Raw genomic sequence first — 57,671 nt, 5'->3', positions numbered from 1 at the left:
AGGACGCTCTCCTCATCGTCGCCGTAGCCCAGCCAGTCCTGGTCCTCGGCCTCCGCGCGTTCTGTCGCCGTGAAGCCCAGTGCCTGCTCGACAGCAGGCAGCGTCTCGCGCACCTCGGCGGACGTGAGCAAGAAGTTGCCGCACCAGCCAGGGAGAAGGACGGCCCGCTCGGGGCCAATGGCGTGAAAGAAGGATCTGAGCGCGAACTCCTTGCTCTGGACCGAAACGAAGATGTCCTCCGCGCCGGTGACCAGATCCCACACATCCGTGAGGAGTGAGAAGTCGTCGTCGGGCGACAGGCCGTCGTACATCTTCTGCACGTGCTCCCCGGAAGCGGTCAGCTCAAGGAAGGACTCCAGCGCGTCCGCCTCCCTTCGGCAGGACTGACCGAAGGGCTTCCACCAGGTCCGGAAGTCCGGCAGAGGCTCCCGGCGCCAGCGGCCCCAGCGTTCTCGTGCGAACGGCTCGTCCCGCTCCGCAGCGATCAGCGGGAGCAGCCGCGGAGCCAAAGCACTGATGAAGTCGTCGTCGTGGGCGCTGATGGACCAGGCCGAGGTGATACCCATGTCAGGACTGTACGAGGCGCCATTGACAACGTGGGTTCCAGCGGCGCCGACTTGACCTGCTCGTACACCGCCGTCGTTCCTAGCGCGAGCGCCGACGCGGAGGGAAACGCCGCCCGCGCCCGCGCCGCGACCGTGTCGTTGTACACCACCCGCGCGCACCCCAACGCCCGGCCCAGCGGGATGCACTGGCCCGGTCTCGGGTCGAGACGGAAGGCATACCGAAGCTGCATGATCCGGACGCTAACACCAGCCGCTGACAGTCCAAGACGGACCAGCCCGCATCGCTTCATCTACCGGCACCCCGTACTCAGGGCTCAGGTGGAAGCACTACGCCGAGCCCGCAAGGCCGCACCATCCGCACAGTCCAACGCCTCTGACATCGAGGCGGCCTCCAGCACCCTGATCCGCCGACTGAGCCAACAACTCACCGACGCCCGCCGCACACACCACCAAGAGGTAGCCAAACTCCGCAAAGCACTGGAAGTCGCCCACGGCGAACTCCTCACACTCCGACGGAAGCTGGATGACGCTGCTCGAGGCGACCGGCGTGTCGGCGATAGCGCGTGCCAAAGCCCCTGCTGCGTCCGACGTCAGCCCTGAATGCTGTCTGGATGTCAACAGCAACATGCTGAGACCGCAAAGGGTTCTTCGCGAAGAAGCCTTTGCGAAGAACCCTTTGCGGTCTAGAGTGCACGACATGACTGACATCAGCTCGGCACCGGATAGCCCGCATGTCGAAGCGGACGCGGTTGTCCTGGATGCCAAGGGGCTGCGCGCCCTGGCGCACCCGGTCCGTGTGCAGTTGGTCGGGCTGCTGCGGAAGTACGGCCCGTCCACGGCCACCCGCCTCGCGGAACGGCTGGGCGTCAACTCCGGGACGGCCAGCTATCACCTGCGCCAGCTCGGCGCTGCCGGCTTCGTCGAGGAGGACACAGAGCGCGGCAACGCACGGGAGCGCTGGTGGCGTTCGGTGCATCGGATGACGGAGTTCAACGACCGGGACTTGGCTGATCGGGAGCCCGAGGCCGCGCTGGCCTACCTGCAGTCTGTCGCTGCCACCTACAACCTGCGCACTCAGCGGATGGTGAACGAACTGCAGACCATGCCCTGTGCGTGGCGGGACACCTTCGACATGAGCGATTGGGCCCTGCGGCTCACGCCCGAAGAGGCCGTCGCCCTGCGTCAGGAGTTGAGGGCCGTCATTGCCCGGTACCGGAGCGATACGCCGGAGGCGGCGGCGAGTGCCCCCGAGGGGGCCGAGCGGGTCGCCGTGGTTACGCACCTCCTGCCCGAGCTGGATGCGCCCTCCCCGTCAGCCATCCCTTCCGATCCTCAGGAAGCTACAGGAACGGGGACGTCGTGACGGAGAATGTCCCGGACGCTGATGGCACACCCGGTAAGCGGTCCTTACGTCCGCTGGGCGGGGTGCTGGCGGCCATGGCCGTGTCGCTGACCGGCACGCGGATCTCGGCCGTGGCACTGCCCTGGTTCGTTCTCGTCACAACGGGCAGCGCCACCCAGACCGGCCTGGTTGCCTTCTGCGAGATGGCTCCCTACGTGGTGGTGAAGGCGTTCACCGGGCCGCTGGTGGACCGGATCGGGCCGCGCATCGTGTCCTGGACCACGGATCTGGCCAGCGCAACCGCAGCCGCTGCGGTTCCCCTGCTCCACGCCCTGCACCTCCTGTCCTTCCCCCTCCTGCTGGCCCTGGTCGCGATGATCGGCGCCGTGCGCGGCCCCGGCGACCTGGCCAAGGAGGTCATGGTCCCGGAAGCCGCTGAGTGTGGCAGGGTGCCACTGGAACGGGCAACCGGGCTATCCGGCGTGACCGAGCGACTCGCCAGCACCGTTGGCCCGGCGGCCGGCGGCTCCCTGGTGGCGCTGCTGGGTCCCCTGACGGGGCTCGTCGTCAACGCAGGCTGCTTTGCTCTCGGCTCGTTGATCATCGCACTGGCGCTGCCTCGCGGCACGGGGCACGCAGTAGAAGAAGCCCCATCGCAAGCTGGGGAGACGGGATCGGGCTACTGGCGACGGTTCGGCGAGGGCTTCGCCTTCCTGCGCAGCGAGCCATTGCTGCTCACCGTCATCGTCATGGTGGGGATCACCAATCTGCTGGACGCAGCGTTCGCCACGGTGCTCATGCCTGTTTGGGCCAAAGAGTCCGGCAACGGACCAACCGCAATCGGCCTGACGGGCAGCGTGATGGGAGCCGCCGCGGTCGGCGGCAGCCTGATCGCTGCCGTGGCCGCGCACCGGCTACCGCGCAGGGCGGTGTTCTTCACGGGGTTCCTGCTGGCTGGGGCACCGAGATTCCTGATCCTCGCCGCCGATGCACCGTTGGGGGCGGTACTTGCCGTCTTCGCCATCAGCGGATTCGGTTCGGGCTTCCTCAACCCAGTGCTGGGGGCCATCCTCTTCGAACGGGTGCCGCGCCGGATGCTGGGCCGGGTCAACGCGCTCGGCGACTCGCTGGCCTGGGCCGGAATCCCTCTCGGCGGCCTGCTCGCTGGGGCGGCGGTGGCCTCTGTCGGACTTGTGCCCGTACTGCTCGCCTCCGGGGCCGCATACTTCCTCACCACGAACCTGACCGGACTGCGGCCGGAATGGCGCGAGATGGACCGTCCGGGCGGGCGAGGCTTCCTGAAGCGGCACCCTGAAAAAGACGCTTCACAAAGCAGCGCGGATGTCACAACATGACGTTCATGGACCGCCTCAGCGGCATGCCGATGAGGTTCTGACGAGGCCACATGCTTCCACATGCCGTCGCAACGCCGGATAACAGGTGATCAAACTCGGCGTCCCCGAGGCGGCCGGTGTAACCGTAGGAAGCCGCGTTCAGCTGCTTCTCCTTGTTCGTGACCGAGACGGGCGGCCGGATCCCCTTCGTGTAGCCTCCTGAACGGCAGATCGTCGACTTCAGGTTGGCCTGCGTGACGGCCGGCGAAGTCGCGCCCGGCGTGCACTTCGGGTCCGGAAGAGCCTCGCCCTCTCATAGTGGTAGCGGCAGCTACCCGCCGGCGGTTGCTGCTGCACCGTGTACGTCGTCTGAGGCCCCGTGCCCACCGCGATCTGCAACCCTGCCGACCCCGCCGGCACGGCAGTCCCCGACGCCCCGCTCGCCGGGGCCCCCATACCCGAGGTACTCGAGCCGGAAGTCGAAGCATGCGAACAGCCCGCAGCCAGCAAGCAGAAGAGCAACACCGGCGCCACGGCGCGGCGAATGGAACCCATGATGAACCCCTCACGGACCAGCAACAGCTGAGCAGATACTCCCCCGTCCACGTGCCGCCGCCGCAAGGGCACCGCCAACACCCGGGCCGCGCTCAAGTCGATCCGCGCCGCCCGACCCGACGGCGCCCCGATCTACATCATCCTGGACAACCTCTCCGCCCACACCGGCGCCGACATCCGCCGCTGGGCGAAGAAGAACAAGGTCGAGCTGTGCTTCACCCCGACTTAGGCATCCTGGGCCAACCCGATCGAGGCCCACTTCGGCCCGCTGCGGCAGTTCACCCTGGCCAACTCCCACCACCGCAGCCACCCCACGCAAACCCAGGCACCGCACCGCTACCTGCGCTGGCGCAACGCCAACGCCCGCCACCCCGACGTACTTGCCGCCCAACGCAAGGAACGCGCCCGCATCCGCAGCGAGGAGGGCATCCGCTGGGGCGGACGCCCCCTCAACACCGCAGCCTGACCAACCGCGAACCGCAGCGCCCGGAGTGCCGAAAGGGACAAGTTCACGAGAAGGACAGCGACAGAAGGACGACTCAGGAGGCGGACGGCTCGATCTCCCCCGCAAAGACGATGACCTGGTCGATGAGGCTCCGCCGCAGATGGACGACGTCCGTTCCCGCCAGGCGGGGACCTCCATCCGGCGTGGTGAAGACCCACTGGTACCGGGCCCACTCGTCAGGCATGTCCACCGCTGAGCAGCGCACCATCGTGCCGGTCCCCGCCGGGTGGCGCCGGATGTCCAGCACGAACCGCTCGACCGCCGCGATTCCTTCGCTGCGACCCAACGGCCCCCAGAAGACCACGTCTGAGGTCAGGGCCTGGGAGAGCAGAGCAGTCACATAGCTGTCGTCCGAGGCGTTAAACGCGGAGATGAACGTGTCGATCGCGGAGCGTGCAATCTCTTCCTGCATGCCCCAGTAATACCAGCCGTTGCGCGTGCGCTCGTCCCGCGAGTCGCCTTCCGATCACGGTGGACCATCCCGGTCACAGCACTAGACAGGCGTGGTCCGCCACCACGGGGGGAGTGGCGGACCACGCCTGCGTCCACGGTGCCACACCCGTCCCCGACGCGCTCGGTGGTCGGGCGAAGTCACCGCTGGAGAAAGCGACTTCAGCTGATTCAGTGGCCGATCTGAAGCCTTTGCCGCCGAGCCAATGCCCCGTCGGCGGACTACTGGTAGACCGTGGTGATCGGCGTGGAGACGCTGGCGTCGCTGTTGGGGGCGGAGTAGGAGATGGTCCACAGCGCTGCTGTCTTGTTCGGGTATCCGTACAGATCGCCGCCGTTGTCGCAGCCGTAGTTCAGGCGCTGTCCTGCGAGGGTGGAGGTACCGCCGCCCATGAAGGAGCAGCGGGCGCCGTTGGCCAGGACGACGGTGATCGGCTCGATGTCGGGTCCCCCGGGCATGTGATCGTTGTTGCCGGGAAAGCCTTGGGGGACCGACAGTTCGACCATGCGGTAGGGGGCTCCGTCCACGCACAGCGCGCTGGTGTCCTGCGGATCGGAGTCCGGGGAGAAGCACGGGTCGAGGATCCTGTCACCGGCAGTGCAGCGCCAGGCGTCCGTGCGCATGGTGGACTCGGCGGTCCCGAAACAGGAGCCGCTGGCCCGGTCGGTGATGGTAATGCCCCTCGCCGGGGTGCCGTTCTGGGACCAGGGCATGAGCGTGACCACCTGGGTCTGCGTCGCCTGCGCGGCCGAGGCCGTGGCGGTCGGGGTCTGCGACGGTGAGGAGGCGGAGAGGCGGGCGGTGGGTGAGTGGGAGGTCGCCGGTTCAGCGGCAGGAGTGGAGCCGGCCGCGGTGGCCCGCCGGGGGTGGTTGCCGCGTGCTTGGGCATGGCCAGGAGCCAGCGCGAACCAGGTGCCGGTGAGAGAGGCGGCGAACACTGCGGCCGCAACGACGGTGAGCCAGGCGCGCCTGCTGGAGCGGCGTGTCGCAGGAGTGGGCCAGGCGGGGTCTTCGGCGGTCGGAGGGTGCCACTGCTCGGCGATCAGGTTCGGGACCTCGGTGGGCCGGTCGTGGAACGCACCGAGGACCTGTGTCGCCTGCTCTCCGAGCAGTTCGGCGGTCTTCTCCGCGATGGCGGAGGAGGAGGGTCGGTGGGCTGGGTCTTTGGCGAGGCAGGGCTTCACCAGGCCAGCCAACTCGCCAGGGACGCCGCCGAGGTCCGGCTCGCCGTTGAGCACGCGGAAGGCGACGGCCTCGGCGTTGCCGGTGCCGAAGGGGTGACGGCCGGTGGCCGCGAAAGCGAGCAGCGCGCCCCAAGTGAAGACGTCCCCGGGCGGCCCGGCGGTGCCGTCCCGGTAGTACTCGGGGCTGAGCCAGCCCGGGGTCCCGGTAAGCATGCCGGTGTGGGTGACCGCGGTGCCGTCGGTGACGTGGGCGATTCCGAAGTCCAGCACCCGCGGCCCTTCCGGGGCCAGGATCACATTCGCAGGTTTCAGGTCGCGGTGGACGACCCCGGCGGCATGTACAGCCGCCAGCGCCCCGGCGGTACCTGCGGCGAACAGGTGAAGTTGGATCCCGGTCAGTGCCCCATGCGCTGCCGCATGCTGGGAGAGAGTCGGGCCGGGCACGTAAGCGGTGGCCAGCCACGGGGTCTCCGCCTCGGGATCGGCCTCCAGCAGCGGCACAAGGCACGGGCCCGAAACCCGCCCCAGCACCTGCACCTCGCGACGAAACCGGGCCCGGAACTGCTCATCCGCCGCCTGCCCGGCATGCAGGACCTTCACCGCCACCCGCTCGCCCCGCTCCCCCAGCGCGGCGTACACCGTGCCCATCCCGCCAGCGCCCAGAACCCCGACCACCCGGAAGCGGCCGATCCGGACCGGATCCGAGGCACGACGAGCAGCGATCAGCGTCACGAACGACAACCCCCCGGCCGACAGCGAATGTGCGCGAGATGTGAACCCTAGCGAGGATTGCTGACGTCGCACGCCAGTTGGTGTCATCTGAGATATTCCCGTGTTGTGGCTCGCCAACAGCCCCAACAGAACGACTAGTGCGCCTTCGTAAGGCATCTCTGCGGTGCCAGTCCTTCCCCCGGCTGCGCAGGCCACGACCAGCACCGGCCATGCTGGAAGTTTCCAAGATCACGTGTTATGTCGAGAACCACACCGCCGCGCCCGCCCGATGTCGAGGCGTTCTTCCCGGCGCTGGCGAACTACCGGAACACCACAACCCGGCTCCACCCGCGCCCGGGCCGCCCGGACGTGACGGCCAGTTCCGTGGGTGGTCCACTGCTGTGGCCGGCGACCGAACCCTGGCCGGTGTGCACTGAGCCTCACAGCCATGCCCGTGACCGACGCCCGACGGACTTCCACCAGCAGCGGCAGATCCTGGCTGCTGCATGGCTCCGTGAACCGAACCCCGGCCCCCCAGGACGAGGAGCGGCAGCTTCTGGAGGAACCACGCAAGGAACACCGCGTTCAAGAGGCTGCCTCGACCGAGCCACTGGCACCGGCAGATTCTTGCGGTCCGGGCAACCCCGGGCTTCGTTGGGCCGAGGTCGAGAACGGGTCAGGATTGTCAGACCGATCATCTACTGTCAAACCCTGATCAGCTGACAACTGACCCCCTGGTCCGGAGACTTGTTCGAGGTGCGCTAGTGGATGTTCCGTACGAGGCGCGACTGCGCGACATGCTGGCCGATCGCCTGCCTCTCATCGAGCCGAGCCTTCGGCTGATCGGCACGGAGTACCCCCTGCCCAATGCTCATGGAACGCGCGGGCGTATTGACATCCTGGCCCGAGACGGCCACGGGTCATGGGTGGTAATCGAATTGAAGCGATCCGACTCAACCTCGGCTCGGGCCCTTCACGAGGTCACGAAGTACGCCGAGCTGTTACAGCAGGAGATGGGGCTTCGCAAGGACCGCATCCGCGCGGTGATCGTCTCCACCACTTGGCGCGAACTGCGCGTCCCGGTCAGCAACATGGCGCGAGACTGGTCACACGATCTCCGTGGGTACCAACTCACGTTGGACGCCAACGGCGTTCCTGTGCGTGCGGACCGGGTGGAATTTCTCGAAGCGGCGGTACCGCCACGGGTGACTCCGCATCACTTCATCTACTTCTACAACTCCCCGGAGGAGCGAGCGCGAGGCTGGCGCGAGATTCTCGCCAGAGCCGCCGAGGCCGGAGCGTGTGATCTCCTCGCAGCGGACTTCCGGCGCATCTCGCAGAGGGACCTTGTGGTCGCACCGTACGGCCTATATTTCGCAATCGGGCGTCTGGACCCCGACGACGCGCCAGCGTGGCTCCATGACCATGAGACGGAGTCGTACGAGGAGACCGGGGGGTATCCCCTGGAGTACTCGGTCCTTGGTCACATCACCAGGCACGTCTTCGCGGCTGGCTTTAATGCGGCCCGCCCGGGCGTACTCCGGCAGCTTGCAGAGGACCCGCACTGGGAGATCGAGGGCTATCGGACAGCAGGCGAATTTGCGAAGCGCACTTCGCTGGACGAGCGAGATCTTCTCCGTGACCTGAACGGTGACGAAGAGGGGATCGGTGAAGTCCTCTACACAGGCTCCGCGCGCACTACGGATCGTGGAAGATGGCCGGCCTTCCGGGAGGAGAGCAGGAGGTGCTTTGCGGGAAACCCCGATTGGGAGAGGCTCGTGGGACGGTGGCTGGACGAGGTCTCGGCTGATGACGTGGAGCGCGATGTCATGCTCCACGTGTACAACCCCTGCGACCTGATCCGATCTCTGGTGCACGGGTGGCCTGACAAGCTCTCAGCCCTCGTTCCGATGACCTTTGGAGTGGCACTTACCCAGGGCGGCGTCCAGCGCACGATCCGTGGCTCGCTCTACTGGGACGGCGTTCCTCACACCGACGTGACCAACCGGGTGAGGTTGGTGTATCGCGACGCTATGCACTGGCAGGCTCACCGCCTCATGGATGAGACCTGGGTCACCGATCTTGATCTTCTTGACCTGCTCGGACTTCGCTACGTGCTCATTGAGCAGATCGGAGGAAACCCATTCGACCTCTCCGAGGCGCACGAACTCCGGCTCCACTTCGTACAGGACGCGGACCTCTGCACGCTGCCGATCCCCTGCGAGGCGTCACAGCTGCGCGACGCCGGTTGGAACGGTGCCTACTCGCTCGATACCTTCCTTGAGAAGTACAACGATCAGATCGACGCAATGATTGCGAGATTTCGGTCCGGAATGCATGTCGTGCCCTGAGGTTCCTCGGCGATCAGTCAGCGAGGCACCTCCCGTGATCACCAGATTCCGTAGGCTATAGGGCCAGGTCCCCTGGACCGGTGGGCCATCTGGTCCGTGTACGCATCGGTCCGCGTGGCTGGCCACGCGGACCGGCCTGGTCGCCCGGGTCAGCGACGCTGTTCGTTGATCAGCTGGAGGTATCACTCGTACTGGCTGTTGGCCGTTTCGCGGTTGCGGATGAGGCTGCCTTCTTCCATGCGGTAGGTGCGGTCGGGGTCGCCAGCGAAGGAAAGCCAGTTGAAGGAGGTGGTCACCCAGACGTCGTCGTAGAGAAGGACCTTGGCGTGGGTGCTCTTGAGGCGAGTGAAGGTGAACTTGTCCGGGTAGCGATGGGCAAGGTTGGTCAGTTTCTGGACGGCAGCGGGATCGGTCTTGCGGTCGTTGTCTTCGTAGCCGTAGGCGATGTCCACCTTCACGCCCCGGGTCAGGCAGGATTCGCGGCGGCGCAGGAAATCGGTGGTGATGATGGCCTTCTTGATCCACGGTGAGATGAGCAGCAGGCGCCGGCGGGCGTGGGTGAGCGCGTCATCGAGGATTTCAGGGTGCTCGAAGACGCCGATGGCGCGGATCTCGTCGGCTTGCGGCGGGGGCGAGGCAGGGGCAGCCGGGGTGAGGGTCTGGGAGCCGAGCTGGAAAGCGGCCTGCTCGGCGCGGTACTGAGCGACCTCGGCCAGGGGAACTCGGGGGCCTGTTCCAGCTCGGGCTCCAAGACGGGCCGCTCGGCCGGCGCTTCGACGGTGATCCCCGAGGGCCTTGGCGCCGCCGAGCCCGATCAGGGCGAGGTCGTGGGGGTGGCTGAGCTCGCCGTCGACGACGACGCCGAGCTGGATGTCGGTGCGGTCGGGGTCGGCGTAGACAAGCAGTTTGACCGGCAGGACACGCTGGGACTTCGCCTGCAGAATGCTTTTGACCAACAGCACCTCGCGGTCGGTGGCGCCGTTGTCGCGGAGCAGTGCGGTGATGTCGGCGGCGGTAATGTCGCTGTCCTCGACCGGCCCGCTCCGTGCGGCTGGGAGCATGATCATGCCGTCGGATTCGGCCTGGCCGCGGGTGATGGTCGTGCTGATGCCCGTTTTGCTATTTCGGTTGGGTGCAGATCCCTTCAGGGAACTGCACCTTTACGGATAACTGGAACATCGCAGGTCGCGCTCCCCCGGCGCTGCGGCCAGGCGTGGCACGTTACTCCTCGTCGATGGTCTGCAGCTCGACGGGCCGGTCGGCCACGTCAATCGTCTGCGGCGTGGCCAGCAGCTTGTTCAGCCCAAGGGTCAACTGCACGACGAACACGCTCAGTAGGACGGCCAGGGCTATTCGGACCAGGCTGTAGCCGGCGTCGACGTTCGCCGCGGTCTCGTAGTCGCCGGGCGTTTGGAGGTTGGAGTTGGTAACGAACGAAACGTAGACCGCGGCGAAAACCGACAGGAACCACGCCCCGTAGGTCCAGACGACTCCGCGGCCGCCTGGCAGGGCCCTGATCCATCCCAGCCCGATATCGGCGCGTGACATGGCGTTCGCGTGGCCGGCGCGCGCCCACCGCTGGTAGGCGTACAGAACTGCCATGAAGACTACGAAGCGCAACATGCTCGTGGTGTTGATCGTTTGGAGTGCACTGTGCAAAGCCTGCCGGTCATAGCCGTTGTTAGCGGCGGCCAAGGCCCATTGGTGGGCCCGCGTGCGCTCGGCGTAGAACCGCATGGCCTCGCTGACGATGGATACCGCGGCTGCGGCCAGTACCAAGAGCAGTGGGCCCGTCAGCGAGACCCGACCGGGACTCACCTTGGACTGGACCAGCAACGCCGCCTTGTCGTTGCGCCCGCGACGCTGAGGCGGCTTCGACAAGTCGCTCTCCTGCTGACAGACCGGACACAGTCCTTTGATTCCGTCAAAGGCAACTCCACGCTGCCGACACTTCCGGCACGTCAGTAGCATCCCGCGCCCCCTCCTTGCTTGATCGCGGTTGAATTGAGCGCCGCATCCTATTGGGCCCGCCAGAGAGGCGTCGATACCTCTAACGCAGTGAAGATCGAGAATGGGTGCAGATCCCCTGAGGGGATCTGCACCCATTTCGGTTGGTGCGGGCGGCCTGGCCGTGGGCTCGATGAACGGCTACGGCCGCGGCCGGGTGAACAATCCCTGCTCGGTCTCGATCAGAATCCTGCGCTCGGCCAGCCGCTTGAGCTTCAGGCGGACATTGTTCACGTGGTCGGGCGCGATCTGCACGTCCATCGCCTCGCCCACCGCCCGCTCCCGCAACGGGCAGTCGGCCGCGGTGAACACCGCCATGATCTCCTGGTAGGCCGGATGGTCTGGCAGGTTCGGGGCTTGGACCAGCCAGAGAGTGTTGACAGGTCGTCGTAATCGTTGGAGGCCTCTCGGGACGGCCAGGTGCCGCAACCACCACTCCGGTGACCTCTCGTCGGACCGTCCACTACTGTCGAACGCGACGGAGCGGTGCCGCTGAATACGTGACAGCGTTGCAGGTGGTGCAGAACGGATTGGCATCGCGTCCCCGTCGCGCCGAAGACCGGCGCGGGAATCGTCGCCACACGTGACCCAGGCAGAGGCGGCACACCAACCCACGGGCCCCCTCCGATGTACGTCGTCACTGATCGGCGGACCGGCGCTTGACTGCATGCCCGCTTGCGAGCGTCCATGGTCGCGGCCGACGCGCCAAGCGGGATCACGGAGACCACCGTGATGCCCACGCATCGGCCTGTCCGTCCGGAACACTCGCGATGCGCACGCGCCGACGACACCAGCGGCCCCCCAGGGGCCGCGCCCCGGCCGGGGACCTCACTGCTCAAGCCACGAGAAAGCGAGGCCCTCTTCATGCCCGACACCACCATCAGCGACCAATTGACCGGGCTGTCCTCCGCAGTCATCCACGTTTACACCCAACTCGTCGCCTTCACCGACCCCGCCCCCGTCGACGACATCGCCCAAGTCGCCGATACCGCGCGCTCCAGCACCTTCAAGGCCCTCGTCGCCCTCGAGAAGCGAAATCTCGCCCACCGCGACCGGGGCATCAAGAACGGCCCCGATCGCCGCCCCGACCTGTGGCACGCCATCCACACCGGCCCGGCCCCGACGTTCGAACAACCCGGCGCTCGTGAGGACCCAGTGACGCAGGCAATCGACGCAGCCCGCGAGGGTGCACCGGCCCCGGACAGCAGCCACCCAATGAAGGAACCGTACGAGCCCCCAGCTCAGGGAACCGACGAGAAGTCCGACGCGTCGGCATCGCAGCGGACTGCCTCATCCGCTCCGCCACCTGCCCAGTCCCCCGCAGCCCTCCAACCGAATGCCGCCACACCCGCGACCACCTCGCCCGGCGGAAGCAGGCGCCTTGCCCGTGGAGCTCTCCGACAGCTCGTCATCGACCACCTCAACGCCCACCCCGGCGAATCCTTCACCGCCACGAGGATCAGCCGCGTGATCGACCGCTCGTCCGGCGCCGTCGCCAACGCACTCGTCACCCTGTCTACGCAGGGCCTCATCGAACAGGTCACCGATCGCCCGCGCACCTATCGCGCGGCGCCTCAGGAGCCGACTGCATAGTCCGGCAGCAAGGCGAGGCCTGCCGTGCCGGTTCCAGTCTGAGTGAGGAATCGGCACGGCAGCTTCCGTCAACAGCGTGCAGAGCCACACTTGGTGGCCGTAGCGGCTCATCCAATCGGCAGCGGTGGTGGTCTGGCAAGACCCGAAAGCCGTTTGGGGCGTGGCGAGCCATCGGTTGCAGGGCAGCTGAAGCGGCTGACGAGTTGCGCATATCGTGGCCTGTCGGTCAGACGGGTCGGTGGCGGCCACCACCGACTTATGTCCTGTGGGTACGGGATCGGCAAACGCCCTCGGTGGTATGTGTCCGGGGCGCTCGGCTTCCGCACCGTGGCCTGCTCAACGTCAGCGCACCATCGCACGCTCTGGTCGGGCTGACGGGCTTGGTGAAGATGAGGACGTCCTCGTGCTGGATCACCGCGAGCGGAATGCCCCGGCGGCGGGCGTCGCGAACGTTTTTCATCTGGAAGAACGACGGCCGGGTGACCATGCGGCTGTCGTGGATGCCCGCGAGGAGGGCCACGCAGCGTTCGGTGGGAGTCAGGCCGGCGGCTTTCCCGGCGGCCAGGACTGCCGACGGCAGGTCGATGAGTTCGCCCCGTTCGCGCCATGGGCGGGTGGTGACCACGACCGTGCCGCCAGGCCGCAGCATCAAGCGGCACTGGACGAGGATTTCGGTGAAGGCGTCCAGGAGCCGGTCGGTGGAGACATGGGCGAGGTTGGAAGGGTCGTTGCTGTAGCGGTAGTCCTTCTTGACCACGCCGCGTTCTCCGGTCTCGCGGGTGGAGCGGACCTGCCCGTGCACGGAGCTTCCGTACGGCGGTGAGGTGAGAACGAGGTCTACCCGACCGTGGAGGGCTGCGGGGATGAGATGGGTGAGTTTTCGGGCGTCGCCGCAGTGCACGGCCCCGGCGCTGGTGCCGTCCTCTCGGGTGGCGGAGGCGGCGTTGAGGCGTGCGAGGTCGGCCCATTTGGGTTCGTATTCGACGCCGAGGGCGCTGCGGCCGAGGTGGATGGCTTCGACGAGGGTGGTGCCGATGCCGCACATCGGGTCGAGGACCAGGTCGCCGGGGCGGGTGTAGGTGGCGATGGCGTGGGCGGCGATCCGAGGGAGCATCTTGGCGGGGTGGGCGGCCGAGCCGGGCACGTAGTGGCCCTTGCGCTGCGCCGGGGCGGAGGTGGGAGCGGTGTTCCACACCGAGAGGGGGAAGGGCACGGCGGTGTCTCCTCTTTCCCAGGTCTAGGCGTGGCGGATCGCGGACAGGGCGATCAGGTCGCAGTGCGCGACGCCACGGGAGATGTCCGCGGGTAGGACGGGTACGAGGTGGTCGCCGACCGGGTGGGCGTAGGCGACGACGATGTGCTGGAGGTAGCGGAAGCCGGCGGTGCGGGCGCAGGCGATCAGTGTCCCGAGCGGGTCGGTGAGGTGTCCGGCCTGCCGGCGCTGGCGGGTGGCCAGCAGCAGAAGTCCGTAGTCGGGGAGGAGGCGGTGGGCGCGGTGGAAGAAGTCGGGCCAGCCGTCCTCAAGTGCACTGGGCATCCGGCTTTGGTCGGACGGCAGGTCGTCGGTGGGAGCGGGGAGGGAGTCGGGGTGCAGTTCGGCCAGCAGGAGGGAGGGCTTCTTCGCTCCGTCCTGGTCGTCGGTTGGGGTGGTGAAGGGGGTGGTGGGGATGCGGGCGTCCATGCCGGGTGCCGTGTCCCGGATTGCGATCTTGAGGAGTGGGGCGGGTCGGTCGGCGGGGCGTCCGACGAAGTCGGTGCGGATCTTGTCGAGGGCCCAGGCGGGCAGTACCGCACCCGGGATAGGAGCGGCGTTGGGCTCGTCCGGGCCGGGGAGCCACACGGTCGTCGGCAGCAGGTGGGCGGTACCACGGCGGCGAGCATTGGTGTTCGGCATGGGCTGAGCGGCATCCGGGAGAGGGGGGATCCGGCCGTGCTCGTGCTGACGTGGGTAATAGGGACTCGCTGGCTGATCTCCGCCATCGCCTCCTCGGTGTTCGATCTCCTTGGCAGTCACTCCGCGTGCGAGGCGGGCACCGCGGCCTTTCCTCGCCCGGTGTTGCGTTTACACAGGTCACCTCGCATGCGAGCCAATCACGTGCCATCTGCGAGCCACTACCGAGCCACCGAGGGTGAACCTCATGACGGCGATCAGATCACGGCCGAAAAATTCCGTGTTCGAAACGCCTGGCTTCGTCTGATGCGTCGTTCCAGCCCATCGCGGGAGCGGCAGAGCCGGGCCATCGCACATACCGGTCCATTCGACCGGTGGTGACGAGGCACTGGCGTGTGAGTGGGCCGGCGGTGACACGGGGGCCTGGGAGGGGTGGCGGCGGAAGTCGTCCACACCGTCACGGGAGATGCGTCATGCACCACCGTCACCACGCCCACTGCACCACCGCCGCCCGCCCGCAGAGCACCTTTCGTTCCCCGCTCGGAGAGCTGGAACAGACATTCCTCGCCCTGGCCCACGGCTCCGAGCCCCTCACCTTGCCCGCGTACCTGGTCTGCGCCGAACCCGACCGTGCGGCCTGGCCGGTCGACCGGATCCGCACTCACCTGGCCCACCCCTCCACCCGCGCCGACCTGCGCGAGCAGACCTGGCGCGAGGTGGTCCGGCGAGCCCAAGTCCTCGGCGAACCGTGGGATGTGGTCGCCGTGGCCATGACCGTTCCGGTGCTGCGCCGGATGCTCGCCCGGCTGGCCCGCCCCCTCCATCTGGAGCGTGCCGAGGTCGAGCAGGAGGCCTTGGCCGCCGTAGCCACGGCCCTGCGCACGGTGGACCCCGGCGTGGAGCGTCTGGACCGGGAACTGTTCAGCGCCGCCGACCGCGCCGTGCACCGGCTGGTGTACGCAGCACGCCGCAATGCCACCCGGGAAACGGGCGCGCATGCCGTTCCGCTCGAGCACCTGCGCTCCACGTCCCAGGCGGATCACGGTGAGCCGGTGGACGAGCTGACGGTGCTGGCCCGTGCCGTGCAAGCCCGGGTGGTGGACGTGGCGGAGGCGCGACTGATCACCCGTACCCGCCTCGACGGCGAACCCATGAGCCGGCTTGCTGCCGAGCGGGGGGTGAGTGTGCGTCAGCTCTACCGTCACCGCAGCGCTGCCGAGCAGCACTTGGCCGCATATCTGCGACGCCAGCTCCAGGACCTGTAGGACGGCCGACTGGGTGATCTCCGGTGGCTGGATGTCAATTCCATCCAGCGGCCTCTCTATTCACGAGTGACGGCGGCTCAGCCCGGTTTCGGACGATGCCGCCCGTTCCGCTCCGGGGCGGCGGCCGACGCCCCGGGCCGGGTGCCGCACGGCGCGCGGTGAGCACGACCGTCTCGTGCTGACACCCGAGAAACCCGTTCCGCCGCTCCCCCTGAAGGAGGCCGGCCCCGGGCCCAGGGTGCTCACCGCGCGCCTGCGTCTCCCGCCCTTCGGGCGCTCCCTCTCCTGCCACCGGTTTCTGTCCTGTCCGGCCGTGTGCCCTTGGAGGTTTTGCTGTCATGTTCGCAAGTCTCCGTCGGCCGTATCAGCCGGTGGTCCGGTCGCTCGGCCGCTGGTTCTTCCGGCTGGGGTTCGTCGTGGCCTGCACCGTTTCGGCGCTGCTGGCGGACCCACCCTGCGTGTGGGCGGTGGCGGACATCCCTACCGTCATCACGAATCTGCGCAACTGGATCGTCGGCCTCTTGGCGGGGCTCGCCACCCTGTTCCTGACCTTCGGCGGGCTGCGCTACCTGATGGCCGGCGGCGATCCCGGCGAAGTAGAAGCTGCCAAGCGCGGGTTGAAGGCTGCGGCCATCGGCTACGGGCTGGCGATCCTGGCCCCGGTGATCGTGACGGTGCTGCAGGGCATCGTCGGTGCCGGCGGAGGCGGGCGGTGATGCGCAGCGGACCTCTGAGCCGCGCCCTGCCGCTGCTGTTCCTGGCTGCTCTCGTCCTGGTTCCTTTCGCCCGTCCGGCCTCCGCGTACGCCGTGCGTACGGTGGCCTTGGCCCCGGCAGCCCCTGATCCGCCTCAACCGGAACCGCAGCCCGCGCCCGGCCCCGCAGCTTCTTCCCCAGGCCCGGAGCCCGGAACCAGGCCGGATCCCACGCCCGGTGCCACACCATCTCCGGGCCACCCCGCCCCGAAACCGAAACAGCCGGCTTCCTCGGAGCCGACTCCGGGAGCCAGCCCTTCGGCGTGCGAGGCCGCAGGTGTCGGATGCGACAAGGCGAGCGGCTGGGACTTCCTCGACATCCCCGGCCTGATCATGAACGCGGTCACCTCGTTCCTGGGCACGCTGATCGAGCAGATCATGAAGCCGGCCCGCGAATTGCTGGCCGACACCCTGCTGGCCACTCCCGACGTCACCAAGCACGCCGACATCAAGCGGTTGTGGACCTGGATGCTGAGCATCACCGCCGGGATCTACGTGCTGTTCGTCACCGCGGGCGGCATCACGGTCATGGGCTACGAGACCGTCCAGAACCGCTACGCCCTGCGGCAGATCGCCCCGCGCCTGCTGCTGGGGATGGTCGCGGCGGCTTCCTCTCTGACCGTGATGGGCAAGGCGATCAGTCTGTCCAACGCCCTCGCTCACGCGATCATGGCTACCGACATGGCGGACGCCGGGCAGGGCATGGTGGAACGCGTCCTGCCCTTCGCGTTGTTCGGTGCCACGGGCCTACAGCTGTACCTGATCATTCTGGCGCTCGTGACGACGGTGCTGGTGCTCGCGGTGCTGATCGGCTTCCTGGTCCGCGTGGCGGTGATGGCGCTGCTGGCCGCCTTTGCGCCCCTGATGCTGGCGTGTCACGCCCATCCGCTGACCGATCCGGTGGCCCGCCTGTGGTGGCGTGGTCTGGCCGGGTGCCTGGTCATCCAGGTCGCCCAGTCGATGACGTTCATCCTCTCTTTGAAGCTGTTTTTCGCTCCCGGCGCCACCGCCCTGGGCATCCCCAAATCCGACCAGCTGGGCACGATGCTTGCCGGAGTGGCCCTGTTCTGGGCGCTGTTTAAAATTCCCGGCTGGACGCTGCAGGTCGTCCTGCGCGGCACCCCCGTGCGTAATCCCCACGCACCCACCGGACTGCGGGTACTCAGGCACTTGGCGATGTACCGGCTCATGGACCATTACCTGCCGGGCATGGCCCTGCTGCGTCGCCGCCCTGGCGGTGGTGGGGGCGCCGGATCGCCCCTGGGCCGTGGCAGGCCCGGAGGTGGCGGAGGTGGCGGTGGTGGCCGTCCGGGACGGGGAAGGGGCGGGCCCCGTGGGGGCCGACCGCCCGCCGCAGGATCCGGGCATGGAGGTGTTCGAGGCCGGGGCAGGGCCCTGCTGGCCCGTGGCCGAGCGGTCTTCTTCCGTCCTGTTGGCCAGCGGGGAGCATCGGGTCACTCCTCCCCCGGTGCACCAGCCGGGCCAGGCACGGGCCGCGCCGGCGGCGCTGGTGCGCATCCGGTCCCCGCCACAGCTGGCGCTCCTGGCCCTGTTCCCCGACCGGGCCGGGCTCTCCAGCGCCGCGGGCCCAGGGCGGCTTCTCCCCTACGGACACCGAGAGGTCCCCGCGCTGTGCTCCACCCCGCCCAGGCCCGCCAGATCCGGCAACTAGCCCTGCCCGTCGCCGCCCCACGCACTGCCACCCGTCCGCCGAGGCCCACCCAGCTGTGGCTGCCCATCCACGCCGAGCGCGGCCCGGCACCGTCCCCAGCGTCCCGTGCTGTGCCCGCTGCGTCTGCGCCAGTGGCCCGCGCCGTGCCCGCGCCACCGCCGGCGGTTCGGCCGGCCCCTGCCGCCCGAGGACGCCAACTGGCCCTGCCCATTCCCGCCCGCCGCGTCCGCGTGCGGCCGCCGCGCCCGATGCAGCTGCGCCTGCCCCTCGAACCACCACGGAGGTAACCCGTATGCATCCATCCGATGAGGCGGCAGACGCCCCCTACCCCACCACCCGCATTCCGGCCGACATCTCCCGCCCCGACCGCCTTCTGGGGCCTTTCACTGCCCGGCAGACGGCCATCCTCGCGATCGCGGCGCTCGTGCTGTACGGCGGCTGGTGGGCCACACGCCCCTTCATGACGCCGCTCGCGTACGCGGTCCTCGTCATCCCGATTGCCGGGGCGGTAGCCGCCCTCGCAGTCGGCCGCCGGGAGGGAATCGGCCTCGACCGCTTTCTGCTCTGTGCGCTCGCCCATGCCCGCGCCCCGAAACGGCAGGTTCACGCCCCCGAAGGCGTACCACCCCTGCCCATCGCCGTTCCCGACCGCTGGGCCGCAGCCGCAGGCCCGCCTCCAGCCGCGATGCGCATGCCGTACGACGGCATCACCGCTGACGCAGTGCTCGACCTGCACCGTGAGGGGAAGGCGGCCCTGGCCACGTGCTCTACGGTCAACTTCGAACTGCGCTCGGCGGCCGAGCAGCAGAGCCTGACCGCAGCGTTCGCGCGCTGGCTCAATTCCCTGACCGGGCCCACCCAGCTGCTGGTGCGCTGCCACCGCATCGACCTCGCCCCACTCGCCGACACCCTGCAGCAGGACGCCGCCGCACTACCGCACCCCGCGCTGGAGCGCGCCGCTCGAGCGCACGCCGACTTCCTCGCCGACCTCGCCACGGGCACCAACCTGCTCGGCCGACAGATCGTGCTGGTCGCCCGCGAAGAAGCCACGGCACCGGGCGGGCGACGTCAGGCGGGCGAAGGGCGGGTCCGTCAGCGGGTGGCCGAGGCTGCCCACGCACTGACCGCCGCCGAGATCACTGTTACGCCGCTGGACGCCGAGCAGAGCGCCGAGTTGGTCCGTGCGGCCTGCAACCCAGACACCCCCGCCCCCGCCGAGGACGGATCGGAAGGTGAGCTCGTATGAACCGGCTTCGCTTCCGTCGCCGGAACATTGCCGCCGAGCCGCCGAGGGTTGACAGCGCCCATCTGCTGGATGTGGCGGGCCCCGAGGCGATCGAGGTGCACGCTCGGGCCCTGGCCATCGGCGCGCACGTGGCCACCACGCTGGTGGTCACCGGCTACCCGGCCGAGGTCACCCCCGGCTGGCTCACCCCACTGCTGAACTTCCCCGGCCACCTCGACATCGCCCTGCATATCGAGCCCGTACCCAACGCGGTCGCCGCTGCCGGGCTGAAGAAGCAGCGGGCCCGCCTGGAGTCCGGACGCCGCACCGGCTTCGACAAGGGCCATTTGGACGATCCCGAGGTGGAGGCCGCCGCCGCGGATGCCGCCGATCTCGCCTACCGGATCGCCCGGGGCGAGGGAAAGCTCTTCCACGTCGCCCTCTACCTGACCGTACATGCCCCGGACGAGGAGAGCCTGGCCGAGCAGGCCGCCGCCGTACGGGCGATCGCCGAGTCCCTGCTCATGACCATCGCCCCCACCACCTACCGGGCTCTGCCCGGCTGGCTCGCGACCCTCCCCCTGGGCATCGACACACTGAAGATCCGCCGTACCTTCGACACGGCCGCGCTCGCCGCCTGCTCCCCCTTTACCAGCCCGGACCTGCCGATCACCACGGCCGAGGACGGAGTCGCATCCGGGGTGCTCTACGGTCTCAACGCGGTCTCCGGTGCGCCCGTGCTGTGGGACCGCTTCGCGCAGGACAACTACAACTCCATCACTCTGGCCCGCTCCGGCGCCGGGAAGTCCTACCTGACCAAACTGGAACTGCTGCGGCTGCTGTTCACGGGCGTGACGGCCTCGGTCATCGACCCGGAGGACGAGTACGTCCGCCTCGCCGAAACCGTCGGCGGGCACGTCATCGCGCTCGGCGCCGACGGCGTACGCCTCAACCCCTTCGACCTCCCCGCAGCACCGGACAGCAGCGAGGACGTCCTGACGCGGCGCGTGCTGTTCCTGCACACCTTCCTCGACGTCCTGCTGAGTAGCGATGTGACCGCGGCCGAGAAGGCAGTCCTGGACCGCGCCATTCTCGCCACATACGCACGCGCGGGAATCACCACAGACCCCCGCACCTGGCAGCGCACCCCACCGACCCTCGCCGACCTCGCCACCGTCCTGGCTGAGGACGGAAGCGAAACCGCATCTGATCTCGCCGACCGGCTCACTCCGTTCACCACCGGCTCGCACGCACGGCTGTTCAACGGCCACAGCACCGCCTCCACCACCGGGCATCTCGTGGTGTTCGCTCTGCGTCAGCTGCCCGAAGAGGTCAAGGCACCGGCCATGCTGCTCGCGCTGGACGCGATCTGGCGGCAGGTCACTCACCGAACACAACCGGGCCGGCACCTGGTCGTGGTGGACGAGGCGTGGCTGCTGATGCGCGACGGCGCCGGTGCCGGCTTCCTGTTCCGCATGGCCAAGGCCGCCCGTAAACGCTGGACCGGCCTCGCGCTGGTGACCCAAGATGCCGATGACGTCCTCGCCTCCCCGCTCGGGCGGGCCATCGTCTCCAACGCGGCCACCCAGATCCTGCTCCGCCAGGCCCCGCAAGCCATCGAGGTGATCAGCGACAACTTCCATCTCTGCCACGGCGAGCGGGAATTCCTGCTCACCGCGACACGCGGCGAGGCCCTGCTGCTGACCGGGGACCGCCGCCACAAGGTGGCGCTGATCAGCGTCGCGGCACCGGGCGAGCACGAAGTGATCACGACGGATCCGGGCGAACTCGCATCCCGATATCTGGCAGACGAGGATCCCGATACCGATGACGCCTCCGGTGACGAGGCGGGATGGGAGTCATGACGGCGCGCCTCCCCCACGCCGCCTCGACGCCGGGTGGGCCCTTGGTGGACTTCCTTACTGACCCAGGCGGTTTCTGGACCACGAACAGTGGCCACGGCGTCGGCTGGCTCGCGGTCCACGCTCCCGTCCTCGCTCCGTGCGTGGCTGTCGCCGTGGCCGGCGGCTCGACGCTGAGGTATCGCCTGCGCCTGTGGCACGAGCGGCGCCTCGCCCAGGGCGCACGCTGCGTGGAAATCTTGGCGCCGCCCACGGTCGCTCCCCGAGGGGGTGAAGTCCTGTGGGCCCAGCTCGCCGGTCTCCTGCGCCCCTGGTGGCGCCGGGTCACGACGGGCCAGCCGCACCTCGCCTTCGAATACACCTGGTCCCACACCGGGCTGTCCATCCGGCTGTGGCTGCCCGGCACCGTGCCCCTGGGCTTGGTACGCCGCGCCGTCGAGGCCGCCTGGCCCGGCGCCCACACCCGCATCACCAACCCCGCCCCGCTCCTCCCGCCCGGCCACACCGTGACCGCCGGGCGGCTGCGCTCCGCCCGCCTGGACGTGATGCCGCTACGCACCGACCACGCCACCGACCCACTTCGGGCACTGCTCCAAGCCGCCACCGGCATGGGAGAAGACCAGACCGCGTGCGTGCAGATCCTCGCCCGCCCCGCCACCGGCAGCGCCTTGCGCAGGGCCCGCCGCCAGGCCCGCAGGCTGAAAGCCGGACACGCTCCCGCCCGGCCATTCGCCCTCGCCGCGCTCCTTCTCCATCGCGCCCAGCCCACCACCACCGGTAAACAGGACCCCGAACACGGCGCCACCGTACGGCAATCGGCTGCCAAACTCTCCGGCCCGCAGTGGCACTGCGTCCTCACCTACGCCGCTACCTGCTCCAGCACAGCAGAGCGTGCCGAGGACGTGGCGCGCGGCCGGGCCCACGCGCTCGCCTCGGCCTTCGGCCTGTACGCCGACCGCAACTACCTCGTGCGGACCCGCCTGCGCCGCCCCGAGCCGCATCTGAGCAGCCGGTGTTTCCCGTTCGCGCGGCCGGCGCTGCTGTCGGTCCCGGAACTCGCCGCTCTGGCCCACCTTCCCGTCGATGCGGACGCGCCCGGCCTCCAGCGGGCCGGAGCCCGCTCCATCCTGCCCCCACCCACCGTCCCCGAACCCGCGCCCGGCAACGGGGTCAAGCCCCTCGGCCACTCGGACACCGGTGCCCGCCGCGGCGTCGGGCTCGCGGTCACCGACGCCCGCCACCACCTCCATGTCATGGGCGCGACGGGCTCCGGCAAATCCACCCTCATCGCCAACCTCGTCCTCGACGACGTGCGCAACCACCGCGGCGTGATCGTCATCGACCCCAAGGGTGACCTGGTCACCGACCTGCTGGACCGCCTCCCTGACACCTGCGCCGACCGGCTGGTCCTCATCGACCCCGACGACCCGTACACCCCGCCCTGCCTGAACGTCCTCGACGGCGCGGACATCGACGTCGTCGTCGACAACATCACCGGCATCTTCCGCCGGATCTTCACCGCCTTCTGGGGACCACGCACCGACGACGTGATGCGCGCCGCGTGCCTGACCCTGCTCAAACACCGCGAGCGCACCCGCCAACTGGTCACTCTCGCCGACGTCCCCCGCCTGCTCGGCGAGTCCGCCTACCGGCTGCGGATCATCCCCGCGCTCAAGGACCCCGTACTGCGCGGCTTCTGGGACTGGTACGAGTCCATGTCCGACCCCTCCCGAGCAGCCGTGGTCGGCCCGGTGATGAACAAGCTACGGGCCTTCCTGCTGCGCGACTTCGCCCGCCGCGCCATCGCCGCCGGCCCCTCCACCTTCGACCTCGCCGGCGTCCTCGACGGGGGCATCCTGCTCGCCCGTCTGCCCAAGGGAGCGCTCGGTGAGGAGACCGCCCGGCTGCTGGGCTCGTTCATCGTCGCCGGTACCTGGCAGGCCGCCGCCGCCCGAGCCCGCACACCCGAGCACGCCCGGATCGACGCCACGCTCAGCATCGACGAGGCACACAACTTCCTGACCCTGCCGTATCCGCTGGAGGACATGCTCGCCGAGGCACGCGGCTACCGCCTGTCCATGCTGCTGGCCCACCAGCACCTCGCCCAACTGCCCCGCGACCTGCGCGAAGGCATCTCCGCCAACGCCCGCAACAAGATCTTCTTCAACGCCTCCCCGGAAGACGCGGGCGCCCTGGAACGGCACACGCTCCCGACGCTGGGAGCGCACGACCTCGCCCACCTTGGCCCTTACCAGGCTGCCGCGCACCTGCTCACCGGCGGCGCGGAGTCCGCGGCGTTCACCCTCACCACCCGTCCCCTGCCACCCCCGGTGCCCGGCCGGGCCAAGGACCTGCGGGCGGCAGCCGGCGGACGCATCGGGCCACGGCCGGCCACCCGTCCCTGATCCACACCCTCACCCCTGTTCTCTCCACGCCTTCCGGTGGTGATCTGTCATGTCCGCACTGCCCCGCCCCGCCGTGGGCCCCGGCTCCCGCTACACCGCCCGCGCCGCCACCACCCGTCCGCGCCCGGCCCGGCACACCGACGTCGCCGCGCTCTCCCGCACCCTCACCGCCCGCGACCTCTGGCTGACCCGGATGCTCCACGAACACCGCGTCCTGACCACCCACCTGATCGCCGCCCTCGCCTACACCTCCCTGCGCTCCGCCCAGCGCCGCCTGCGCACCCTGCATCAGCACGCCGTCCTGGACTCCTTCCGCCCTCTGACCCAGACCGGCTCCGCGCCCGAGCACTACACCCTCGGCCCCGCCGGCGCCGCGGTCCTCGCCGCCCACGCCGGCTGCGACCTCGCCGACCTCGGCTGGCGCCCTAGCCACACCGGCCGCATCGCCTACTCCCCCTCCCTCGGCCACGACCTCGGCGTCAACGAACTCCTCACCCACCTCGCCGCCCACGGCCGCACCACCCCTGAAACCGGTCTCCCGCTCTGGCTGTCCGAACGCTCCTGCGTCCGCCGCTGGGGTGACCTGGTCCGGCCCGACGCATACGCGCACTGGCGCGACGGTGAGCAGATGCTGCCGTTCTTCCTCGAATACGACACCGGCAGCCAGCCCCTCGCACGGGTCGAGGCCAAACTCACCGGCTACGCCGCCTTCGCCACGACGGCCGCCGCCCGGCCGGTTCTGCTCATCCACACCCGCACCGCCTCCCGCGACCAAGCGCTCCGCCGCCGTCTCGCCACCCCCGCCCGGGAGCTGGGCCTGAACGTCGTGACCTCGTCCGCGGACTTCACCACCACCGAGCCCTGGGGCCCCTGGTGGAGCCCGCTCGGCCCGGGAGACACCCGCCGGACCACCCTCACCAGCCTCGCTGCGCGCTGGCCGGGCATCGGGCCTGCTGCCGAGCTGGAACCGACCGACGCCGACACCGCCCTCACCCTCCCGGTGCCCCCGCTCCCACCGGCACCCGAGGCAGCGGCGTGAGTTCCCTGTTCGCCAAGACCGCCACAGGCGTCGGCTGCGCGGTCATCGCCCTGCCGATGCTGCCCGCTCTCGCCGTCGCCGCGTTGCTGGGCGGGCTGTCCTCCGGCGGCAGTGTGGCAGCCTCACCGAGCAAACAGGCGCTGGCGGACATCCCCGCGTACATGCTCGCCCTCTACCAGCGCGCCGCCCCCGAGTGCCCGGGCCTGTCCTGGACGATCCTCGCCGCGATCGGCAAGGTCGAGACCGACCACGCCCGCAACCCGGACATGGTCTCCTCGGCAGGCGCCGTCGGACCGATGCAGTTCCTGCCGTCCACCTTCCACGCATACGCCTACCCGGTGCCGGCGGGCGGTAGGAAGCCGCCCACGCCGTGGGACCCGCTCGACGCCGTCTACGCTGCCGCCCGGCTGCTGTGCGCCAACGGCGCGAAGAACGGCACGAACCTGCGGCACGCCATCTGGAGCTACAACCACTCTGACGCCTACGTGAACCAGGTCCTCAACATCGCCCACAGGTACGAGGCTGCAGCCCCCGCCCCGACCGGAGCTGCCGCCAAGGCGATTGCCTTTGCCCGCGCCCAGCTCGGCACCGCCTACGTATGGGGAGGAGACGGTCCGGCTGATGGCGGCTTCGACTGTTCCGGCCTGACCCAGGCCGCCTATCATGCCGCCGGCATCGACATCCCACGCGTCGCGCAAGCCCAGTACGATGCCGGCCCCCGCCTCCCCAAGGGCACTCAACTACTCCCGGGCGACCTGCTGTTCTTCGGCAATAGCGCCCGCGCCATCACGCACGTCGCCCTCTACGCAGGTGCCGGGCAGGCCATCGATGCCCCACACCCCGGAGCCGTCGTCCGCCAAGGTCCCGCCCGCACCGACTCCCCCACCTTCCAAGGCGCGACACGGCCCTCACTGCGAGAAAGCGCTGCCCGGTGAAGCAGATCGCGTCCCGTGAAGCCGTCGGTCTGCTACGCACCATGACCTGGGTATTGTGCGCGGTCGGGCTCCTCGCCCTGGTCTTCACCACCGTCAACGTCACCCGCTTCGCCACCAGCCGCAACGTCCCGCTGCCCATCGCCATCCTCCTCGACCCGATGATCGGCACCGCGCTCGCCGGAGTCCTGTACGTGGACGCACGCCTGGCCTCCTGGGGGATCCGCCCACCGGCCTGGTCGACCGCGCTGCGCTGGAGCGCCGGCTGCACCGCCGCTCTCATGAACTCCTGGGAGAGCCTGTGGCCCGACGGACAGATCGGCTGGCCCCGCCGGGCCGATCCAGCAGCTGTCCTCCTGCACCTGACCCCGGCCCTGCTCCTGATCGCCCTGACAGAAACGATCGCCGCCTACCGCCGGACCATCACCGACCTCATGGAACGGATCGCCACCACCAGCCCTGCCGGTCAGCACTCCACTCCCGCTCTCAGCACGCCCCGATCGGCCCAGGAGACCAGCGCTCCCGATACCGACCGTCCCGATCCGCTCACCGCCTCAGGACCAAGCAGCCGAACCAGTCCCGCTCCCGTCGCGATCGGCGTCCCCGCCACCACGGACACCAACCGCGAACGGCCCGACACGGGCCACGACGCACGCGACCATTCCGCGCTGGTGCCCGGTCCCCCACCAACCGACGACATGGCGGCAGACGCCGACGTGTGGCCACGCGCCGTCGCGCTGCACGAGGCAGCCCGCGCCACCACCGGGAAACCCATCAGCGTCTGGCGGCTGCGCACCGATCTGCGCATCGGGCCGCGGCGCGCCCAGCAGATCCGCGAGCAGCTCCTCGTACGCGATCACAACCCACCACCGACCTCCGCTCATTGAACCGGCCGCCCGCCACCCGATCGGTCACAGCCCCGGGACCGATCGGACCCGGTGGACGGAGTGTTCCAGCTCCGTTCGCCGATCGGCACACACCCGGCCCACCGCACACATCCAACGGTCGTACGCACCCTCTGAGCTGGTCCGATCCGGAAGGGATCTGCCCGCTTGACTTCCCGCCGGAGCAGAGCGTCCATGGTCGTGGCCGACGGGCTCGGCGGGTCACGGGGAATCCGTGAACCCTCCCATGCCACGGCCATGTCCGCGCGGGAGACACGCGATGCGCACGCGCCCGGCGAACATCCGCGGCCCGCACCCTGCGGTTCCGCCCCCGGCCGGGGACCTCACCCACCCGCCAGCAGACGGAACAGAGGCTCCCTCATGTCCGACAACCCCACGAACAACACGCCCACGTTGCGTGCCGTACCCGACCCCGAACCACTGGCCCAGCTGAGCGTCGCCACCGGCGCCGTCTACGCCAAACTGGTCACCCTCACTGACAACGACGGGGCCACGACCGTCGAGCTCGCCCTCGCCACCGGCCTGGGCCGCTCCACCACCGGCAAGGCGCTGGTCAACCTGGAGGAAAAAGGACTGGCCATCCGCACCCCCGGTGGTCACGACGGCCCCCGCCGCACCCCCGACCGCTGGCGCGCCGCGCCCGCCCCCTGGACCAGCAGCAGCAACGCCTCCGGTACGCAAGAGGCCAAGCCCACTGACTCGGAACCTTCCGCCCCCCACACGTCCGAGTCGCAAGCCAGCCACACGGACCCCGAGAGTGCCCCGGCCGCCGCAACCACAACCGACAGCGAGGAATCGAGCACCGTCGACGAGGCGAGCGCCACCATCGCATCCGTAGCCGACGCGCCGCACGACACCTCGCACCAGGACGGCAAGCAGCCCGCCGAAGACGTCGGGAACGGAGCCGACGCACACGACATCGGTAGCAACGACGGCCCGGAGCCCGAGAACGCACCCGAACCCGCCCGGCAGGCAAGCCCCGAAGAGCCGGCGACGGCACCGGCGACAGCAGCCATCCAGATGGGCGAGAGGAAGCGGCTCGCGCCCGGAGCGCTCCGCCAGATGGTCATCGACCATCTGCGGGCACATCCCGACGGGGCATTCACCGCTACCAAGATCAGCCGCGTAATCGAGAAGTCCTCGGGCGCCATCGCCAACGCCTTGGACAAGCTGGTCAAGGAGGGCATCGCAGAGCAGATGAGCGATCGGCCGCGCACCTACCGCATGGCGACGCCGCACGGCAACGCGTAGCCACTCAACAGCAGCCAACCGGGGTTAGCTTGATCTTTAACCTCGCCGGGTCACCTGACCTGCTGATCTTGGCTGTTTCGTGAGACAGCAGGGGCGGCCGTTCTTCACGCTTCGAGGTGTCGAGCAACGTCGCGTGAAGGAACGGCCGCTGTGAAGAGTCTGGCTTCTGCAGGTCCCGCTGACGCCGCGCTGAGCGTGCTGTCCCACTTTCGTGTCGAGTTCTACGACTGCCTTTACAGCCGTGCGGATGCGCTCTTCGAGCTCACCGACGCGGTGCTGTGCGCCGATGGCCCGGTGACATCGCTGGTCGAGCTGACGCTCACGGCCGAGCACCGGCGCGGGCACGGGGCGATGTACGACGCGGTCAACCACGGCTGGCTGGAGCCGCGCCGCCTGCGCAGGCTGCTGGCCTCCACGCCGCTGCCGCGGGCCGCCGACGGGCGGATCGTGCTCGCGGTGGACGTGAGCAACTGGCTGCGTCCCGACGCCCCCACCAGCCCTGATCTGCTGTTCTGCCACGTCTACGGGCGAGGCCGCAGCGCGGATCAGTTCATCCCCGGCTGGCCCTACTCCTTCGTCGCCGCCCTGGAGACGGGACGCACCTCGTGGACCGCCGTACTGGACGCGATCCGGCTCGGGCCGGCCGACGACGCCACGGCGGTGACCGCCGCCCAGATCCGTGACGTCTTCACCCGACTGGTGTGCGCCGGGCAGTGGCGGCCGGGCGACACGGACATCCTCGTCGTGATGGACTCCGGCTACGACGTCACCCGCCTCGCCTACGTCCTGGCCGATCTGCCCATCGAACTGGTCGGCCGGCTGCGCTCGGACCGGGTGATGCTCCGCGACGCCGGCCCGCGCCGCTCGACCCCGCGCGGCGGGCAGCCCCGCAAGCACGGCGGCGTTCTCACCTTCTCCAAGCCGGACTCCTGGCACACCCCCGACCAGGCAACCACTTGCGACACCACCCGCTACGGCCGGGCCGAATCGTTCGCCTGGGACCGGATGCACCCCCGTCTGACCGCCCGCGGCCCCTGGCTCGACCACTGCGGCGAACTCCCTCTGATCCACGGCACGTTGATCCGTCTCAAAGTAGACCGCCTGCCAGGCGACCGCGACCCGAAACCCGTCTGGCTGTGGTCCTCACGCACCGGCTTGACCGGCGAAGACGTCGATGTGCGCTGGCAGGCGTTCCTGCGCAGATTCGATCTTGAGCACACTTTCCGGCTGTTCAAGCAGACCCTGGGCTGGACGGTCCCCAAGGTCCGCGACCCCGCGACCGCCGACCTGTGGACCTGGCTGATCATCGTCGCCCACACCCAGCTCCGCCTCGCCCGGCCCCTCGCCGAGGATCTGCGCCGCCCTTGGGAACGGCCCGCTGAGCCACGTCGGCTCACACCAGCCCGGGTCCGCCGAGGGTTCCGCCACCTCCGCGAGAGGACCGCCCGTCCCGCGGGCGTGCCCAAACCCTCCAAGCCCGGCCCCGGGCGCCCACCCGGCTCGAAAAACCGCAGGCCAGCCCCACGCCACGAACCGGGGAAGACCGTGAAACGAGCCGAAACCCTCACCGAACACGTCCGCTTGAAACAGCAGCGAGGATAAAGATCAAGGTTAGAAGCTGTTGCTGTACCGATGTTGGCGTCCGTCGCTCGAACGTGAGGCCCGGTGACGTTCCTCGGCTGGGTGGTCTTCGGCAGGGCGGCGCATGAAGGCAGGGCCTCTTGGTAGCTCGGAGGTTGTTGAAGCCACGAGCAGCCCCAGGAGGCCCTGCTGTTGCAGTGTTTCGCGTTCGCGGCCGCGGAGTCCACCTCGTGTCGACGACGCGTGAGGCCTGACCCTCTGACGGCGGATATCAGCTCGTCAGCTGTGAGACGCCGATGATCTGGTCCTTCGGCGGAGCCTGGACGGTGACGGGGTCGTCGTAGCGGGAAAAGAGCGCCGTGCCGGCGTCCTTGCCGGTAGGCCTTGCGATCTTCAGCGGATACGGCGTGCCGGTCGCTGCCACGTAGAGGTACATCAGCGAGCCGTCGGTGTCACGGCCCTTCAGTACCACCGTTGGCACTCCGCCCATCGTCGCGGTGCCGGACTTGGCGATGTCGGTTTCGTTGTCGTCCGTCGCTACCTCCTTGAGGAAGGCGTTCAGGTCGCAGAACTTCGCCAGGTCCTTCATGTCCGCCGAGGATGTGAGGTTGAGCCACTTCCCCGCGAGCCGATTCCTCGCGGCGGCGGGGACGCCCATTGCTGTGATCATGGCCTGGTCGGGCTGCATCAGAACCTGCCCGTCCGACTTGATCATGTGGAAGCTGCCCTGGGCGCCCATGCTCAGCCGGTTGTCGCAGTGGCCCACCCGGTCCATCCTCATGGTGCCGCTCGTTTTGCCGTTTCCCTTCGATTCGAGGGTTATAGTCAGCGACGAGGCATGCTTCAGTGCATTCTCTGCCTTGTCGGAGATCTGCTGGGCGGTGAGACCGGTGAGCTGCGAGGTCGGCGCGGTTGAGGGCGCCGCGGGGGTGCCGCCCACTTTGGCGGAGGCCGCGGTATGGGACCCGCACCCCGTGGCGAGTGCGGTGAGTGCGGTGCAGGCAAGGGTGGCGGTGAGGAACCGCAACGGGCGCATTCTGCCTCTTTCTGGATCAAGTCTGTGACCGGCCTGAGAAGGCGGCACGAGAAGGTAACACGGCTGTCTGGGGTGCCCATTGCCCTGCGTTATCGGGCACTGATCCGCCGACAAGGAAACGCTCATCCCGGTCCCGCCACCTGCGTCAGCACCGTAGGCACCTACGTCCAGCACATGCCGATCGCGGAGAGCTGTTGTCGTTCCGATCTTGAGAGGTGCGCGTCGAACGGGAGTCTCGATCGAGTGATTGCTGCTGGCCGCGGGCATGAGAACAGGGCCTCTTGGTAGCTCGGGGTTGCGAAGCCAACCGAGATCCAGGCGACCCTGTTGCGGCAGTTGTACGTGCTCGCGCCGGTGGAGTTCAACTCGGCTGTACCGGCGCGTGATTGTGTCGCTGACCGGTTCGGGCATGCGGCCGATCATCCGGAACGTGTTCGGCGGTATCCCTCGGACATGACGGACGCGGAGTGGTCCGTGGTCCGGCCGCTGCTGCCGGTGCCGGGCTGGCTGCGTGGCCGGGGCGGCGGGCCGGAGGCGTACTGCCACCGTGCCAGGCTCGATGCGATCCGGTATCTCGTGGACAACGGGATCAAGTGGCGCGCGATGCCCTGGGACTTCCCGCCGTGGGACCGGGTCTATGCATTCTTCCGCCGCTGGCGTGACCATGGCCTGGTCAGGGAGTTCCGCGACCGGCTGCGCGGACAGGTCCGCGAGAAGGTGGGCCGGGATCCGGAACCGACGGCTGCGATGATCGACTCACAGTCGGTCAAGGCTGATGCCGTCGTCGGATCGGACAGTCGCGGCTTCGACGGCGGCAAGCTGGTCAACGGGCGCAAGCGGCACGTCGTGGTCGACACCCTTGGCCTGCTACTGGGCGTGAGGGTCACCGCCGCGGACATCGGCGACCGAACCGCCGCCCGGGTGCTGCTTGAGCAAGTGGCAGGCGCACTACCGGTTGGCCCTCGTCTGGGCGGACGGCGGCTACACCGGCAGCCTCGTCGAGCACTGCCTGGCCGCGTTCTCCCTGGCCCTGGCGATCGTCAAACGCAGCGACGACATGCGTGGCTTCGTGGTGCTGTTGTCGGGATACGCCCTTCTGTGCCCAGGCGGGTACGGAGAAACGTGCCCGCTTTCCGCCTCCCTCCGGTCCCGTGCATCCTGGTCAGTGCTGCGAAGAGGGTTGAATGCGCAGGGGGTCAGCGGCCTGTCATAAGGTCCCGGCAAGAGTCCCCAGTCCTTTCGGAGCGCCTGTGCCCCGCCTTGCTCGCCTTGTGACTACGCTCGCGGCCCCTCTCCCGTTCTCCGGGGCCGACGCAGCGCCTCATCTGGAGCCCCGGCCCACATCGCGGCTCCTCGTACAGCGAGGGGACACAGAGCTGATCGCCCAGGAAGTCCAGCCGCCGGCCACGGCCTCGACCATCTCCTTTCCCGCGCCCTGGCCTTGCCGGTTCGGCACGAGCGCAGTGTCGCCTGCCGCTGACCTGGTTGTCTTCGCCGGACCGCATGCAGTGCGAGCCGTCGACCAGACGGGAAGCCCACGGTGGGAACTGCGGCACCGCTGCTGGGCAGGCTGCGCGGGGCACACGGACTTCTCCGAGTACGCGGACGACAGAGACCACCGCTATGCCAACCGTGGCTCGGCCGGTTTCTCCTCGGACGGGAAGACCGTGTGGGCCCATGTCCACGGTCCTCTGGAGCACGACGCCCCGGACCACGACCGCGGGGAAGAGTGGCTGGTCATCGACGCCGCTGACGGCACGGTGCTGGCCCGCACCCAGACTCGCACGGTCGCGGCGGGCTCCGTCCACGTTCCGCATCCGGACCCCGGCCAGATGGGTCTGACCATCGGAGAAGGCCAGGACGGATCACCCCTGCGCTGGGGGAAGTGGGACGGTCACGCCCTCATTGTCCACAGCTTCGGCGACGAGGACCGTGTCCTGCTGGGGGTGAGCCCGAGCGGAGATCGTCTGCTCACAGTGACCCATGACCAGGACGTTCTCGCCGTTCATCTGGTCACCGACGGCTCCGTGGTGGCCGAACTGAACGCGGACGTGCTTCCCCTGCATCCCGCGTTCGAGGAGGAGACCACAGATGACGAGGCGCAGGCGTTCTTCGACTACGAGGGCGGCTTCGTCGACGAAAACACCCTCGTCGTCGGGACCGTCGAGAGCGACGAGGAGTTCGGCACAGGCCGGCACTGGCTCGTCGACGCGGTCCACATGCAGCTGATCGACCAGATCACCTATCCCTTCGAGGTGTCCGGCCTGCCCAGGGCTCTCGGAGACGGCACCTGGTACACCGTGTCCAACCTCGATCACGCCCTCCACATCTGGGCTCTGTAACGGCGCTGCCCACGATCAGGCGTACCCGGACGCTGAGCACGCTCACCTGTACGCGGCTGGGTACGTTCGCGTGTACGCCGACAGCTGTCCAAGCGGTGGGTCGTCGAGCGCCTCTTCGCCCACCTGATGCGCACCCGCCGCCTGGCACGCGACTACGAACGCCGCACCACCAGCGCCGAAGCGATGATCTACTGGTCGATGGCCGGGCTCATGACCCGCCGCCCGGCCCCGCCACATCGCGGGCGAGTGTGAACCGGCCCGGCGCCAGCTCGGCCAGCCAGCCGCGCGCGACCAGGCGTTTCGCCTTCGACCGCAGTGCTTCTACCCGGGCCAGCACCACGTCCATGCCGAACGCGGCGGCCATCTCCTGGCAGGCCAGTGCCCCTTGGCCGAGCCGGCCCCGATCCGCGAGGGCCTTGAGGATGCGCTGGTAGTCGGTCGACAACACCGACCAAGCAAGCCCCTGGCGCCACACCGGCATCAGCGTCTTCGGCTTCGCCGCATCCCGGGCCGTCGGCGGCGCGTCCGCATTCTGCGGATTCACGGCGGCCTGGGCCCTGGCGGTGTCGGCGTCGTCCGGAGCCAGCACTGTATCGACCCGTCTGCGGGCGATCCCCCACTCCTGCTCGGCCGCGGCCAGCTAGACCGCAGGCCACGGCTAACCAACACAAGGTCGTCAGGAAGTGTGCGTGAACTTGCCGAAGTCGTGCGGGCTGGTGGGGAACGCCGATGACAAGATGTCTGACTGAATGTCGCCTTCCAGCACGGCAGTTAGGTATTGGGCAAATCCGAGTTCGTGGAACTCCCAGCCTTCACCGCGTGCTTCGTTGATCAGTACCGCGTATTCGTCGGGTTCTTGGTCGGGAAGGATCCGCCAGAAGAGCCATTCGCCGTTGTCTGTCGTGCCCCAGGGAATGATGCGGCTTCCCTCCGGTTCGAGTTCGGCGGGTTTGTCTTCGAAGTCGAAGATGTCTTCGTATGCCTCTTCCCGTTCGGCGGTCAGCTTGGCGAGGTCGTAGTGCTGGTTCGGAGAGGACGGTGCGAGAACGTACAGGTAGCTGTCGATCCTGCCGCCGCCGACTTGCTCGATGAACTCCTTGTAGTCGGTGGGGAGCCGCACCTGAAGTTCCGACTCGATACCGGACCAGTCCTGCTGCTGTGCGCCGGATGTGTCCGCTCCCAGCATGCTGATCAGGCGCCGTACGTGCTCGTTCACTGCAACTGTCCTTTCATTCAGCGTTTTGGTTCGTTGGGGATGTAAATGCGGTTGGTGCCCGTGGTTGCGCCTTTGGGCATGAACTGGAATCCGTCGGAGCCTTGTGCCTCCAGCCAGACGCCTTCGGGGACGACGCTGTCTCCCTTGTAGACGGGAGTGACGGAGTATTCAATCACCTCCCCCTTGTCCACAGCCTTGCGTACTTGGGTTTCGTAGCGTCTCATCATGGGACTGTTGGCGTAGGAGTGCATGGTGACGAAGTTCCGCGGGTCTTTGTTGGATCCGCCGATCTGGGCGCCCAGTAGGTGGGCCCGGTTGAATCCTTTGTTGCTTTCCCAGCCAGCCGGGTCGACTCTCGGGTCGGTTTTTCCGCCCATCATGCTGCGGGTGAGGGTGGCGGTGACGCCTTGGGCCCTTCCGCCGGGACCGGGTTCCCGGTAGTGGACGCGCCCGCCCCAGGTGACGTCGTTCTCGTCGCAGGGTGTCAGGCCGAGCGGGTCGAATTGCTTGTGGGGGTTGGCTACGTAGGCGACGGGGTTGGGTGCGGGGACAAGGCCCAGGGGGTCAGGTGAGGTGTAGCGGCCGGTTTCGGGGTCGTAGTGGCGGAAGTAGTTGTAGTGCAGGCCGGTTTCCGGGTCGGCGTACTGGCCGGGGAACCGCAGGGGGGTGTAGGCGGTGGCGCCGGTGTTCCAGGCGGTGGTACCCCATACGGTGGTACGGGTCTGCCAGGCGATGCGTCCTTGTTCGTCGACGAGTTCGGTGGGGGTGCCGATCAGGTCGGTGACGATGGCGAAGAAGCGGGTGTCGAACTCGTCTTGGGTATGGGGCTTGCGTTCGTACTGGGTCAGAGGACGGTACCCGTCGTATTCCCAGGACAGGAGTGTGCCGGTGCTGGTGTTGGCTTCTTCGGCCAGCCGGGTGCCGTCCCAGGAGAAGTGGATCTCTTCTGCGGCCTGGCCTTCTGCGGTGAGGCGGCATTTGGCGGTGCGTCGCCCCAATGGGTCGTAGCGGTACTGCCAGACGGTGCCGTCGGGGGTGGTGCAGGAGGTGAGCCGGCCTTCTGGGTCCCAGGTGTAGCGCCAGATGTCCGGCTTATGGGACAGGCGCTTCTTGTGGCGTTCGACCACCCGGCCGGCCTCGTCGTAGCGGTAGGTGGTGCGTCCCGCGGTCAGCATCCGGGTGCGGTCCAGCGTACGTTCACCTGCAGCATCTGGCGTGGCAGGGCCGCCCGGCCAGTCGGCGAAGCTCTGGTTGCCCGCCGAGTCGTAGCGGTACGCCTCGGTCTGCTGAGAGCCGGTGGCGACGGTCAGGGGGCGGCCCATCGGGTCCAGCTGGAACTGCGTGGTGCGGCCGGTGGCGAGGTCGCTGATGCCGGTCAGCATGCCGTCGGCGCGGTAGCTGAAGTGGCGCTCGCGTATTCGGCGATCGCTGCCGTGCAGCGTCTGGTGGGTCAGGTGGCCAAGCTCGTCCCACTGCGATGTGAGCCCGGCGTGGTCACTGAGGATCCGCTGGATCTCGCGGCCCAGCAGGTCATGTTCGAAGGCCAACTGGTGTGCCTGGCCCAGTTGCAGGCCGGTGCGGTTACCGACGGCATCCCAGGTTTCCTCGCTGACTGCTCCGGTGGGAGTGGTGCGTCCGGTGCGCTGTCCGAGTGCGTCGTAGCGGTAGCGCATGGTGCGCCCGTCGACCGTCTCGGCTAGGACACGGCCGGCGGCGTCGTAGGTGCGGGTGAGCTCTGAGGTGGCGGTTCGGGCGTGCTCCAGCCGTCCGGCGGCGTCGTAGGAGTAGTTGGTGCATGCCCCGTCCACGTCCTTGGTGACGAGTCGGCCGACCGCGTCGTAGGTGAATGTCCAGGTGCGGCCGTCCGGCATACGGCGTGAGGCCAGTTGCCCGGCGGCATCGAAGGCGCTGGTGATGGTCCTGCCGTCGAAGTCCGTCTCCGAGAGGAGTTCACCGCGCTCGTTGTAGCGAAAACTCCAGGTCAGGCTGTAGGGATTGGTGACAGCGGTGAGACGCCGTTCGGTGTCGTAGGTGAAGGTGTATGTGGATCCGTCCGCCAGCACACTCGAGCGCAGGAGGTCGAAGGGGCCGTAGGTGTGGTGGGTGGATGTGCCGAGCGCTTCGGTGTGCTGCAGGCAGTTGCCCTCGCCGTCCCAGTGCCAGGTCTCGCGCGTGCCGTCGGCCGCAGTGCGTTCGAGGAGGCGGCCCTCTGCATCCCAGGCGAGGGAAGTCGTGGCGCCGAGGGCGTCGGTCAGCGAGACGACCCGGCCGAGCGCGTCGCGATGGCATTCGGTGCGGGCGTCGCGGGCGTCGGTGAGGGCCAGCGGCAGTCCGGCCGGATCGGCTTCGATCGTCAGTACCGCCCCCAATGCGTCCGTCATGGTGGCGGGCGCACCCGTCGGGTGGTGGGTGTAGCGGGTGACGGCGCCATCCGGGCCGATTACCAAGGTGCGGTTGCCGTGCCCATCGAATTCCTGGCGGATTTGTGAACCGTCCGGGCCCGTCCACCGGGTCGGCAGGTGGAGGTCGTTGTATTCGGTTCGGCTGGTGGCGCCGTCGGGAGCGGTGACGGTGACGAGGTCGCCGGCGGCGTCCCACTCCCAACGGGTCGTGCGTCCGAGCGGGTCGGTGCGGGAGAGCAGGTGGTCGTGGCGGTCCCACTGCTGGGTGGTGGTGTGTCCGAACGGGTCGGTGACAGTGATGATCTGGCCGCGCCGGTTGGCGCGGTAGATCGTGGAGTTCCCGAGGGAGTCGGTGTAGGTGGCGGTACTGCTGCCGTCCTCGCGGACGTCTCCGTAGGCGAGTCGGGCGTTGAGGATTCCGTCGGTGCCACGGGTTTCGATCACACGGCCGGCGGCGTCGTACACGTAGGTGAACTCGGTGTTGTTGGAGTCGCGCCAGCCGGTGATGCGATGAGCTTCGTCGTAGCTGAAGGCTGTCGCGGCGTCGACCGCGTTGCGTACCTCGGCAAGGTCCCCGGCTTCGTTGTAGCTGAAGGCGCGCAGTCGGAGTGCAGCGTCATCGGTGAGTGCGAACAAGCCGGTGACGCGATCGCCTTGGGGGCTGGTGTCGATCTTGATGCGGTAGCCGCCGGTGTGAGTGACGATGGTCGGGACGTCGTGCTCGTCGCGTTCCACCGTGACGGTGTTGCCGTTGCGGTCCTCGATGCTGACCAGCCACCACACGCCGTTTCGCGCCGCGGAAGCCTCGAAGTGGCGTATGAGCCCGGTGCGGGGGTCCTCTGCCGTCAGCACATACGTGGTGCCGCGCGTGACGTAGGTGAGCGGTAGCTGTACGCCTTCTGCAGGGCGCACCCGGTCGCCCGGCAGATCGGGCAGACGCGGGTAAGCGAGGGAGGAGCCGTCTTCCCGGTGCCACCAATAGCCGCCCAGCGAGTCGTCCTTCTCCAGGCGCTCGTCGAGCGTGCAGGCCCAGGAGGGACCGAAGGATCGGCCGATGGCGTAGCCGGACAGGTGGGTGCGCCGCAAGACCAAGGGCAGCACTCCAGGCAGTTCCACATCAGTCTGGGCCATAATCATCTGGCCGGTGGCCATGTCGATCGGGTCGCCACACGTGTCCTTGTTTTCCAGCGCGCGAGCCTGCTGGGACAGCTTCGCCGAGTCGATCTTCAGGTCCTGTTCCAGCTTGCGTCCGGAAGCAGGGGCGCCGCCGTGCCCCGCACTACCGCCTCTGTTCCCCTTGTGAGCGTCGATGCCGTGGAGCCGGTCTCCGATGTCGAGGTCGTTGTGCTTGTGCAGCCGGGAGGCGGCCCTGACCCGGTCCGGCACTGTCTCCGTGAGGTGCTTGGAGATCTTGCCGAGGGCCTTCTCGGAGCCATGTAGCGCGCCTTCGAGGACGGAGTCGAAGGCCCGGGTGAAGGGGTCTTTGCCCTTGGTGCGGCCGAAGAATCCCTTGGCCCGGCCGAGCGGTGCCGCGCTGTTCAGGTGCAGTTCGCTGCCGTGGAAGGAGACCTTGCCGGCGCCGCTCTCGAACTCCTCGTGGTCGATGTGGAGGTCGGCGCCACCACCGCCGCCGCCGCCCGCGGAGGCGAGGACGAAGCCGCCGCTCGCACCACCCGCCGAAGCCAGTTGCATGCCGCCATGTCCATGGCCATGAACGTGCCCGCCGGCATCATTACCGCCGACATGCGGGCCCGCGCCAGCCGGGTCGGGAGGCAGGGAGAATGCGTCGTTCGCCAGGTTCAGGACCGCGTCCTCGACCATCGCCTCCAGCTTGGCGTTGACCGGCTCGGTGACCTTGGCGATCAGCTCGTTCACGATCTGGTCGGCGGCCTCGTCGATGATACGTTTCACCAGCTGCCGCATGGCCGTGATCTCGGCCGCGCCCAAGACCGCGGAAAGGCCCCCGGTGAGGAAGGCGGCTCCGATCGACAGGCCCACCGAGCCCGCCATGACGGCGAGTTCGGCCTCGGCCTTCGTCTTCATCCCGAAGATGATGTCCGCGACCACGTCACAGGCATCGGCGAACAGACGGGCCAGCTCCGGGATCTTGTCCAGGTGGCCGGCCTTCACGTGGTTCCAGTGGGTCTGCATCGAGTGCACGGCCCAGCCCTTGGACGAGGCGAGGATCTGCTCCACCGCCTTGTGCGCATCCGCCCCGTGCCCCTCGAACTTGTCGGCGAACTCCCGCATGGCAGTCGCCATGTGACGGTAGTCGTCCTCGTCGACATTCGGGAAGTGAATGCCGATGTAGTCCAGGACCTGGTCCAGCCAGCCTGGAATCGTGTAACCCATCCCCCGTTCCTCCCCGTTGCTCTGCGCGTGCTCGCTCAAGCTGGTTTCACGCGTTGCGGTTGAGAACCTTAGTAGGCGTCAGTAACGCCTATGCAAGTCGCCCCAGTACATCGATGCACGTCAGCGGCAGGCTGCTGTCCAAAAATGGTTGCCAGCTGGCCTTGTCGTGCTCTTGCCGTTCAACGCCCCACACGTGGCTGGCCCGTAGGGACCTGTCGTACTGCTGATCCGGGACGGGCTTCTGCTGGTGGCAACGGTCTCGGCCTGCAGCCGGCTCTGGCGCAGTACGGCCTCGCGGCCGGAAGCGACGCCTGACGACGCGGGGTCCTCAGACGGGGACTACGCGGTGACACATATGGGTTGAGCCGCTCCAGGGTCAGGGGCGTCAGCCCCCGCCCCCGGTGAATCCGGGCGTCGGGCCCGGCACGCACCTGGCTGTCCATGGCCATGGACAGCTCCCACTCTCTCCATGACGGTCTTGGCGAGCGAGCGCAGGCGTTTGAGGCAAGCCGCTTGACCTCGCCGGGGTAGCTCCTGCGCGCAGTGTGCCACCGGATCGACGCTATGGGCGCAGCCCCGAATGCCTACACAGGGCCAGGAACGCCGCTGTACTTGGTCGTGTCACAGGCCACGCGGTTGATCTTCGCGAACTTCACGCAGACCTTCGTGTCGGTGCCGGTGTCAAAGGCCGACCAGGTGTAGCTCAATGTCTTGCCCACCCGGCGGGCGGTCTCCGTCCGTCCGAGTTGCTTGCCGTCCAAAGTGAGCCACACGCTTTTCGTCTTCACGGCTCCAGGCGGATTGGTCCAAATGGCCGTGACCCGGTTCCACCCGTTGCGGCCATGCAGACGAATGCAGACCTGGGGACCCGACCAGTGGTGTGTACAGGCGCTGGTCGAGGCGGCCGCCGGTCCCGCTGTCGGTAGAACGCAAGCCATGGCCATGGCGGCGCCCACACTCATGATGCGTTTCATGCGCTGCTCAACCTGGAGCTTTCGCACGATGCGACGGGGCGGCTCGCAAGATCACTCCGATGGCGGACACACGCTCTGGCGGTCGCGCCCTGCACAGCCGGCTATGGGCATGTCACGGCTGAGAGCGTCGTCGTCCTCCACAGCCTGCGTGCCCGCAACCACTACAGAAGCCGCCGTCATTGCACGGACATGGGCAGTGGCCTGGCACGCGGTGCCGGGCAGCGCGATTGCCGTCCTGAGCGGGGACGTCGAGAACGGGCGGTTCAGCGTTGCCCGGGTCGCGGGTGGTGCGCCGCACCGCCGCCGCTAGCAGGCCCGTGCGAGCCGCAAGCGGCAACTGGTCGAGGGCCCGAAGGCAGCTCGCCACGTTCGGGTCCTGGGGTCGGATGGGGGTGCGAGTGCACGCCAGGAGCTGTACGGCGGCCTCGGCTACGGCCCAGGCGAGGTCGGGTGCGTCGAGGTCGGCACGGTCCTGGGCCGGCATGTGGTCCACGGCGAGGGCCAGCAGCCTGACGAGTGGCAGGGCTTCGTCGTTGTCGGCGGCTGCGAGGAGGGTGTGGGCGTGGCGGAGGAGCTGGTGTACCAGCAGGTGGTGCTGTGGTGCTTCGGGAGCGGGCATGGTGAGAGGTCCTTCCGGGAGGTGCGGGCCGATGTGGTGTTCCCGGCCCGCTGTGCCAGTGGCGGAGAGGGGCCAGGGGCCCGGCTGTGGGCCCCCGGCATGCTCAACTGGGCCGGGTCACGCGGCTCCGGTGTGCCGTACGGCGGCCTGGTAGCTCTCCAGGACGAGGACGAGCTGGTTCATTTGCTGGGCGAAGCGTGCGGCGTGCAGGTCGGTGGTGTGGCCTGTGCTGGCGAGCAGGCCGGTGACCGGGACAGATGCCGCGTCCAGGCGGGGGTTGAGGACATCGCCGAGGCAGTCGCGAACCTGGGCGGCGTGGCGGCGCAGTTTCCCGTGGAGTCGGTCGGCCTCGCGGGCGGTGTCCCGGACGAGGCAGGCCAGCACGCCGAGCGCGGTACCGCGCTGCAGGCACTGGCCGGTCAGACGCCGGTAGCCGTCCTCGCCGAGGACCGTTCGTACTGACTGGGTGCCGGGCCCAGGGCTGATCTGCGGGTCGGAGGTCGAACGGGCGGGTGTGGAATGCATGTTGATCCGGGCTGCGGTGCCCCGGGGGCGGCTGATGTGGTGGGTCATGACTGGCGGTCCCTTTCCTGTCGAGCGGGCGATGGCAGGGGTGTCAGTGGATTTCGCCGTAGCGGCAGGTGCCGGTATGGCCTTCGTCGACCTTGAAGGTGTCGGGCACTGTGTCCGCCTCTGGGATGTCGCCGGGCTTGAGCGGCGGGCGGGCCAGATATGTGCCGAGGTCGGCGAGGTGCCGGACCAAGGCGAGCGGGACTTGGCCGGAGCATTCGGGGCAGGGGCCGAGGAGTTCGAATGCTTCGTCGTCGTAGATCGGGAAGCGCGCAAGGAAGACGTACTGCTCGCCGGTGTCGGGGCAGGTGGCGGTGGCCAGGACCGGCTCGCCTGGGGTGGTGCGGCGGCGCTGCCAGTCGGGGGCGGTGGTGATCTGGTCCAGGCCGAGGCCGAGGGCGGCGGCCAGCCGTACGGCGGTGCGGGCGTGTTCCTCGCCCCGGTAGCGGCCATGCGGGCTGACGGCGGTGTTGTGCCGGATGAACACGGCGGCGGCATGGGCGCGTTCAGCGAGTGACGTCATGAGCGTGTAGCTCCTTCGCGGTCGTGGTGGGTGAACGGTGACGGGGTGGCGGGGTGCCGCCCCGGGCCTACCGGGGCAGCACTGGCGGGTTAGGGGTTGGTGGCGGCGAGGGCGGCGGTGGCGGCCTTGCCGATCGCGGTGACGGCCTGGGCCGGGTCCGTCAGCTCCAGGAGGGTGGCGCCGGGCAGCGGGCGGGGGTCGGGTTCGAAGGCGAGCCAAAGCACCGCGCACCCCGCCGCACGGAGGGTGATGATGCGGTCGGCTGCACGGGTGGCCTCGTCGGGGCGGTAGCGGCCGTCGGAGGCGATCACCAGCAGGCGGCCCGCGCCGGGTGTGGTGAGGTCGAGGGCTGCGGTCAGAGCGTCGGCGGCCTCGGCGAGGCTGTGGCCGCCACCGTCGGCGTCGAACTCGGTCACCCGGGCCGGTGTGCGGCCGGGTGCGGTGATCGCGGTCAGGGCCCTGCGGTAGGCGACGGTTGCGGTGCGCGAGTCCGGGTCGGTCAGCGCGGCGGCCTTGGCGATGATCCAGGCGGCCGAGGCGATCGGGGCTGCGGCTGCGTGCATCGAGCCGGAGACGTCGACCGCAATACCCACCCGCAGGGGCGGGGTGGGGCCTTGGCATCGCTGGGTGCGGATCCAGGGCTGGGCGGTGGGGAGGGCGCCCGCCGCCTTCTGCGCGTCCCGGGCCAGGGCGCCGCGCATGCTCAGCCGCCCGGGCGGGACCGCCGACGCGGTGACGGTGACGGTGCGTTCCCGGTAGGCCGCCGCCCGCAACGCCCGGGCCAGCCGTCCCGCCGCTGCCTTCTCCCCGGCGGTGGGCGGGCGGGTACCGGTCACCGGGGAGGGGGCGTAACGGGACTTGCTGCGCTGGCTTTCGGGGGTGAAGGGGCGTGCCCCGGGTGTGAAGACCTTCTTGGCGATCTCGGCCGCCTGCCGGGCGTGGGCGGCCTGGGCTGCCTTGGCACGGGCGCGGGTGCTGCTGGCGGCATTGGCGCGGGCCTGGGCCGCCGCTTGTTCGGCTTCGTTCGCCGCCACTGCTGCGGCGATCTTGCCGACCACGTCGGCGAGTTCGCCCCTGGAGCCGGTGGGGTCGGGGGCGGGTTCCGGTGCCTCGGGGGTGGCTCCGAGGGCCTGGCACCAGGCCTCGGCGTGCTTGATCATCGCCTGTGCGTCGTCGTCGGCGGTGGCGTGGGCGGCCGTCCAGATCTGCGCGAGGGTGTTCAGCAGGTCGGGGCCGAGGAGGGTGGTCAGTGCCTCGTTGAGGGGCTGGGTTTCGTCCGGGTCGAGGATGCCTGCGTCCCGGCGGGCCAGGATCAGCCCCGCCGCCGCCCCGGCCTGCCATGGGTCGGTGGGCGTCTGGCTCGTGAAGTCCGGCAGGACCAGGCTTTGGACGGCGGCCCGCAGGAAGCCCCGGTCGCCGGGGCGGCGGGCCAGGTGCGCCTTCTCCACGCGTGCCTCTTCCAGGAGCTGGGCTGCCACATCGAGCGCGGTGCCGCGCAGGGCGGCTGGTGTGCTCCAGCGGCTGTGGGCGGCGTGGGCGGCTTCGTGGGTGAAGGCGCCCCAGGCGGCCGGGTAGCGCAGCTCGTCGCCGACTCGGGCGGGGTGGATGGTGGCGGGGTTGAGCGGGGCGAACAGGCCCGCGTCGATTTCCAGTTGGGCGAGGGCGGGGTAGAAGGCGGCCGGGGCGCCGGAGCGGGTGCCGGGCTCGCAGGTGACGATCACGTCCTCGCGTGCGGCCAGTTCCGGAAGCCGCTCCCCCAGGGCGGCGGAGATCCGCAGCCACTGCGCGGCCTGCGGGCGCGGGCGCGGCTCGTGGAGGGGGCCGCCGTCGTCCGCCCACCGGGCGAGGTCGCATTCCAGCTCGGTCAACGGGGGCGGTACGGGCAAAAGGTGCGCGGGTGCAGGCATAGGTGATCGAGCCCTTTCCGGGAGGAGGCTGGCGGGTGGTGGGGTGGCCGGGGGCCGGGTGTGTTCCCGGCCCCCTGGGCGGGTGTGTTAGAGCTGGCGGCCCAGGGCCAGGGCGGTGACCGGGCGGCCGATGGCCTTGGTGACGATCTCGGCGACCGTGTCGCGGTCCTCCAAGGGGGCGATGCCGACCAGGTTGGCGAAGGCGGCCTCGGTGCCGAGAACGTCGGCGATCTTCTGGAAGGCAATCAGCTCCCGCAGCTGCGGGGCCCATCCGACGTCTCCGGCCTGCTGGCTGGCGGCGAGGTGGCGGGCGATGCGCACCGCCGTGCGGTTGATCTTCAAGGCGGCGGCCAGGTCGTAGTCCGAGCCGACCTGGATCTGCACACTGAACCGAGAGGCGAGGGCTTCGGTGAGGACCGCGCCGTGCACGCCCGGGTTGTGTCCGGCGATCACGTAGAAGCCGTCAGCGGCGGTGATCGTCTCACCCCTGTGCGCCTTGACCTGGATCTGCCTGCGCCCGTCCATCGCCGGGTACAGGGCGGCCAGTACCTTCGGGGAGATCAGGGTGGCGTCGTCCAGGAGGAGGGCGCGGCCCTCCTGCATCGCGGTGACGAGGGGCCCGTAGATGAACTCGTAGCCGCCGCTTGAGTCCTGGGTGTACTCGCCGATCAGGTCACCGACCGTGGTGTCACCGTCCCCGGCCACCGTGATCAGGTCCGGGAACGCCGCCTCGATCAGCGACGTCTTCCCCGTCCCCGGCGGCCCGTACAACAACACCGGCACCTGCGCCCAGCGCAGGCGCTGCAGCGCCTCCACATCCGGCAGCTGTGCCAGCGCCCTGGGGTGGTACTTCTGCCCATTCGGTCGCGTGATGGGCCCCGACCTCCCGCCCGGTGAGGGGGACGTTGGTGCCTGCCTGGCCGACTGGTGCGGGACCGAGGTCGCCGGGCTCGGCGCGGGCGCGGGTTCCGGGGCCTGCTGGGCTGCGGCGCCCGTCGTGGGAGTCGCCTGGTAGGTGCGGGGTTTGGCGCCCGATCGGTCCGCTTCGCCCCGGCACACCAGCGTCTCGCAGGCATTGCCGACCGCCCCGCCCGAATGCCCCACCATCTTCGCCAACTCCGTCACCGTGAACACGGTTCCCGGGTTGGCGGCCAGGATCTTCGCGATCCTCGCCCGCAGTTCGCCCGGGCGAGCCTTGCCTACCGGACCCGGCGGCGGCCCCGCCGGGGTCGCGGGCGCACTCGGCGGCGCGGAGGCCGCCTGCGCGGATACTGGGGTGGACGATGCGGGCGCGGCAGGGCTCGTCATCGGGCGAATTCCTTTCATTTCTTGACCGGGAACCGATTAATTCGAATTCGGAAAATGACACCCTCGGTACACACTCCACCCGTCATCCGTTTTTCGGGCGGACCCCATCCGAGAGATTTCCTTTCCCGGCCTCCCTGGGAACAATTCAAATATAGCTCGACCTGCACTAGGCTTGAAGCGGGATTCCGGCTTGATAATGCTGGAATTCTCGTGAATTCACGACGGGTTTTCAGGGGAAATTGCGCCGGTACGACACAAGGCGTCGTGGCCTGCGGCACGTACGACCAAAACGCAGGCACACTGGTCGCCTGGAATGCACGTATTCGAGTGTGTGCTCGGATCCGCCTACTGGTGGGGACTGGGCCGGGCGCCCTCGCGGGTCCTCGGGCCGCCTCACGGTCTGGGCGTGCAGCGCCAGGGCGGACGCCGGCATAGGCGTGGGGTGTGAATCTGAAGGAAGTGACCAACAAGGTCGCTGGTTACGAGGCGAGTTGGCAGGCGTGCCGGCACGTGCGAGGGGGCAGCCGGGCCGTCGAGCTGCTGGAGATCGGGATGCGTTGCTGCACCGATATACAGTCGCCCTCACCCGAAAGTGGCTCGTAGAGCCCCTGGCCTGCGCTTTCGGGCGGTACGAGGGTGTCGTATCCAAGCGCGCACGCGGACGCGACGGTGGATACGGCACCGGATGCGACGGGGCGGACGCCATCGGGTCACTGAAGGGGTATTGCCGAGATGAGCCCAAAAGGGGCCACGGGATGATCTTGAAGCCGTGATCGCCTGACCCGTCACCCGTTCGGCTCAACGTCGTTGGTGGTGATGTTGATGTTGAGCTGTTGTCTGGGCCCGGGGCGGGATTGTGACCTCGATCGAGCGGACCGCGGACCCGCGGTTCAAGCGGCTGATCACCGCGCATGAGCTGCATCTGTTCTTCTCGCCGACTCGGGATGAGGTGGCGTGGGCGTCCGGGGCGACGGACTGCGATGAGCATCTGCTGGCCCTGTTGTTGATGTTGAAGTCCTACCAGCGCATGGGGTGTTTCCCGAAGATGGAAGACATCCCGGAGATGGTGGTGGACTTCGTCCGGCGGGTGGTGGAGCTGCCCGAGGGCACCCTGCCGCTGTACCGGACGGCGAAGACGGCGAAGAACCACCGGGGTCTGGTGCGGCAGCGGGTCGGGGTGGTCTACGACCAGGCCGAGGCCCGCAGGGTCGCGGAGGCGTCGATCCGGAAAGAGGCCGCGGCGAAGAACCGCCCGGCGGACCTGATCAACATTGCGCTGGAGAAGGTGGTGGAGGCCGGACTGGAGCTGCCGGCGTTCTCCACCTTCGACGCGATGGCCTCCACGGTCCGCAGGGAGGTGAACGCTGCGATCTGCGCGGGCATCCACGACCGGATGAGCGCGGTTTGCAGCGAGCCTCATGAGTGACGGCTACCGCAAGATCGAAGACGCGCTGCTCTACGTGGAAGATGGACGACGCCGAGCCGACGACAGACTCCTGCAGCGCGCCCTGCGGGCTTCAAGCTCGCCGCTGGCGCGGCCCCGAACGGCCCGGCGTTCCTACCCGTCGACCAGTGGGGCCACCTGGGCGCCGCCCGACCGTCGCCGGATGGCGTCGGCCGCGTTATCAGCCGCGCAGCGAAGTACGCGGGCCTGACCGGACGCCGCATCACCGGCCACTCCGGCCGGCGGGGCCTAGTCACCACCGGCCGCAAGAACGGAAAGCGGGTTGAGAAGCTGCGCATCCAGGGCGGCTGGTCGGCCAACTCGCCGGTGTTCTGGGAGCACATCGACGAGGCGAGATGTTCGAGGACGCCGCCACCGACGGAATCGCGGCCTGTGACCCGGCCTCCGGCGCTTGGCCCGGGCCCCATACGACCCACGTGAGGAGTGGAGGACTGTGGCCGCCGACTACGCCGCCCTCTGGAAGGCGCTGAACCCGCGTCAGCAGTTGTAGCTGAAGACAATCTTCGAGGAGGACCAGGCGCGGGAAGCCGCGCAGCGCGCCGCGGGCGCCTCGGGGAACTGGAACCGCACTCCCGCCTCCCACTGGCGCACGATCGACGCGTACCACGAACCGGCCGCACCCGACCTGGTGGGCCGCACGGATCTACAGTTCCGCTGGCGTGGCGCCGGGCATCACGACCAGGGCACCGGTTCCACCATCAAAGTCCTGGTGACGACCTGATCAGCACGGATGCACGGCCCACCCGCTTCGGGCTGATGCGCCAGGTGGCCATGACCAAGCAGGGCCGGGCCCTGATGCGGTGGGTCACGAGGCCGCGCGCCTCCCACATGGGAGCAACTCCCGCAGGCGCGGGGATGACTGGTCGTGCCAGCGGCCGGTCATCCAGTCGGTCGAGCAACCCCCGCTGGCGTGGGGCCGACGCGGGGACCGGCTCGTCGTGGTTCGGGCGTGTCCAATAGACGGCGGATCCGATGATCAAGGAGACGCCTGATGAGCGAGACCATCACCGAGCACGAGGCCGTGGAGGCGGCGGTCGTCGAGTCCGCCGCGGAGGCGGTGTCGGACGAGCAGTTGATCGCGATGCTGGTCGACCGTGCCCGCTCCGACGGGCTGCAGCTGACCGGAGAGGGCGGGCTGCTGGAGGAGCTGCGGAGCGCGCTGGACGAGACCCGGGTGTAGGCGATGGCAGAGCGAGTCGAAGCGGTGATCACGACGCCGACCAGATCGCCGGTTCAACCGGAGGGGCTGGATGCCCACAAGCATCGCTTGCCGAGCGGAAGCATCGTTCTCGCCTTCAGCGAGCTGTTGTGAACCCGCTGACGGCGTTGCACTTCTGCCTCGACCTGCCACTCCTGGCGCATCTCAAGGGCTGGCGGCGTTGGAGAACGCCGTTGGGTGTGAAGCCCGCCCACTCGATGGGCGAGCCCCACACCCGCGATGTATTTCGATCAGTCGCCGTTGAACACGAGGTATCTGTGCGGACGCTCCGAAACCACATCCAGTAGTTTCACCAGCTCCGACAGCGCCGCCGCCTCGTCGGCCTCGCAGAGTTCATGAAGTTGGAGCAGTTCTCCGCGTATATGCGATACCTGTGTTCTGTTGAACACTGTGTCGTCGTACTTGTCCACGCAGCCGAGCATCGCCAGACCTCGTTTTCGCGCAGATTCACAGATTGCGCCGATCCCAGGGTGTACTGACGTTGCCAGGATCTCGCCCGTATAGGTGCGCACCAGAATGCTGAGTGGCATTACCTCACCTTTTCTCTGACTTGGCTGACCCTCTACGCCCTACCGTGGGACACCCGGGTGCATGGTGACCACATTTCCCCACTTGTCAGTGATGACAGTATAGGTCTTCGTCGGCAAACCCGTTTCGACGTCTGTTCCGATGATATCGGAGGCATTGCCGACACGGACATAATTGCCGTTGTCTTGCAGTTTGGGTTCGAACTCGGCAGCGTCGTCTGCCAGCTTGTAAAGATCTACGTCCTTGTTGAACAGGCCCTTCGTGGCATCTGCTTTTGCGCCGCCCGGCATGTGCTTGCTTCGTACGTAGTTTTCGCCCGCTGCATCCAGGAACGGGGGATCGCATTGGGTGTTATGTACCAGTACGGGCGTGTTCCCGGCGAGGACATAGTAGGTGTGGAGGTCCTCGACGGTGAGGTTGTAGGTGCGGGTGTGCTGGTCGAAGGCGCGATTGGCCCGGACGCGGACAGTGGTGCCACCGGTGCTGAGGAGGGTGGCGCCGGGGGTGAGGTCGTGGGCCTTGACCCACTGGTGTGCTGAGGGGCTCCAGAAGGGGTGTTCGTAGGTGGCGGTGAGTTTCCGGGGGCCGTCGGGGGTAGCGAGGGTGAGTTCGTCGAAGTGCTTGTCGCCGTCGGTGATGATGAGACGGCTGACCTTGCGGGGTGTTGTTCGGCCGGTGAGCGGGTCGGTGGCCAGGACGGTGTCGCCCGGATGGATCGTCTCGATGCTCCGCGGGCCGGTGCTGACCATGAGGACCTTGGTGCCGGCCGGGAAGCACTGGGTGCACTTCATGTAACGGACGCGGCGCAGGTCCTCCAGCGCTTTCACCCCTTCTTCGAGGAGCTTCCACTTGGACCGGAAGGCCTGGTCTGCGGCGAGTTGTGTGCAGGCTTCGAGGTCGCCCTTGCTGCAGGGGTACCAGTTTCCGAGGCCGAAGTCCTTTTCCACGGTCCACAGCTCGTCGGCCGCGGCCTGGGCACCGGGGCCCATGGAGGCGAGGTCGCACAGCACTTCGTTGTGCTGGCAGTAGCGGGCCGGGCGTTCCACGGGCTCGCAGCCGAGCATGCCGCACCGGTAGCGTGCTTCGTCCTGGGCGCCGGTGTCCTTCTCGGCGGCCTTGCGTTCGGCTTCCTTCTTCTGCACGGCCGTCTTGAAGGCGTCCGCGAAGGCCTGGTCGGCGGCCTTGGAGTCCTTGCCGGCCGCGATCTCGGAGGCGCGGGCCTGCGCCCCGGCGGTGTAGGCGGCGCTGGCGGATGCCTGGGCCCACTGCGCGGAGCCGGCGGCGTCGACGGCGGAGGTGGCCGCGTCGCTTGCGGCCTGGTTGGCTGAGGCGGCGGCCTTGGCGGCGGTGTGGGCGGATGCGGCTGCCTGGTCGGCGGAGGCCTGGGCGTCCTTGGCGGACTGGGCGGCCTGGTCGGCGTAGCCCTTGGCCTGCTTGGCGGAGACGTCGGCCTTCTTGGCCCAGTCGGCCGCCTGGTCCTTGGCCTTCACCGCGAGAGCGGCGGCCTTGTGGGCGTCGGCGGCGTTCTGCTGGGCGGTGGCCGCGATCCCGGCGGCGTCCGCGATCAGCTGGGCGATCTGCGCGGTGTGGGTGGCGCCGAGGAAGTCCTGGCGCTGCGCCTTGTACTGGCCGACCTGGATGAACTGGTCCAGCAGGTCATCGGGGCCCTCCAGGGCGATGCGGGCCGCGGACTTCACGTCCGGGCCGTTGGCGCTGTTCTTGGGGTCGGCGAGCTGGGCCGCGCGGACACGTTCGTCCTGGGTACGGGCCTGGTACTGGCCGATGGTGAGGAACTGCCGGTACTTCTGCGGGTCGTTCGAGTCCAGTGCGGCCCGGCCGGTCTGCTGCACCACCGGTCCACCGGCGTCGATGATCCGGGCGATGGCCACCCTGAAGTCCTGCGCACCGGCCTCGTACTGCCCGGTGGCCAGGAACGCCGAGACCTGCTCGTCGCTGCCCTTGAGTGCCTCCTCGGCGGCACTGCGGACCGAGGCCAGGGAGCTTTCCTGGGCCAGGGTCTGCACGCGGTAGCGGTCGTCCTGGTGGGCGGCCTGGGCGCGGCGGGTGGTGAGGTAGTCGAGGACGTCTTGGTCGGTGCCGGTCAGGGCTTCCTCGGCGGCGCCCCTGCTCCAGGGCCCGGCGGTCTGCATCGTGGCCAGCGCGACCTTGCGGCCGGCCGCAGCGAGGGTCTTGGGGTCGGCTCCGGGCTGTGCGGCCTGCACGGCCAGGGACTTGGCCTGGTCGTCGGTGTCCTTGACCTGCTGGGCGGCCGCGGCGTCCGCGGCCGCTTGCTGGTCCCGCTGGGCCTTGAGGTCCTTGGCCTTGGCGATACCGGCGTTGGTGCGCTCGGTCAGCTCCTCCGTCTCGATCTTGACGGCGGTCTGGTGGGTCTTCTGGGCCTTGGCGACGGCCGCGGTGGCGGCGTCGGCAGCGTCCTGGGCGGCCTTGGCGTGCGCCGCGGACTGGGCTGCGGCGGTGGCGGCTTCGCCGGCGTGCTTGGCCGCGTCGTCGGCGTCCTTGGCGGCGTTGTCCGCATGGGTGGCCGCCGCGTTGGCCGCAGTCTCCGCGTCACTGGCCGCACTGGCCGACTCCGCGGCCAGTGCTGCGGCCGCGTTGGCGGCGCGGTTGGCTTCCTGCGCGTGGCGGTGGGCTGCGGCTGCTTCGGCACCGGCCTCGGAGGAGTGGACGCCGGCCTGGGTGGCGTAGTCGTTGGCCTGGTCGGCCGCGTCGGCGGCGGCGTCGGCGTTGGTGCCGGCGTCGGCGGCGGCCTTGGCCGCGTTGCCCGCCTCGGCGGCCGCGTTGCCGGCCTGCTTGGCGGCGTCCGCCGCCAGCCGTGCGCCCTTGGCCGCGGTGCGGGCATCGTCGGCCGCCTTGCGCGCCGCGGAGGCCTTGCTCGCGTCCGTGGCCGCGTCCGCGGCGGCGCTCTGGGCACGGGATGCGGCCTGCGCGGCACCCACGGCGGCTGAAGCGGCCTGCTCGGCGGCGCTGGCCGCCAGCCGCGCACTGTTGTTGGCGGCGGCCGCGGCGTCGATCGCCTCCTGCGCGGCCTCCGCGGCCTGTTTCGCGGCGGAGGCCGCACGGCCGGCCGCCGAAGCGGCGTGCAGGGAGTCGTTCTTGGCGGCCTTGGTCTCGGCCGCCGCCTTCTGCGCGGCCTCCTTGGCCAGCTTCGCCGCCGTCACGGCACGCGCGGAGGCGTCCTTGGCGGCCTTGGTCTGGGCTGCCGCCCTGGTGCCGGCCTTCGTGGCCTGCGCCGCCAGCTGCGCGACGGTGGCGTGCTCCTGGTCACGGGCGCGCGCCACGTACTGGCCGACCTCCAGGAACTCGTGGATGTCGTCGGCCGTACCGTTCAGCGCGATCCGGCCGGCGGCCGCCACGTTGGAGCCGCCCGCGCTGATGATCTGCGCGACCTCGACCCGCTCGTCCTGCGCCCGCCGGTCGTACTGACCGGTCGACAGGAATGCCTTGATGTCCCCAGGTGTCCCGTTCAGCGCGGCCTGGCCGGCCTTCTTCACCTCCGGGCCGCCCGCGTCGATGATCTGCGCGACCTGAACCCGCTGATCCTGGAACGACGGATCCTGCCAGCCCTCCTCCAGGAACCCTTGAAGGTCGTTGGGCGTCCCCTCCAGAGCCTTGCGGGCGGCGTCCTGCAGGTTCAGCCCGCCCACGCTGGCGAGCTGCGCTACAGCAACGCGCTCGTCCTGGAACGTGGCGTCCTTCGCTGTGTCGAGGAAGTGGCGTACGTCGTCTTCGCTGCCGGTCAGAGCGACTTCGGCGGCGGCCCGTACCTCGGGGCCGCCCGTCGACCACAGGTCGAGGGCCTTGGTACGGTCGGCCACCTCGTCGGTGGCGGCACTGCCGCCACCGGTCGGAGTGCCGTCGGCCATCGCACGGGAGGCCGAGCTCCCGAGCAGACCGGCTATGAGTGCGAGCGGCAGCAGACACAGACAGAGCATCCGTGTCGCATGCGCACCCCTTCTTACCGCGATGGTCGCGGGGTTCCTTTTCTTCAACTGTCTCTCGTATCGTCCGTTGCCCAGTGAAGTGACGGTGTGTCAGTTGGCGGGTGCGCCAGCTGGATCTCGGTGTGGAGGCCCTTGTCGTCGACGCCGGTGAAGTAGCTGACGTGGCCGTCGTTCCAGCGCACGAGGATGTCGTTGGCGGTGGTGTTGGTGCTGAAGGCGCCGACGGTGAGGGCGGCCGCGTTGGTCCAGTACGACTTCTCGGGCCGGATCCTGATCTCGGCGGGCAGGGCCTTGCCGGTCATGCCGGGGTAGATGGTGGTCTCGCCGTCGATCCAGCGCACCAGCAGGTCGTCGGTGTCCTTGCCGGTGAAGGAGCCGCTGGCGAGCTTCTCGGCGAAGGGCCAGGTCTTGTTCTTGGCGACCGCCTGGGTCTGCTTCTTCAGCCCGTTGACCGCCAGGTCGCCGAAGACGGAGACGTGACCGTCCTTCCAGACCACCAGCAGGTCATCGCGCAGGCCGTTCGCGGTGAAGCGGCCCGCGGTCAGCTGCTGGACGTCGTCCCTCCATTCGGCGGACTTCGGCGGGGCGAGCTGCTTCTCGCCGTGGAAGCCCTTGGCATCGACCGTGGTGTAGAGGGTCATCTCACCGTCGGACCAGCGCACCACGACTCCGTCGGTGCCGCCGCCGGTGTTGGTGCCGGTCACGTTGACGGCGTGGGTCCAGATGCTCTTCTCGGGCTGCAGCTGGTGTTCCGCGGCGAAGGGGCGGGCGGGGTCGTTGCCGTAGCCGCCCTGGTAGAGGGTGACCTCGCCGTCGTCCCAGACGACGACCAGGTCCATGTGCCGCGTGCCGCCCGCGGAGTCGCCCGCGTAGTAGCCAGCCGTGATCTGCACGGCGTGCTTCCACGGAGCGGCCGCGAAAACGGGGGCGTAGGCGACCTGCTGGACCCAGGAGGCCAGGTCGTCGACCCGCGCGGCCACCGCCCCCGTGCGGGTCTCGGCCGGATCGCTGCCCAGACAACCGCCCTGCCAGGACAGACTGCTGACACCCACGACCGCTCCGGTGGCGCTCAGCACCCCACCGCCGGTGTCGCCCTTGCAGACCGCCGCGCCGTCGGACTTGCCGGCCAGGTCGAGGGTGGTGGCGGCGGTGTTCTGGACGGTGAACGCGGCCGCGTGGACCTGGTCGGGCACCCACTCGTCGTGGGTGCGCCCGAACCCGGCGGCCTGGACCTCGTCCCCGGCGCCAGGCGCGGCGGCCGCTACCGGGATCGGGGTGATACCGCTGACGGGCTTGGTCAGTTGGGCCATCATCACGTCCCGGTCCGTGCGCGGCACCAGGCTCACCACCTGCTGGGCGCTGCCACCGATGGTGGCGGTCGTCCTCAGCTTCGGCGCGCCGGACGCGAGCGTGCCGCCCGGGGTGTCGGTGAAGCAGCTCGCGGCGGTCAGCAGCCACTGCGCGGCCACCAGCGTGGCCGAACAGCCGCGGAGGCCGCCGACATCGAGCCGGGCGGTGGCGGCCGAGACCGTGGCGGAAGCCGTCGGGCCGGACACGGCGGTAGCGGGCGTGACGCTCAGAGCGGCGGCGGCCAACGAGGTCGCGGCGATCAGACCGCCGGTCCACGCGACGCGCGGACGAAAGCCAGACATGAGCCTATTCCTTGCTGTCGTGCGAGAAGAGTGAGAGGCAGCGGAAGGCGGGCCGGTCAGCCGGTGACCCGCAGTTCCAGCAACACGGACGGTGCGCCGCCGGCGGCTCCCTCGCCCACGCTCTGGTAGCCGTTCTTGTCGACGGTCACCGTCTTGGCCGGCGCGGTGGGATCCGCCTGCGGCCGCAGATCGGCGCTGATGGGGTGATCGGTGGTCTCCAGGGCGAACACGCGCGGAAGTTCGAGGGTGAGATACCCGGTCTTGGCGCTCGCCTTGAAGCAGTACGCGCCCTGGGAATCCCCGCTCTGCCCCTGCACGGTGAGGACCTTGATCTGCTGGGCGGAGTCCCCGCACTTGGCGAGGGTGATGTGCCCGTCGCCCTTGATCAGCTTGATGCCCTGATCCTTCTGGATCTGATCCGCGTTCGGGTAGGCGTAGTCCTCCACCGCGGACGGCGGAGTCGCTCCCTCGGTTCCCCCTGTCGGCTGCGGGTCGGCGGACGCGAGAACCGGCATGCCCACCAGCGCCAGAAAGACAGCAACCCCCGCGACCGGGAGCATCCTGCGCATACGAGGCGTCACCCGAATTCCTTTCCAGGCACGGGTGACGGCATGACAAAACGACATCTGCAGCCCCCATGCACAGACGTAAACCAAAAATAAGTGGTCGGGCGTGAGGCTAATGCGGTGACAGAAGTGAAGGCAACGTGACCATCTTCATGGGATGTTCACGGAACCTCGGCAGGTGAATCACCATTACGCATACAGGTGGGCTGCGGGCCCGCGCTACTGCCGCCAGACGGCAAGCCACACTCCAAGTGGCATCGTCCCAGGTCAGCGATATCCGTTGCTTTTGCGGCCATTGATACGGCGACCCCAGGCGGTGAGCGTCCCACGACAGCCAACGTCATCTAGGGTCCGCAGGCACTTCACGCTTAAGGATCCGTGCCCGTGGCAGAGATCCCCGATGAGTTGATCCAGCTGGAACGTTCAGCCGAGGCAGAACGCGCGAAGCTCGCGGGCCTGGCTGGCGAGGAGTACGGCCTCGGGACTGGTGAGCTCGCATGTTGAGGTGTCGCGTATTCCCGGCGAGGCCCGCAACTCATAACGTTGAGTGAGCCCCCACGAGCGTCGATCACCATCTGGCCGACGGGAGCCCGAGTGATGCGGGACTGCCGACGGTCCGCTCCCCCTCAGCCACTCCGTACTGGACCAGCAGCTTGGTTCGGTGTTTTGTCCTCGTGGAGGGCCCAGCAAAGCGCATCATGGAATGGTGGCCGACCAGCAGACGAACCGCACCCGCGAGTCCAGATCGACGATTGACCCCGCCCACGTCCTCACTCCCACGCAGTTGCTGGCGGCGGTGTTGGTGCTGCTTGTGGTCTCAGTTCCCGCGTTCATCGCTGGTGCAGCCACGACCACCTCGCCTGGCTGGGTGCCAGCGATGTTCGCGGTTGCTGCGGTGCTGGACGTCCCGCTAGCTTTGGTCTTCGTCTACCGGCTCTTGACCAAGCACCGGCAGCAAATCACCAGCGACGCCGTCTACGAGCGGGCGGTATTGCAGGTTCCTCACGCAAGCCGTGCCCTCGATGAATCACTCACTCAGGCGGGAGTCGACACCGAGGCTCTGGTTACCGGAACTGCCACCGCGGACCAGCAGGTGCGCACAGACCTGGAACAGCTGGAAGCTGTGATGAGCATCCTGAGGGATCGTGCTGCAGAAGGCGCTGTGCCACCTGACGTCGAACTGAACCTGGCCAGGGCACTGATGGCTGAGCGGCGGTGGGCAGAGGCGGCGGAGCACTTCGACCGGTACGTAAGCCAAGTCGACGCGGACTGGGAGGTTCATTACGTAAGGGGTGTGGCGCATGCGAATACCCGGGGAGGGCCGCCGTCCGACCTATCTGCGTGGCGAGCGTACAACGATGCGATTGCCCTGCTGCCAGACGATGCTGATCCGAATAGTACTGCTCGGCTGTTCACCTATCGGGGGGCGATGGCAAAACGCCTCGGCAGGTACGACCAAGCGGAGGCGGATCTGCAACTGGCCAGGCGGCACGCTACAGCCAACTACGAGATTACCGATATTGCTTACAACCTGGCCTCCGTCTATGCCATGGCTGGCCGCCGCGACGAAGCACTTACTGAACTACGAACGCTACGCGACCGCGGAGGCATCAATATCGTTCACGGGCACTTGGACGACTACTTCAGCACGCTGCGCCGAGACCCCGAGTTCCGTCAGATCACAGGGACTTGAGCGTCGTAGCGTGTACTGCCCGTGTGTGCGACATCCCGTGAGTTACCCGGAGCCCGGCCGAGTCCCCCAACCTCACGGCCAGGGGGCGTTGGTAGCAACATCGGTACAGCGGTTGGCGCTGAGAACGATCATGGTCAGGGCGTGAGCGCGCTGACCCGGTTCTCGTACTCGCGGCGGGCCTTGCGCTGGGCCGGGATCGCCGGGCCGCCCTGGGTGCCGTCGAGGGGCTGGCAGCGATCGAGGAGCTGGCCGTGGACCGCGAGGGTGGCGCTGACGCGCAGGGTGTAGCCCTGACCACGCCGTACGGTCACTCCCTGGTCGAGCGCGGCGCGCGACCGACGCCGCTACCGCCCGGCGTCCAGGCAGCCCTTTGCGTCCGGCTCTCCACCATGCGAACTCCTTACCGCGATGCTCGGGCCATTGATCGTTGCGGAGCACTACAGCATCGCTTGGTGAGAATCCCTCTCATGTTGGCCGCCGTCGGAACCGGGCGTGGTGGCCGACGGTCTCTTCCCGGGAAGGGCGGGCACATCGCCCTTGAGCGCCCGAACGCGGGTGACAAGCGTAGATCAAAAGCCTACGAAAGCAGGGAAATGAGGGCTGTGGAGACGTTGAGGCGGCGGCTGCCGGGCACCGCCGTATACGTGACGGCCCTGCTGGTCACCGCATGGTGGCTGAAGGGACAACGGGCAGCGGAACGGGCCCGCTTCATGCGCCACAACAGCAGCAACGTGCACCACCTGGATGTCGGCAAGTGGTGGACCCTGTTCACGAGCGGTCTGGTGGTCGACGGTGTACCGGCCCTGGTCGGTATCGCCGCGGTCGCCGGGGTTCTGGGATGCGCCGAGTGGCGCTGGGGGACGCTGCGCGCGTGCGGAGTCTTCGTCTTCGGTCACCTCACCGCGACCCTGCTCACCGAGGGCGCCCTGTGGCTGATGCACGTCGCCCATCTGCCACGCGTGCCCACCCGGACCCGTGACGTGGGCATCAGTTACGGTCTGGTGACGACCGCCGCCTGCCTGCTCGCCCTCACCGCCGGCCGGCTCCGCCGCTATGGCCTGCCTCTGCTCGCCGCGGCGCTGACGGCCGCGCTGCTGTACGACCAGGAGCTCGCGGATGTCGGCCACCTGGCCTCCCTCGCGCTGGGCTCCCTCGCCGCCCGCACGGCGTGGCTGCGCGCCCCGTCCGGCCCCCCAGTACGCACGATGCCCGTCGCACCCGATCGTGTCGGCGCCGCATTGCCGAGCGGGAGTGCCCCGATGAGGAACAAGAGCGTCGGTGCGCGGGGTACGCCAGGAGCAGTCCCGATCGGCGGGCGTTGAGCGGTTCGCTGTCTCAGGCCGACAGCCATGGGAAGAACTGCAGCGAGAAGGTGCTGTTCGTCCCCGCCCACCACCAGCACCGCATCAGCGTGCTGGACTTCGAGGCCGGCTCCGGTTCGACCGACCGGAATCACCATCGGGCCGGGCTCAGGACGGTGTTGCGGGTGGCAAGGGCGGGAGCCTTTCCTCGTAGAGCCAGGTGTGCAGCAGCGGCTCGACCGCCGTCGGTGAGTACCGGCCGGCATGAGCGAGGAAGGCGGCGGTGTCGGCGCTGCGGCCGCGGTGTGCCTGGTGCCGGCCGCGCAGCAGGGCGAAGAAGCGGTCGTCGCCCAGTGTCAGCCGCAGGGCGTGGAGCGTACAGGCGCCCCTGTCGTAGACGCGGTCGTCGAAGATGCGGTCCGGGCCGGGGTCCGTAATCCGCAGGCGCTGCGGGCTTTTCGCCAGCGTGTGCCACGCCGCGCGGGCGATGGTGTCGGCGGAGTCCCCGCCGGTGTGCTCCGACCAGAGCCATTCGCCGTAGGTGGCGAGGCCCTCGTTGAGCCAGATGTCACGCCAGTCCCGCAGGCTCACGCTGTTGCCGTACCACTGGTGGACGAGTTCGTGGGCGCCGAGCGTCTCCCACGTACGGCCGCCG

45 protein-coding genes and 4 pseudogenes (2 of these 49 only partly in view) are annotated in these 57,671 nt (G+C 68.9%); 24 read left to right on the top strand and 25 right to left on the bottom strand.

What is annotated here, in order from left to right; all coding sequences use genetic code 11:
* Positions 1 to 566 carry the 5' portion of a hypothetical protein gene (locus ACWCQS_RS21600; RefSeq protein ID WP_451005910.1) on the bottom strand. Its footprint begins 79 nt before the window's first position, so 566 of the gene's 645 nt are visible here — the first part of the coding sequence; the start codon lies at positions 564 to 566; its stop codon lies beyond the left edge, outside the window.
* The gene (locus tag ACWCQS_RS21595) at positions 485 to 796 is read right to left on the bottom strand and encodes a helix-turn-helix domain-containing protein (RefSeq protein WP_451005909.1); all 312 of its coding nucleotides are present in this window, start codon (positions 794 to 796) and stop codon (positions 485 to 487) included. The genes ACWCQS_RS21600 and ACWCQS_RS21595 overlap by 82 nt, the downstream gene beginning before the upstream one ends.
* A 467-nt stretch (positions 797 to 1,263) precedes the next feature.
* Here ACWCQS_RS21595 and ACWCQS_RS21590 point away from each other — a divergent pair, with 467 nt between their 5' ends.
* From ACWCQS_RS21590 to ACWCQS_RS21580, 3 genes and pseudogenes are all read left to right on the top strand, one after another.
* Positions 1,264 to 1,929 carry an ArsR/SmtB family transcription factor gene (locus tag ACWCQS_RS21590; RefSeq protein ID WP_451005926.1) on the top strand — a complete coding sequence of 222 codons (666 nt, stop codon included), beginning with the start codon at positions 1,264 to 1,266 and terminating at the stop codon, positions 1,927 to 1,929.
* Positions 1,926 to 3,263 (top strand): MFS transporter, encoded by a 1,338-nt coding sequence (locus tag ACWCQS_RS21585; protein WP_451005908.1) that lies wholly within the window; start codon positions 1,926 to 1,928, stop codon positions 3,261 to 3,263. The genes ACWCQS_RS21590 and ACWCQS_RS21585 overlap by 4 nt, the downstream gene beginning before the upstream one ends.
* A 589-nt stretch (positions 3,264 to 3,852) precedes the next feature.
* Positions 3,853 to 4,263 (top strand): annotated as a pseudogene (locus ACWCQS_RS21580) (transposase); the annotation flags it as partial.
* Between the two features lie 73 nt (positions 4,264 to 4,336).
* Here ACWCQS_RS21580 and ACWCQS_RS21575 read toward each other — a convergent pair.
* Both ACWCQS_RS21575 and ACWCQS_RS21570 read right to left on the bottom strand, forming a co-directional pair.
* Positions 4,337 to 4,714, bottom strand: coding sequence for a hypothetical protein (locus ACWCQS_RS21575; RefSeq protein WP_030825962.1), 378 nt, complete (start codon positions 4,712 to 4,714; stop codon positions 4,337 to 4,339).
* Between the two features lie 260 nt (positions 4,715 to 4,974).
* On the bottom strand, positions 4,975 to 6,669 hold the full coding sequence (locus tag ACWCQS_RS21570) for a serine/threonine protein kinase (protein WP_451005907.1): 1,695 nt from the start codon (positions 6,667 to 6,669) through the stop codon (positions 4,975 to 4,977).
* 743 nt (positions 6,670 to 7,412) lie between these two features.
* On the opposite strand from ACWCQS_RS21570, the gene ACWCQS_RS21565 reads away from it, so the two are divergent.
* On the top strand, positions 7,413 to 8,999 hold the full coding sequence (locus tag ACWCQS_RS21565) for an endonuclease NucS domain-containing protein (protein WP_451005906.1): 1,587 nt from the start codon (positions 7,413 to 7,415) through the stop codon (positions 8,997 to 8,999).
* Between the two features lie 182 nt (positions 9,000 to 9,181).
* Here ACWCQS_RS21565 and ACWCQS_RS21560 read toward each other — a convergent pair whose 3' ends face one another.
* The 3 genes from ACWCQS_RS21560 to ACWCQS_RS21550 all read right to left on the bottom strand — a co-directional run bounded on the left by ACWCQS_RS21560 (position 9,182) and on the right by ACWCQS_RS21550 (position 11,324).
* Positions 9,182 to 10,060 (bottom strand): hypothetical protein, encoded by an 879-nt coding sequence (locus tag ACWCQS_RS21560; protein ID WP_451005905.1) that lies wholly within the window; start codon positions 10,058 to 10,060, stop codon positions 9,182 to 9,184.
* 160 nt (positions 10,061 to 10,220) lie between these two features.
* Positions 10,221 to 10,880 (bottom strand): hypothetical protein, encoded by a 660-nt coding sequence (locus ACWCQS_RS21555; protein WP_451005904.1) that lies wholly within the window; start codon positions 10,878 to 10,880, stop codon positions 10,221 to 10,223.
* Between the two features lie 267 nt (positions 10,881 to 11,147).
* Positions 11,148 to 11,324 carry a hypothetical protein gene (locus ACWCQS_RS21550; protein WP_451005903.1) on the bottom strand — a complete coding sequence of 59 codons (177 nt, stop codon included), beginning with the start codon at positions 11,322 to 11,324 and terminating at the stop codon, positions 11,148 to 11,150.
* A gap of 546 nt (positions 11,325 to 11,870) precedes the next feature.
* Between ACWCQS_RS21550 and ACWCQS_RS21545 the strand changes: the two genes are divergently transcribed.
* On the top strand, positions 11,871 to 12,599 hold the full coding sequence (locus ACWCQS_RS21545) for a hypothetical protein (protein ID WP_451005902.1): 729 nt from the start codon (positions 11,871 to 11,873) through the stop codon (positions 12,597 to 12,599).
* A gap of 256 nt (positions 12,600 to 12,855) precedes the next feature.
* Here the strand turns inward: ACWCQS_RS21545 and ACWCQS_RS21540 are convergent, their stop codons facing one another.
* A complete protein-coding gene (locus ACWCQS_RS21540) occupies positions 12,856 to 13,812 on the bottom strand; it encodes a TRM11 family SAM-dependent methyltransferase (RefSeq protein WP_451005901.1) in 957 nt (318 codons plus the stop codon).
* A gap of 24 nt (positions 13,813 to 13,836) precedes the next feature.
* Entirely contained in the window at positions 13,837 to 14,493 is a 657-nt protein-coding gene (locus ACWCQS_RS21535) for a hypothetical protein (RefSeq protein ID WP_451005900.1), read from the bottom strand.
* Positions 14,494 to 14,963: 470 nt separating this feature from the next.
* Between ACWCQS_RS21535 and ACWCQS_RS21530 the strand changes: the two genes are divergently transcribed.
* The 11 genes from ACWCQS_RS21530 (at position 14,964) to ACWCQS_RS21480 (ending at position 29,402) form a co-directional block, all read left to right on the top strand.
* Positions 14,964 to 15,755, top strand: a complete 792-nt coding sequence (locus ACWCQS_RS21530) for a hypothetical protein (protein WP_451005899.1) — start codon at positions 14,964 to 14,966, stop codon at positions 15,753 to 15,755.
* 338 nt (positions 15,756 to 16,093) lie between these two features.
* On the top strand, positions 16,094 to 16,471 hold the full coding sequence (locus ACWCQS_RS21525) for a pilin (protein ID WP_451005898.1): 378 nt from the start codon (positions 16,094 to 16,096) through the stop codon (positions 16,469 to 16,471).
* Between the two features lie 371 nt (positions 16,472 to 16,842).
* A complete protein-coding gene (locus ACWCQS_RS21520; RefSeq protein WP_451005897.1) occupies positions 16,843 to 18,468 on the top strand; it encodes a hypothetical protein in 1,626 nt (541 codons plus the stop codon).
* Between the two features lie 5 nt (positions 18,469 to 18,473).
* Complete coding sequence (locus tag ACWCQS_RS21515) at positions 18,474 to 19,427, top strand: PrgI family protein (RefSeq protein ID WP_451005896.1); 954 nt, start codon at positions 18,474 to 18,476, stop codon at positions 19,425 to 19,427.
* A complete protein-coding gene (locus ACWCQS_RS21510) occupies positions 19,424 to 21,271 on the top strand; it encodes a VirB4 family type IV secretion system protein (RefSeq protein ID WP_451005895.1) in 1,848 nt (615 codons plus the stop codon). The genes ACWCQS_RS21515 and ACWCQS_RS21510 overlap by 4 nt, the downstream gene beginning before the upstream one ends.
* Positions 21,268 to 23,673 carry a type IV secretory system conjugative DNA transfer family protein gene (locus tag ACWCQS_RS21505; protein ID WP_451005894.1) on the top strand — a complete coding sequence of 802 codons (2,406 nt, stop codon included), beginning with the start codon at positions 21,268 to 21,270 and terminating at the stop codon, positions 23,671 to 23,673. Before ACWCQS_RS21510 ends, ACWCQS_RS21505 begins: the two co-directional genes overlap by 4 nt.
* A 49-nt stretch (positions 23,674 to 23,722) precedes the next feature.
* Entirely contained in the window at positions 23,723 to 24,712 is a 990-nt protein-coding gene (locus ACWCQS_RS21500; RefSeq protein WP_451005893.1) for a replication-relaxation family protein, read from the top strand.
* Entirely contained in the window at positions 24,709 to 25,647 is a 939-nt protein-coding gene (locus tag ACWCQS_RS21495; protein ID WP_451005892.1) for a C40 family peptidase, read from the top strand. The genes ACWCQS_RS21500 and ACWCQS_RS21495 overlap by 4 nt, the downstream gene beginning before the upstream one ends.
* Entirely contained in the window at positions 25,644 to 26,531 is an 888-nt protein-coding gene (locus tag ACWCQS_RS21490) for an extensin (RefSeq protein WP_451005891.1), read from the top strand. The genes ACWCQS_RS21495 and ACWCQS_RS21490 overlap by 4 nt, the downstream gene beginning before the upstream one ends.
* 378 nt (positions 26,532 to 26,909) lie before the next feature.
* The gene (locus ACWCQS_RS21485) at positions 26,910 to 27,800 is read left to right on the top strand and encodes a hypothetical protein (RefSeq protein WP_451005890.1); all 891 of its coding nucleotides are present in this window, start codon (positions 26,910 to 26,912) and stop codon (positions 27,798 to 27,800) included.
* Between the two features lie 150 nt (positions 27,801 to 27,950).
* Positions 27,951 to 29,402 carry an NF041680 family putative transposase gene (locus ACWCQS_RS21480; protein WP_451005889.1) on the top strand — a complete coding sequence of 484 codons (1,452 nt, stop codon included), beginning with the start codon at positions 27,951 to 27,953 and terminating at the stop codon, positions 29,400 to 29,402.
* Between the two features lie 250 nt (positions 29,403 to 29,652).
* Here the strand turns inward: ACWCQS_RS21480 and ACWCQS_RS21475 are convergent, their stop codons facing one another.
* A complete protein-coding gene (locus tag ACWCQS_RS21475; RefSeq protein WP_451005888.1) occupies positions 29,653 to 30,321 on the bottom strand; it encodes a hypothetical protein in 669 nt (222 codons plus the stop codon).
* Positions 30,322 to 30,870: 549 nt separating this feature from the next.
* Here ACWCQS_RS21475 and ACWCQS_RS21470 point away from each other — a divergent pair.
* From ACWCQS_RS21470 to ACWCQS_RS21455, 4 genes and pseudogenes are all read left to right on the top strand, one after another.
* A pseudogene (locus ACWCQS_RS21470) lies at positions 30,871 to 31,302 on the top strand (transposase); the annotation flags it as partial.
* A 43-nt stretch (positions 31,303 to 31,345) separates the two neighbouring features.
* The gene (locus ACWCQS_RS21465) at positions 31,346 to 31,630 is read left to right on the top strand and encodes a hypothetical protein (RefSeq protein ID WP_451005927.1); all 285 of its coding nucleotides are present in this window, start codon (positions 31,346 to 31,348) and stop codon (positions 31,628 to 31,630) included.
* Between the two features lie 295 nt (positions 31,631 to 31,925).
* Positions 31,926 to 32,759, top strand: coding sequence for a hypothetical protein (locus ACWCQS_RS21460; RefSeq protein WP_451005887.1), 834 nt, complete (start codon positions 31,926 to 31,928; stop codon positions 32,757 to 32,759).
* Positions 32,760 to 32,837: 78 nt separating this feature from the next.
* Positions 32,838 to 33,011 (top strand): annotated as a pseudogene (locus ACWCQS_RS21455) (transposase); the annotation flags it as partial.
* Here ACWCQS_RS21455 and ACWCQS_RS21450 read toward each other — a convergent pair.
* The 8 genes from ACWCQS_RS21450 to ACWCQS_RS21415 all read right to left on the bottom strand — a co-directional run bounded on the left by ACWCQS_RS21450 (position 32,968) and on the right by ACWCQS_RS21415 (position 44,489).
* Positions 32,968 to 33,399 (bottom strand): hypothetical protein, encoded by a 432-nt coding sequence (locus ACWCQS_RS21450; protein ID WP_451005925.1) that lies wholly within the window; start codon positions 33,397 to 33,399, stop codon positions 32,968 to 32,970. The pseudogene ACWCQS_RS21455 and the gene ACWCQS_RS21450 sit on opposite strands and share 44 nt — an antisense overlap.
* 36 nt (positions 33,400 to 33,435) lie before the next feature.
* Positions 33,436 to 33,975 (bottom strand): SMI1/KNR4 family protein, encoded by a 540-nt coding sequence (locus ACWCQS_RS21445; protein WP_451005886.1) that lies wholly within the window; start codon positions 33,973 to 33,975, stop codon positions 33,436 to 33,438.
* Positions 33,976 to 33,992: 17 nt separating this feature from the next.
* Positions 33,993 to 38,729, bottom strand: coding sequence for a DUF6531 domain-containing protein (locus tag ACWCQS_RS21440; RefSeq protein WP_451005885.1), 4,737 nt, complete (start codon positions 38,727 to 38,729; stop codon positions 33,993 to 33,995).
* A gap of 584 nt (positions 38,730 to 39,313) precedes the next feature.
* Complete coding sequence (locus tag ACWCQS_RS21435; protein ID WP_451005884.1) at positions 39,314 to 39,730, bottom strand: hypothetical protein; 417 nt, start codon at positions 39,728 to 39,730, stop codon at positions 39,314 to 39,316.
* 709 nt (positions 39,731 to 40,439) lie between these two features.
* On the bottom strand, positions 40,440 to 40,895 hold the full coding sequence (locus ACWCQS_RS21430; protein ID WP_451005883.1) for a hypothetical protein: 456 nt from the start codon (positions 40,893 to 40,895) through the stop codon (positions 40,440 to 40,442).
* Positions 40,896 to 40,938: 43 nt separating this feature from the next.
* Positions 40,939 to 41,415, bottom strand: coding sequence for a hypothetical protein (locus ACWCQS_RS21425; RefSeq protein ID WP_451005882.1), 477 nt, complete (start codon positions 41,413 to 41,415; stop codon positions 40,939 to 40,941).
* A gap of 89 nt (positions 41,416 to 41,504) precedes the next feature.
* Positions 41,505 to 43,322, bottom strand: coding sequence for a VWA domain-containing protein (locus ACWCQS_RS21420; protein ID WP_451005881.1), 1,818 nt, complete (start codon positions 43,320 to 43,322; stop codon positions 41,505 to 41,507).
* An 87-nt stretch (positions 43,323 to 43,409) separates the two neighbouring features.
* A complete protein-coding gene (locus ACWCQS_RS21415) occupies positions 43,410 to 44,489 on the bottom strand; it encodes an AAA family ATPase (protein ID WP_451005924.1) in 1,080 nt (359 codons plus the stop codon).
* A 997-nt stretch (positions 44,490 to 45,486) separates the two neighbouring features.
* On the opposite strand from ACWCQS_RS21415, the gene ACWCQS_RS21410 reads away from it, so the two are divergent.
* On the top strand, positions 45,487 to 46,056 hold the full coding sequence (locus ACWCQS_RS21410) for a DUF4158 domain-containing protein (protein ID WP_451005880.1): 570 nt from the start codon (positions 45,487 to 45,489) through the stop codon (positions 46,054 to 46,056).
* Positions 46,057 to 46,572: 516 nt separating this feature from the next.
* Here ACWCQS_RS21410 and ACWCQS_RS21405 read toward each other — a convergent pair.
* Positions 46,573 to 46,734: a hypothetical protein gene (locus ACWCQS_RS21405; RefSeq protein ID WP_451005879.1), complete on the bottom strand. Its 162-nt coding sequence runs from the start codon at positions 46,732 to 46,734 to the stop codon at positions 46,573 to 46,575.
* Positions 46,735 to 47,086: 352 nt separating this feature from the next.
* On the opposite strand from ACWCQS_RS21405, the pseudogene ACWCQS_RS21400 reads away from it, so the two are divergent.
* A pseudogene (locus tag ACWCQS_RS21400) lies at positions 47,087 to 47,266 on the top strand (IS256 family transposase); the annotation flags it as partial.
* 278 nt (positions 47,267 to 47,544) lie between these two features.
* On the opposite strand, the gene ACWCQS_RS21395 reads toward ACWCQS_RS21400, so the two are convergent.
* Genes ACWCQS_RS21395 through ACWCQS_RS21380 form a run of 4 tightly spaced genes read right to left on the bottom strand, consistent with a single transcriptional unit; the run spans position 47,545 to position 54,037 of the window.
* On the bottom strand, positions 47,545 to 47,844 hold the full coding sequence (locus ACWCQS_RS21395) for a hypothetical protein (RefSeq protein ID WP_451005878.1): 300 nt from the start codon (positions 47,842 to 47,844) through the stop codon (positions 47,545 to 47,547).
* A 39-nt stretch (positions 47,845 to 47,883) separates the two neighbouring features.
* Positions 47,884 to 51,795 (bottom strand): polymorphic toxin-type HINT domain-containing protein, encoded by a 3,912-nt coding sequence (locus ACWCQS_RS21390; RefSeq protein WP_451005877.1) that lies wholly within the window; start codon positions 51,793 to 51,795, stop codon positions 47,884 to 47,886.
* Positions 51,796 to 51,848: 53 nt separating this feature from the next.
* A complete protein-coding gene (locus tag ACWCQS_RS21385) occupies positions 51,849 to 53,456 on the bottom strand; it encodes a S1 family peptidase (protein ID WP_451005876.1) in 1,608 nt (535 codons plus the stop codon).
* Between the two features lie 56 nt (positions 53,457 to 53,512).
* Complete coding sequence (locus ACWCQS_RS21380) at positions 53,513 to 54,037, bottom strand: hypothetical protein (protein WP_451005875.1); 525 nt, start codon at positions 54,035 to 54,037, stop codon at positions 53,513 to 53,515.
* Positions 54,038 to 54,728: 691 nt separating this feature from the next.
* Between ACWCQS_RS21380 and ACWCQS_RS21375 the strand changes: the two genes are divergently transcribed.
* On the top strand, positions 54,729 to 55,715 hold the full coding sequence (locus ACWCQS_RS21375; protein WP_451005874.1) for a tetratricopeptide repeat protein: 987 nt from the start codon (positions 54,729 to 54,731) through the stop codon (positions 55,713 to 55,715).
* Positions 55,716 to 55,849: 134 nt separating this feature from the next.
* Here the strand turns inward: ACWCQS_RS21375 and ACWCQS_RS21370 are convergent, their stop codons facing one another.
* Positions 55,850 to 56,026 carry a hypothetical protein gene (locus ACWCQS_RS21370; protein ID WP_451005873.1) on the bottom strand — a complete coding sequence of 59 codons (177 nt, stop codon included), beginning with the start codon at positions 56,024 to 56,026 and terminating at the stop codon, positions 55,850 to 55,852.
* Positions 56,027 to 56,317: 291 nt separating this feature from the next.
* On the opposite strand from ACWCQS_RS21370, the gene ACWCQS_RS21365 reads away from it, so the two are divergent.
* Positions 56,318 to 57,037 (top strand): rhomboid-like protein, encoded by a 720-nt coding sequence (locus ACWCQS_RS21365; protein ID WP_451005872.1) that lies wholly within the window; start codon positions 56,318 to 56,320, stop codon positions 57,035 to 57,037.
* 147 nt (positions 57,038 to 57,184) lie between these two features.
* Here the strand turns inward: ACWCQS_RS21365 and ACWCQS_RS21360 are convergent, their stop codons facing one another.
* On the bottom strand, positions 57,185 to 57,671 hold the 3' portion of the coding sequence (locus ACWCQS_RS21360; protein ID WP_451005871.1) for a M1 family aminopeptidase. 8 nt of this gene lie beyond the right edge of the window; 487 of the gene's 495 nt are visible here — the last part of the coding sequence; its start codon lies beyond the right edge, outside the window; it ends in the stop codon at positions 57,185 to 57,187.

Source organism: Streptomyces sp. NPDC002076 (assembly GCF_053593835.1).
The sequence above is the reverse complement of the archived record's forward strand: the minus strand, read 5'-3'. Positions and strand labels throughout refer to the sequence as shown.

Excerpts from the sequence above, each read along its gene's own strand:
- ACWCQS_RS21505 (WP_451005894.1), top strand. The coding sequence starts at position 21,268 with ATGACGGCGCGCCTCCCCCACGCCGCCTCGACGCCGGGTGGGCCCTTG.
- ACWCQS_RS21530 (WP_451005899.1), top strand. The coding sequence starts at position 14,964 with ATGCACCACCGTCACCACGCCCACTGCACCACCGCCGCCCGCCCGCAG.
- ACWCQS_RS21440 (WP_451005885.1), bottom strand. The coding sequence starts at position 38,729 with ATGGGTTACACGATTCCAGGCTGGCTGGACCAGGTCCTGGACTACATC.
- ACWCQS_RS21395 (WP_451005878.1), bottom strand. The coding sequence starts at position 47,844 with ATGCCACTCAGCATTCTGGTGCGCACCTATACGGGCGAGATCCTGGCA.
- ACWCQS_RS21515 (WP_451005896.1), top strand. The coding sequence starts at position 18,474 with ATGCATCCATCCGATGAGGCGGCAGACGCCCCCTACCCCACCACCCGC.
- ACWCQS_RS21535 (WP_451005900.1), bottom strand. The coding sequence starts at position 14,493 with ATGCCGAACACCAATGCTCGCCGCCGTGGTACCGCCCACCTGCTGCCG.
- ACWCQS_RS21485 (WP_451005890.1), top strand. The coding sequence starts at position 26,910 with ATGTCCGACAACCCCACGAACAACACGCCCACGTTGCGTGCCGTACCC.
- ACWCQS_RS21550 (WP_451005903.1), bottom strand. The coding sequence starts at position 11,324 with ATGGCGGTGTTCACCGCGGCCGACTGCCCGTTGCGGGAGCGGGCGGTG.
- ACWCQS_RS21520 (WP_451005897.1), top strand. The coding sequence starts at position 16,843 with ATGAACGCGGTCACCTCGTTCCTGGGCACGCTGATCGAGCAGATCATG.
- ACWCQS_RS21590 (WP_451005926.1), top strand. The coding sequence starts at position 1,264 with ATGACTGACATCAGCTCGGCACCGGATAGCCCGCATGTCGAAGCGGAC.
- ACWCQS_RS21430 (WP_451005883.1), bottom strand. The coding sequence starts at position 40,895 with ATGACCCACCACATCAGCCGCCCCCGGGGCACCGCAGCCCGGATCAAC.
- ACWCQS_RS21510 (WP_451005895.1), top strand. The coding sequence starts at position 19,424 with ATGAACCGGCTTCGCTTCCGTCGCCGGAACATTGCCGCCGAGCCGCCG.
- ACWCQS_RS21390 (WP_451005877.1), bottom strand. The coding sequence starts at position 51,795 with ATGCTCTGTCTGTGTCTGCTGCCGCTCGCACTCATAGCCGGTCTGCTC.
- ACWCQS_RS21575 (WP_030825962.1), bottom strand. The coding sequence starts at position 4,714 with ATGCAGGAAGAGATTGCACGCTCCGCGATCGACACGTTCATCTCCGCG.
- ACWCQS_RS21560 (WP_451005905.1), bottom strand. The coding sequence starts at position 10,060 with ATGCTCCCAGCCGCACGGAGCGGGCCGGTCGAGGACAGCGACATTACC.
- ACWCQS_RS21500 (WP_451005893.1), top strand. The coding sequence starts at position 23,723 with ATGTCCGCACTGCCCCGCCCCGCCGTGGGCCCCGGCTCCCGCTACACC.
- ACWCQS_RS21595 (WP_451005909.1), bottom strand. The coding sequence starts at position 796 with ATGCAGCTTCGGTATGCCTTCCGTCTCGACCCGAGACCGGGCCAGTGC.
- ACWCQS_RS21525 (WP_451005898.1), top strand. The coding sequence starts at position 16,094 with ATGTTCGCAAGTCTCCGTCGGCCGTATCAGCCGGTGGTCCGGTCGCTC.
- ACWCQS_RS21425 (WP_451005882.1), bottom strand. The coding sequence starts at position 41,415 with ATGACGTCACTCGCTGAACGCGCCCATGCCGCCGCCGTGTTCATCCGG.
- ACWCQS_RS21420 (WP_451005881.1), bottom strand. The coding sequence starts at position 43,322 with ATGCCTGCACCCGCGCACCTTTTGCCCGTACCGCCCCCGTTGACCGAG.
- ACWCQS_RS21385 (WP_451005876.1), bottom strand. The coding sequence starts at position 53,456 with ATGTCTGGCTTTCGTCCGCGCGTCGCGTGGACCGGCGGTCTGATCGCC.
- ACWCQS_RS21545 (WP_451005902.1), top strand. The coding sequence starts at position 11,871 with ATGCCCGACACCACCATCAGCGACCAATTGACCGGGCTGTCCTCCGCA.